Source organism: Rhizobacter terrae (assembly GCF_003852895.1).
GTDB classification, from domain to species: Bacteria; Pseudomonadota; Gammaproteobacteria; order Burkholderiales; family Burkholderiaceae_C; genus Albitalea; species Albitalea terrae.
This window is the reverse complement of the sequence record NZ_QUSW01000001.1, coordinates 169,912-226,172: the sequence shown is the minus strand read 5'-3', so window position 1 is coordinate 226,172 and position 56,261 is coordinate 169,912. Positions and strand designations below refer to the sequence as shown.

Below are 56,261 nucleotides of genomic sequence, written 5' to 3'. Positions count from 1 at the left end.
GGCGAGTTCGGCCACCAAATGCGCATGCTCCACCTCGCCGCCGATGGGCGCGCCGTCCTCGCAATCCAGCGTCACGTCGAACACCGGGCCCTTCTCGGCCTGCAGCGCGAGGCTCTTGCGCATGCGCACCTCCACGCCGGCGTAGTGGTCGCACACGGGCAGCAGCGGCGCCACTTCGTCGGAATCGAACAGGGCTTGGCGCGGATGAATCTTGGGGGACGGCATGGTGATGGGTCCTGAAGATGAAAAAAGCCGGCGCACATTGTGGGCCGGCTTTTCGCTCGGGTGGCGATGACGGGTCAATGCCCGTCATGCCATCACAGCAGGTGCTTCACGCCTTCTTGCTCTTCCTGCAGTTCCTTCAGCGTGACGTTGATGCGCTCCTGGCTGAACTCATCAATCGACAGGCCTTCGACGACCTTGTACTCGCCGTTCTCGGTGGTGACCGGGAAGCCGAACATCGTGTCCTTCGGAATGTTGTACCAGCCGTCCGACGGGATGCCCATGGTGACCCACTTGCCGTTGGAGCCCAGGGCCCAGTCGCGCATGTGGTCGATGGCGGCGTTGGCAGCCGATGCGGCCGACGACAGGCCGCGAGCCTCGATGATGGCAGCGCCGCGCTTGCCCACGGTGGGCAGGAACGTGTCCTTGTTCCACACCTGGTCGTTGATGGCGTCCTTCACCGACTTGCCTTCGATGGTGGCGAAGCGGTAGTCGGCGTACATCGTGGGCGAGTGGTTGCCCCACACGGTGAGCTTCTCGATGGCCGACACCGGCTTGCCGGTCTTGGCGGCGATCTGGCTCAGCGCGCGGTTGTGGTCCAGGCGCAGCATGGCGGTGAAGTTCTTGCGCGGCAGGTCCGGTGCGCTCTTCATCGCGATGTAGGCATTGGTGTTGGCGGGGTTGCCGACCACCAGCACCTTCACGTTGCGCGAGGCCACGGCGTTCAGCGCCTTGCCTTGTGCCGTGAAGATCTGTGCGTTGGCGGAGAGCAGGTCCTTGCGCTCCATGCCGGGGCCGCGCGGACGGGCGCCCACGAGCAGGGCGTAGTCGGTGTCCTTGAAGGCGGTCATCGGGTCGGAGTGGGCTTCCATGCCGGCCAGCAGCGGGAAGGCGCAGTCTTCGAGTTCCATCATCACGCCCTTGAGCGCCTTCTGGGCCTTCTCGTCGGGGATCTCCAGCAGTTGCAGGATGACCGGTTGGTCCTTGCCCAGCATTTCGCCGGAAGCGATGCGGAACAGCAGGGCGTAGCCGATCTGGCCGGCGGCGCCGGTGACGGCGACACGAACGGGTTTCTTGCTCATGGGAACACTCCGAGAGAGAGGGATGGGTAGGACAGAAAACCTGTGGGCGAGCCGGTCTTGGCCGGACGACGCAAGAGCGGAAGTGTAGGCCAGTCGGATGCGAGTTTGGGCGGCAGTCTAAGGGTCAACCCGGGGCGGGTCAAGGACTCTTATGTCTTACATAAGACATCAATCAACTTTGATACCATGGCAGGGTCTTTGTGTGCTGCAATCCCCTGCATGGCTGCATCCGTCCCACCGTCGAATTCCGGCTTGCCGTCGCGTGCGGCCGAGCTCGACGCGCCCGCGTTCAGCCCGCTGTACCAGCAGATCAAGACGCTGATCGTGCGCAGCCTGCAGGCCGGCGAATGGAAGCCCGGCGAGGCCATTCCGAGCGAGATCGATCTCGCCTCGCGATTCAAGGTCAGCCAGGGCACGGTGCGCAAGGCCATCGACGAACTGTCCACCGAGAACCTGCTCGTGCGCCGGCAAGGCAAGGGCACGTTCGTGGCCACGCATGCGGAACAGCACGTGCAGTACCGCTTCCTTCGGCTGGCGCCCGACGACGGCGAAGAAGGCGGTGCACAGCGCCGCCTCATCGACTGCAAGCGCATGCGCGCGCCGGCCGACGTGGCCAAGTCGCTCAACCTGAAATCCGGCGACACGGTGGTGCTGATCCGCCGCGTGCTGTCGTTCCGCGGATCACCGGTGGTGCTGGACGACATCTGGCTGCCCGGCCAGATGTTCAAGGGCCTCACGGCCGAGAAGCTCACCGAATACCGCGGCCCGATGTACCGCCTGTTCGAAACCGAATGGGGCATCCGCATGATCCGTGCGGAAGAAAAGATCCGTGCGGTCGCGGCCGACGAAGCCGCTGCCGAACTCCTCCAGCTCGCAGCCGGCACACCGCTGCTCAGCGTGGAGCGCCTGTCACTCACCTATGACGACAAGCCCGTCGAACTGCGGCGCGGCCTGTACAACACTTCATCGCATCACTACCGGAACGAGCTGAGCTGAGACTGACGTGGTGTCAATTGCGAACACCGCCGAGCGAAGCTGTTGCATTGCAATAAAATCTTCGGGTTTCATCCGATTACAAAGGCTGTCATGGCAGAGACAACGACAAGACAACGTCCTGGGACCATGCGTCTGACGGACGCCATCACGGGGTACAAATACCCCATTGCAGCGATCGTCTCGATCCTGCACCGCGGCAGCGGCATGCTGATGTTCTTCCTGCTGCCCTTCATCGTGTACCTGTTCGACGTCAGCCTCACGTCCGAGATCTCGTACATGACCTTCACGAGCGTGTTCACGGCCGGCATCGGTTTCCTGCCCGGCTGGTTCTTCAAGCTCGTGGCCCTGGCGCTCATCTGGTCGTACCTGCACCACTTCATCGCCGGCCTGCGCCACCTCTACATGGACGCGACGCACACCGTCAGCAAGGAGTTCGGCCGCCAGTCCTCCGTGTTCACCATCGGTGTCAGCGTGATCCTCACGATCGCGCTGGGTGCCAAGCTGTTCTTCTTCTGAGGCGCGACATGGCTGAAGCAAATTACGGTTCCAAGCGCGTCGTCGTCGGCGCCCACTACGGCCTGCGCGACTGGCTCGCGCAGCGCATCACCGGTGTGCTCATGGCGATCTTCACTGTCGTGCTGCTGGTGCAATACCTGCTGCCCGCCTACGTCAAGGACGCTGCCGGCAACCGCGTGGAAATCATCGGCTACGACAAGTGGGCCGGCATCTTCAACCCGCAGTGGATGCGCGTGCTCACGCTGACCATCATCGTCTCGCTGGCCTACCACGCCTGGGTCGGCATGCGCGACGTGTGGATGGACTATGTGAAGCCCGTCGGTGCACGCCTGCTGATGCAGGTGTTCACCATCGTGTGGCTGGTCGGCTGTGCCGGCTGGGCAATTCAAGTTTTGTGGAGACTGTGAACGTGGCCGCCTCGATTTCCAAACGCAAGTTCGACGTGGTCATCGTCGGAGCCGGCGGCTCCGGCATGCGCGCCTCGCTGCAGCTCGCCCGCGCCGGCCTGTCGGTGGCCGTGCTGTCCAAGGTCTTCCCGACCCGTTCGCACACCGTGGCCGCGCAAGGCGGCATCGGCGCCTCGCTGGGCAACATGAGCGAGGACAACTGGCACTACCACTTCTTCGACACCGTCAAGGGCTCTGACTGGCTCGGCGACCAGGACGCGATCGAGTTCATGTGCCGCGAAGCGCCCAAGGTCGTGTACGAGCTCGAGCACTTCGGCATGCCCTTCGACCGCAACCCGGACGGCACGATCTACCAGCGTCCGTTTGGCGGTCACACCGCCAACTACGGCGAGAAGCCTGTGCAGCGCGCCTGCGCCGCAGCCGACCGCACCGGCCACGCCATGCTGCACACGCTGTACCAGCAGAACGTCAAGGCCCGCACCCAGTTCTTCGTCGAGTGGATGGCGCTGGACCTCATCCGCGACGACAGCGGCGACGTGCTGGGCGTGACCGCGCTGGAAATGGAAACCGGCGAGGTGCACATCCTCGAAGGCAAGACCGTGCTGCTGGCCACCGGCGGGGCGGGGCGTATCTTCGCGGCGAGCACCAACGCCTTCATCAACACCGGTGACGGCCTGGGCATGGCCGCGCGCGCCGGCATCCCGCTGGAAGACATGGAGTTCTGGCAGTTCCACCCGACCGGCGTGGCCGGCGCGGGCGTGCTGCTGACCGAGGGCTGCCGTGGCGAAGGCGCCATCCTGCGCAACAGCAACGGTGAACGCTTCATGGAGCGCTACGCCCCGACGCTGAAGGACCTCGCACCGCGTGACTTCGTCTCGCGCTGCATGGACCAGGAGATCAAGGAAGGCCGTGGCTGTGGTCCGAACAAGGACTACGTGGTGCTCGACATGACCCACCTGGGCGCCGAGACCATCATGAAGCGCCTGCCCTCGGTGTTCGAGATCGGCCACAACTTCGCCAACGTCGACATCACCAAGGAGCCGATTCCCGTGGTGCCGACCATCCACTACCAGATGGGCGGCATCCCGACCAACATCCACGGCCAGGTGGTCGTGCCGACGGCGGACGGCCCGAACACGGTGGTCAACGGCCTGTACGCGGTGGGCGAGTGCGCCTGCGTGAGCGTGCACGGCGCGAACCGCCTGGGCACGAACTCGCTGCTGGACCTGCTGGTGTTCGGCCGCGCGGCCGGCAACCACATCGTCGATACGGCGCTGAAGACCAAGGCTCACAAGGAACTGCCCAAGGACGCTGCCGACTTCACGCTGGCACGCCTGGCCAAGCTCGATGGCAGCACCGGCGGCGAGTACGCGCAAGACGTCGCCAACGACATCCGCCAGAGCATGCAGGCCCACGCCAGCGTGTTCCGCACGCAGGCCAAGATGGACGAGGGCGTCCACCAGATCAAGGCCATCGCCGAGCGCGTGAAGAACATCCACCTCGCCGACAAGTCGAAGGTGTTCAACACCGCCCGCATCGAGGCGCTGGAAGTGGAGAACCTCATCGAAGTGGCGCTGGCCACGATGATCTCCGCTGCTGCCCGCCATGAAAGCCGCGGTGCCCACACCGTGGACGACTACGCTGACACGCCCGAGTTCCCGAACGGCCGCAATGACAAGGAGTGGATGAAGCACACCCTGTGGTACAGCGAAGGCAATCGCCTGGACTACAAGCCGGTGAACCTCAAGCCGCTCACGGTGGAGTCCATTCCGCCCAAGGTCCGCTCGTTCTAAATCGTTGGGACACGAAAGAATCTCATGACCAAGCGCGTATTCCAGATCTACCGCTACGACCCCGACACCGACGCCAAGCCGCGCATGCAGACCATCGAGGTCGAGCTCGACGGCTCCGAGCGCATGCTGCTTGATGCACTGATGAAGCTCAAGGCGGTCGATCCGACGCTCAGCTTCCGCCGCTCCTGCCGCGAAGGCGTGTGCGGCTCGGATGCGATGAACATCAACGGCAAGAACGGCCTGGCGTGCCTGACCAACATGCGCACGCTCAAGGACCCGATCGTGCTCAAGCCGCTGCCCGGCCTGCCGGTCATCCGCGACCTGATCGTGGACATGACGCAGTTCTTCAAGCAGTACAACTCCATCAAGCCCTACCTCGTCAACGACGACGCGCCGCCCGAGAAGGAGCGCCTGCAGTCGCCCGAGGAGCGCGAAGAGCTGAACGGCCTGTACGAGTGCATCCTGTGCGCGAGCTGCTCCACGAGCTGCCCGAGCTTCTGGTGGAACCCCGACAAGTTCGTCGGCCCCGCCGGTTTGCTGCAGGCCTACCGCTTCATCGCCGACAGCCGCGACCAGGCCACCGGCGACCGGCTGGACAACCTGGAAGACCCGTACCGGCTCTTCCGCTGCCACACCATCATGAACTGCGTCGACGTGTGCCCCAAGGGACTGAACCCCACCAAGGCCATCGGCAAGATCAAGGAGCTGATGGTCCGCCGCGCCGTCTGAGCGCCAAGACCCCATTCAGCTCACTGCAAGAGACGCCATGCACACTCGCATCGACGAACGGGCCCTGTCCAAGCTGCGCTGGCGCTGCCGGCGCGGCCTTTTGGAGAACGACCTGTTCATCGAGCGCTTCTTCGAGCGCCACGCCGACTCGCTCACGACCGAGCAGGCGGGCGGCGTCGAAGCCCTGATGGACCTGTCCGACAACGACCTGCTGGATCTCTTCCTCGCGCGCAAGGAGCCGGAAGGCGAACTCGCGCGCGACGAGGTCGTGCAGGTCCTGCAGTTGATGCGCGCACCGCAGTAGAGCTGACGAAGACCAGCCCTCCGAGACAAAAGCCCACTCTCTCCATTTCCCAGCACTTCAAGGAACGACCATGATCCCGTCCGATGTGAAAGCCACCCTAGCGTTCTCCGACGGCAGCCCGAGCATGGATTTGCCGATCTACAAAGGCTCCATCGGGCCGGACGTGATCGACATCCGCAAGCTTTACGCGCAGACCGGCAAGTTCACCTATGACCCGGGCTTTCTCTCGACGGCGGCGTGCCAGTCGAAGATCACCTACATCGACGGCGACAAGGGCGAGCTGCTGTACCGCGGCTACCCGATCGAACAGCTGGCCACGCAGTGCGACTTCCTGGAAACCTGCTACCTGCTGCTCAACGGCGAGCTGCCCAACGCCACGCAGAAGACCGAGTTCAACGGCCTGGTGACGCGCCACACGATGGTCAACGAGCAGATGCAGTTCTTCCTGCGCGGCTTCCGCCGTGACGCCCACCCGATGGCGGTGATGACCGGCCTGGTGGGCGCGCTGTCGGCCTTCTATCACGACAGCACCGACATCAACAACCCGCAGCACCGCGAGATCTCGGCCATCCGCCTGATCGCCAAGATGCCCACGCTGGTGGCCATGGCCTACAAGTACGGCATCGGCCAGCCGTACATCTATCCGAAGAACGACCTGTCGTACTCTGCGAACTTCATGCGCATGATGTTCGCCACGCCCTGCGAAGAGTACGTGCCCAACGACGTGCTCACGCGCGCCATCGACCGCATCTTCATCCTGCACGCCGACCACGAGCAGAACGCTTCCACCTCCACCGTGCGCCTGTGCGGCTCGTCGGGCACCAACCCGTTCGCGGCCATCGCTGCAGGCGTGGCCTGCCTGTGGGGCCCGGCCCACGGTGGCGCCAACGAGGCGGCGCTGAACATGCTCGAAGACGTCCAGAAGATGGGCGGCGTCGAGAAGATCGGCGAGTTCATCAAGCAGGTGAAGGACAAGAACTCCAACGTCAAGCTGATGGGCTTCGGCCACCGCGTGTACAAGAACTACGACCCGCGTGCCAAGCTGATGCGCGAGACCTGCCACGAGGTGCTGGGCGCCCTGGGCAAGACCAACGACCCGATCCTGAAGCTCGCGATGGAGCTGGAGAAGATTGCGCTGGAAGACGAATACTTCGTCGCCCGCAAGCTCTACCCGAACGTCGATTTCTACTCGGGCATCGTGCAGCGCGCCATCGGCATCCCGGTGTCGCTGTTCACCGCCATCTTCGCCCTCGCACGGACTGTGGGCTGGATCGCACAGCTCAACGAAATGATCGGCGACCCCGAGTACAAGATCGGCCGTCCGCGCCAGCTCTACAACGGTGCTTCCAAACGCGACGTGGTGGCGCTGGACAAGCGCTGATCGCACAAACTGCACCGCAGCAAAGCAAAGCCCCGCCGTCGAAAGACGGTGGGGCTTTTTCTTTGTGCCCGTCCCGGCCGATGGAACTCGGAGAAACACTCTTCGGGTTGCTACCGCCCATGAACGAGGGGGTTGCGACCAGGGAACTAGGAGCCTAGCCTGCAAGCTGCGCGTGAAAAAGTCACGTGCCAGGAGGGTCACCGGAACCGGCATTTCTACCAGAGGTGCCACGGCCGGTGAAGACGCCGGCCAAAAGCATGCTTCACCGAAAACGGCCTGCGCCTTGAGCCCAATCGTGGTTCATTCTGGAGTTTTCATGAAGATCGCAAAAATAAGCGCGGCCCTCGCATTGGCCGGGCTGGCCTCGACATCCCAAGCCGTCAACCTGCTGAGCGAAGGGTTCGACGACGTCTCCACCTTGTCGGGCAGCGGCTGGGTGCTGGCCAACGTCAGTTCCCCGTCGTCCGGTACCCCTTGGTTCCAAGGTGACAACACCACGGCGTTCTCGTCGCAATCGGGTGCCGCCAACTCGTACATCGCGTCGAACTACCTGGCCGCACCCCCGGGCGGGTTCATCGACAACTTCCTCATCACGCCGTACTTCTCGCTCGCGTCTGACGTGACCCTCACGTTCTATGCACGCGGCGACGGATCGGCCGGTGCGGGCTTCAGCGACACCTTCGCCGTGCTCGCCGGCTCGACCGCCCTGGGCGGCAGCGAAATGGTGACCGAGGTGCTCGCACCCACCGTGGCCACCGTGGACGGCTGGACGCAATACACCGTCACGCTGTCCGGCGTGGGCGGTGGCGGCGTCGGTCGCTTCGCCTTCGAGTACTTCGGCAGTGCCGACACCTCGAACTACATGGGCATCGACACCGTGGCGGTGGCCGTGCCCGAACCCGAGACCTATGCGCTGATGGCGCTGGGCCTGGCTGCACTGGCGCTGCGCCGCCGCAAGTCCGCCTGACACGAAAGGAATCATCATGGCTGAAATCAAGTTCCGGGCCGCTGGCCTGGCTGCTGTCATTTCCGCGCTCGTCGTGTCGGCACCGGTCTTCGCGGCCGATGCCGTGGGCATGCGCATCGTGCGCGATCCGGTGACCGGACAGCTTCGCGCCCCGACCGCCGAAGAAGCCCAGGCGATGGACGCTGCCGTGGCCAAGGCACGCGCCGACGCCACCGCAGCCGCTCCGAGCAGCAACCCCGACACGCGCGCCCCGGTGGAAATCCGCTCCACCAACGGCGTTCGCTATCGCGTCAACGACAGCTTCCTGTCGTACTCGGTCATCACCCGCAAGGCCGATGGATCGCTGGCCATGCAATGCGTGACCGGCAAGGAAACCGCAGAGAGGCTGGTCCTCGACCCGAAGGCCGCCGCCACTGCCGTCGCCCACTCCCACAAGGAGCACACCTATGAAGAAAAGTAAGTTCCTGGGCGCGCTGATCGGCGCGGCCTTCTCCGCCACCCTGGCGCTGTCGGCCATGCAGGCGCAGGCCGCGGCGACCATCGTCATCCTGAACATGAACGCCGCGGGCGAGGGCTTCAACGACCCGACGCCGGCAGCACCCGTTGGTGGAAATCCCGGCACGACGCTCGGCCAGCAGCGGCTCAACGCCTTCCAGGCCGCGGCCGACATCTGGGGCGCCACGCTGACCAGCAGCCAGACCATCACCATCCGCGCGAGCTTCGAGCCGCTGACCTGCACGGCCAGCAGTGCCGTGCTCGGTAGCGCAGGCGCATGGAACATCTGGCGCGACTTCGCTGGTGCGGGCAAGCCCAATACCTGGTATCCGCAGGCCCTGGCCAACAAGCTCTCGGGAACCAACCTGAGCGCCGGCGACCCGGTGGACGGCCAGGACATCCGCGCGCGCTTCAACTCGCGCCTGGGCCTGTTCGCCGACTGCCTGCCCGGTTCGCCGTTCTACCTCGGCCTGGACAACAACCACGGCCCGCTGATCGACCTGGTCTCCGTGCTGCTGCATGAGTTTGGCCACGGCCTGGGCTTCCAGACCTTCACCAGCGGCGCGACCGGTGCGCAGTTCGATGGCCGCCCGTCGATCTGGGATCACTACATCTACGACGACACGGCCAACATGCTGTGGGTGAACATGACCGACGCGCAGCGCGCGACGTCGTCCCTGAACACCGGCAAGCTGACCTGGAGCGGTGCCGGCGTGACGGCCAAGGTGCCTGAGGTGCTCAGCCTGGGAACCCCGGCGCTGACCATCAGCGGACCGGCAGCGGGCACTGCGGCTGGACCCTACAACATCGGCACGGCCTCCTTCGGCCCGCCGCTGTCGTCGCCTGGCGTGAGCGGCACGCTGATGCCGGTGGTGGACACGGGCACCTCGACCGGCCTGGCCTGTACCCCGCTGAGCGCGGCCAATGCGCTGGCGGTCAACGGCCGCATCGCGCTGGTCGACCGCGGCACCTGTACGTTCGCGGTCAAGGCCAAGAACGTGCAGAACGCCGGCGCCATCGGGGTGATCGTGGTCAACAACGCGGTGGGCAGCGCGCCTGGCCTGGGCGGTGCGGATCCGACGGTGACCATCCCGGCGATCAGCGTGTCGCTGGCGGACGGCAACCTGCTGAAGGCGGCCTTGTCCAAGCGCACCCGCACGTCCTCGGGCGTGACGGCACTGCTGGGCGTCAATGCCGGGCAGTACGCCGGTGCCGACACCGCCGGCCGGGCACGCCTGTTCGCGCCGAACCCGTTCCAGAGCGGTTCGTCGGTGTCGCACTTCGACACCATCGCCTTCCCGAACCTCATCATGGAACCGGCGATCAACGGCGACCTGCTGCATTCCGTGGTGCTGCCTACCGACCTGACCTTCGAACTGCTGAAGGACATCGGCTGGTAAGCCACACTTTCCCTTCATCGAGACAGGGGCGCGGAGAAATCCGCGCCCCTTTTTGCTGCGCCGCACCGTCAAGGCCGGCACAGCGCCTAAAATCGGCGGTTCACCGAAGTCAAGCGCAGACCGACTGCAAGAGACCATGGCCCGCACGCTCTACGACAAGATCTGGGACGAACACGTTGTTCACACCGAGGAAGACGGCACCGCCATCCTCTACATCGACCGTCATCTGCTGCACGAGGTGACCAGCCCCCAGGCCTTCGAAGGCCTGGACCTGGCCGGGCGCAAGGCCTGGCGCATATCCGCCAACCTGGCGGTGAGCGACCACAACGTGCCCACCACCGACCGCTCGCACGGCATCGCCGACCCGGTGTCCAAGCTGCAGGTGGACACGCTCGACGCGAACTGCGACCGCAACGGCATCACGCAGTTCAAGATGACCGACAAGCGCCAGGGCATCGTCCACGTGATCGGCCCCGAGCAGGGCGCGACGCTGCCGGGCATGACGGTGGTATGCGGTGACTCCCACACGTCTACCCACGGCGCCTTCGGTGCGCTGGCGCATGGCATCGGCACGAGCGAAGTCGAGCACGTGCTGGCGACGCAGACGCTCCTGGCCAAGAAGGCCAAGAACCTGCTGGTGAAGGTGGAAGGCACCCTCGCCAAAGGCTGCAGCGCCAAGGACATCGTGCTGGCCATCATCGGCCGCATCGGCACCGCCGGCGGCACGGGCTACACCATCGAATTCGCGGGCTCCGCCATCCGCGCGCTGAGCATGGAAGGCCGCATGACGGTGTGCAACATGGCCATCGAGGCTGGTGCGCGCGCCGGCTTGATCGGCGTGGACGAGACCACGCTGAAGTACGTGCAGGGCCGTCCGTTCTCGCCGCAGGGCCTGGAGCTTCAGCAGGCCATGGAGTACTGGCGCACGCTGCGTTCCGACGCTGACGCGCACTGGGACGCGGTGGTCGAGCTCGACGCCGCCACCATCCGCCCGCAGGTCACCTGGGGCACCTCGCCCGAGATGGTGCTGTCCATCGAAGACCGCGTGCCGGACCCCGACCGCGAGAAGGACCCGGCCAAGCGCGGCGCGATCGAGCGGGCGCTGACCTACATGAACCTGGAGCCGAACAAGCCGATCTCCGACATCCTGATCGACAAGGTGTTCATCGGCTCGTGCACCAACTCGCGCATCGAGGACATGCGCGAGGCAGCGGCCGTGGTGCGTCGCATCGGCGGCAAGGTGGCCTCCAACGTGAAGCTGGCGCTGGTGGTGCCGGGCTCGGGCCTGGTGAAGGAACAGGCCGAGCGCGAAGGCCTCGACCAGGTCTTCAAGGCGGCGGGCTTCGAGTGGCGCGAGCCGGGCTGCTCCATGTGCCTGGCCATGAATGCCGACCGGCTGGAGCCGGGCGAGCGCTGCGCCTCCACCTCCAACCGAAATTTCGAAGGCCGCCAGGGCGCCGGCGGCCGCACCCACCTCGTCAGCCCAGCCATGGCGGCCGCGGCGGCGATGGAAGGGCATTTCGTGGATGTGCGCCGCATCGCCTGACATCAACAAAGCTCGTTGGGATCTGGAAGGGGAATCGTATGAAGAATCTGCTCCTCATCATTGCCGCCATGTTCGTCCTCGCCGCCTGCAACACCATCGACGGCATCGGCAAGGACATCAAGAAGGCCGGTGAATCCATCGAAGACGCCGCCACCAAGAAGAAGTAAGCCATGCAGCCGTTTCGCATTCACAAGGGGCTCGTCGCCCCGATGGACCGTGACAACGTCGACACCGACGCGATCATCCCCAAGCAGTTCCTGAAGTCCATCAAGAAGTCGGGCTTCGGTCCGAACCTGTTCGACGAGTGGCGCTACCTCGACCCGGGCTACCCGGGGCAGGATCCGGCCTCGCGCAAACCCAACCCGGACTTCGTGCTCAACCAGCCGCGCTACCAGGGCGCCTCCGTGCTGGTCGCGCGCAAGAACTTCGGTTGCGGCTCCTCGCGCGAGCACGCGCCCTGGGCGCTGGAGCAGTACGGTTTCCGGGCGCTGATTGCGCCGAGCTACGCCGACATCTTCTTCAACAACTGCTTCAAGAACGGCCTGCTGCCCATCGTGCTGCCCGAGCATGTGGTGGGGCAGCTGTTCGATGAGCAGGCGGCCTTCATCGGCTACGAGCTGACCATCGACCTCGAGCGGCAGGTGGTGATCAAGCCCGACGGCACCGCGATTCCGTTCGACGTCCAGCCCTTCCGCAAATACTGCCTGCTCAATGGCTTCGACGACATCGGCCTCACGCTGCGCCATGCCGACAAGATCAAGGCCTTCGAGGCGGAGCGCCTGCTGAAGAAGCCGTGGCTCGCCCATACGATCTGAGCCCGCCGTGTACAGCCGCCTCTACGCGTTCCTCTTTCGCTACTGGTGGCTGACCTTTGTCCTGATGGGCGTGTGCTTCGTGCTGTTTGGCATGCTCACGCTGAACTTGCTCCACACGCTCGGGGCGAACCTCGAGTTCCTCGGCATGCACGGGGTGGATGCAGTGAACGAGGGCGGGTTGAGGCAGCTGGGCGGCCTGATCGTCTCAGGCTACCTGGCGGCGGTGTTCTATGTGTTGTTCAAGCTTTGCGAGAAGGTGCTGGTCGAGCGTCTCGCCGTGGTCAAAAAAGGAAGTGATTCGTGAAGATTGCAGTGCTGCCGGGCGACGGCATCGGAACCGAGATCGTGGCCGAGGCCGTGAAGGTGCTCAAGGTGCTGGACCTGTCCTTCGAGATGGAGCATGCCCTGGTGGGCGGTGCCGCCTACGAGGCCCACGGCCATCCGCTGCCTGAATCGACCCTGAAGCTGGCCAAGGATGCCGACGCCGTCCTGTTCGGCGCCGTGGGCGACTGGAAGTTCGACAAGCTCGAGCGCGCGCTGCGCCCGGAGCAGGCCATCCTGGGGCTGCGCAAGAACCTGCAGCTGTTCGCCAACTTCCGCCCGGCCATCTGCTACGAAGAGCTGACGCATGCCTCCAGCCTCAAGCCTGAGCTGGTGGCGGGGCTGGACATCCTCATCATCCGAGAGCTGACCGGCGACATCTACTTCGGCCAGCCACGCGGCCGCCGCCTCTCGCCCGACGGCGCCTTCGAAGGCCAGACCGAGGCCTTCGACACCATGCGCTACTCGCGTCCCGAGATCGAGCGCATCGCCCACGTCGCCTTCCAGGCCGCCCGCAAGCGCGGCAAGCGCGTCACGAGCGTGGACAAGGCCAACGTGCTGGAGACCTTCCAGTTCTGGAAGGACATCGTCACCGAGATCCACGCCCAGTACCCGGACGTGGAACTCGACCACATGTACGTCGACAACGCTGCCATGCAGCTGGTGAAGGCGCCCAAGAAGTTCGACGTGCTGGTCACGGGCAACATGTTCGGCGACATCCTCTCGGACGAGGCCGCCATGCTCACCGGTTCCATCGGCATGCTGCCCTCGGCGTCGCTGGATGCGAACAACAAGGGCCTGTACGAACCCAGCCACGGCAGCGCGCCGGACATTGCCGGCAAGGGAATTGCCAACCCTCTGGCTACAATACTGTCCGCTGCCATGATGCTCCGCTACTCCCTCGCCCAACCCGAAGCTGCCGACCGCATTGAGTCGGCCGTCAAGCACGTGCTTGCGTCGGGCTTGCGCACGGGCGACATCTGGTCCGAAGGCACCACGCGCGTCGGTACCCGCGAAATGGGTGACGCCGTCGTTGCCGCCATTTCGAAAACCATTACCAAAACCATTACCACGAGCTAGTAGCTCCGGTTCGTCTCGCCCCTACCTCTCCGGCGATTCGAGTCCGGAGAAGTGGAGAGGTTTTCAGCAACTAAGGGCATTGAGATGAGAGTCGTAGGATTGGTTGGTTGGCGCGGCATGGTCGGTTCCGTGCTGATGGATCGCATGCAGGCCGAAGGTGATTTCGGCCTGATCGAGCCGGTGTTCTTCAGCACCAGCGCGGTGGGCGGCAAGGCGCCGGCCTATGCGAAGAACGAGTCGACGCTGAAGGACGCGTTCGACATCGAGGCGCTCAAGCGCTGCGACATCGTCATCACCTGCCAGGGCGGCGACTACACCACCGAGGTCTTCCCCAAGCTGCGCGCAGCCGGCTGGACGGGCCACTGGATCGACGCGGCGTCCACGCTGCGCATGAAGGATGACGCGGTCATCATCCTCGATCCGGTCAACCTGCCGGTCATCAAGAACGCGCTCGCCAAGGGCGGCCGCAACTGGATCGGCGGCAACTGCACCGTGAGCTGCATGCTCATGGGCGTGGGCGCGCTGTACAAGGCGGGGCTCGTGGAGTGGATGAGCACGCAGACCTACCAGGCTGCATCCGGCGGCGGGGCGCAGCACATGCGCGAGCTGCTCACCCAGTTCGGCACGCTCCACGCCGAAGTGCGCGAGCTGCTGGCCGATCCCAAGAGCGCCATCCTCGAAATCGACCGCAAGCTGCTTGCCAAGCAGCAAGCACTCACTGAATCCGAAACTGCCAACTTCGGCGTGCCGCTGGGCGGCTCGCTCATCCCCTGGATCGACAAGGACCTGGGCAACGGCGTGAGCCGCGAAGAGTGGAAGGGCATGGCCGAGACCAACAAGATCCTCGGCCAGGGCGAAGGCTTCGGCACGGCGGCCACTCCCGTGGACGGCTTCTGCGTGCGCGTGGGTGCGATGCGCTGCCACAGCCAGGCCCTGACCTTCAAGCTCAAGAAGGACGTGCCGCTGGCGGACGTCGAGGCGATGATCGCCTCCGACAACCAGTGGGTGAAGGTGGTACCGAACAACCGGGAAGCCACCATCCGTGACCTCACGCCCGTGGTGGTGACCGGTACGCTGACGATCCCCGTGGGCCGCATCCGCAAGATGGCGATGGGGCCGGAGTACCTCGGTGCCTTCACCATCGGCGATCAACTGCTGTGGGGCGCGGCCGAACCGCTGCGCCGCATGCTGCGCATCCTGCTGGACGCGTGACATGACGGATACGGGCAACGTGGGATGGCCGGCGTTGCCCGTTCAGGTAAGCATTCGTGATTTGTAGGCATTCGGCCACGGAACTTCCGAAGGCAAGAATGTCAGTAATTGCATTAGCTTGTCACCGTATCTTCTTGATGTTATTGTGATTTCTGGTTTTCTCGCCGCCTTTGTCCGGGTTGGACGCCGGATCAGGCCGCGAATGTGGCAGTGCCAGAGGGCATTTGCATGATCGAGTGTTGGGAGACGCCTTGAAACGAAACTCGCTGTACACCGGGCGATTCGCCTTGACCGGGGTGGCTGCGGCTGCCCTGTGGATGACCGCTGTGCCCGATGTCTGGGCGCTGGGTCTGGGGCGCCTGGCGGTGCAGTCTGCGCTGGGCGAGTCCCTGCGCGCCGAAATCGACATCACGAGCATGACGCCGGAGGAGCAGGCGAACCTGCGCGTGCGCGTCGCGCCGCCGGAGTCGTACCGTGCGGCGGGTGTCGACTACAACGCAGTTCTTCCTGGTACCACCGTCACGCTGTCGCAGCGTGCCGATGGCCGTCCCTACCTGCGCCTCACCAGCGACCGTGCCGTCCAGGAGCCCTTCGTCGACGTGATCCTGGAGATCAACTGGTCGACCGGCCGCCTGGTCCGCGAATACACGCTGCTGTTCGATCCGCCGACCCGGCAGGCCCAGCAAGCCCCGGCGCCGACCACGGCGCCCGTGATCAGCCAACCGGCTCCGGCGCCCGCTCCGAGTGTCGCCACGACGCCGGCACCAGCGCCGCGAGGCGAGCGTCGCGCCTCCACGCCCAAGGCCTCCGCGCCCGCGTCCTCGACGGCTGGTGCGGAACCCGCCAGCAAGCCCGGTCCCTCCACCGGCGACGAATACCGCGTGCGTCCCGGCGACACGCTGGGCAAGATTGCCGGCCGCACCCAGCGCCAGGGTGTTTCTCTCGACCAGATGCTCGTGTCGCTGTACCGCGGCAACCAGCAGGCCTTCATCGACAACAACATGAACCGCCTGCGTTCGGGCGTCGTGTTGAACGTGCCCAGCGCCGAAGAGGCCAAGGCGGTGTCGCCCGGCGAGGCTCGCGAAGTCATCCATGCACAGAGCGCTGACTTCGGTGCGTATCGCCAGAAGCTTGCCGGCACCGTTGCCGAAGCCAAGGTCGAAGGCGCTTCACGCCAAGCAGGCGGCAAGGTCCAGACCAACGTCGAAGACCGCAAGGTCGCGGCCGCGCCCACGCCCGACAAGCTCACGCTGAGCAAGGGTGGCGTGAAGGCTTCGGCGCCTGAGGAAAAGCTCTCCAAGGAGCGCGAGAAGACGGCGGCGCAGTCGCGTGTGGCTGAACTCTCCAAGAACGTCGAGGAGCTGAAGAAGCTCTCCGGCGCGGCCTCCACGGCGCCGGCCAAGACGCCGGCCGTGCCCGCCACGCCGGCTCCGGCCCCCACCACCACGGCCGCCGCACCCGCGCCCAAGCCGGTGGTCGCCGTGCCTGCACCTCCGCCGCCTGCTCCGGCACCGGTGGCAGCACCCAAGCCTGCTTCCGTGGCGGCGCCGACGCCGGCGCCTGCTCCCGTGGTTGCTCCGGCACCCGCGCCGGCTCCGGTCGTGGCGGCTGCCCCCGTTCCGGCCAGCGCGCCGGCCATGGCCGCCAGCCAGCCTGAGGCGGCCGCTTCTCCAGTGGTTGCTGCGCCCAAGCCTGCGGCCAAGCCGCCGGTTCGTCCGCCTGCACCGCCGGTTGAGGAGCCCAGCGTACTCGGCACGATGGTCGACGAGAACCCTTGGGCGCTCGGCCTTGGCGCTGCCGTCGTCGCGCTGCTTGCGGCCTTCGGCATCTATCGCTTCACGCGCCGCTCCAAGAAGGACAGCGGCGAGACGTCCTTCCTCGAAAGCCGCCTGCAGCCGGACTCGTTCTTCGGCGCCAGCGGCGGCCAGCGCATCGACACGCGTGATGCAGGTGGCGCTTCCTCGTCCATGAGCTACTCGCTGAGCCAGCTCGACGCCATCGGCGACGTGGACCCGGTGGCCGAGGCCGACGTGTACCTCGCCTACGGCCGCGACCTGCAGGCCGAGGAAATCCTCAAGGAGGCCATGCGCAGCAACCCCGAGCGCCTGGCCATCCGCACCAAGCTGCTCGAAGTCTATGCCAAGCGCCGCGACACCAAGGGCTTCGAGCTCCTGGCCACGCAGCTGTTCGCGCTGACGCAGGGCCAGGGCGAAGACTGGGCCAAGGCCCAGGAGCTTGGTCAGCAGATCGATCCCGAGAACGCGCTCTACCAGCCGGGTGGTGCCCCCGTGACGCCGGCAGGCGCCGACGGCGCGCCGGTGACCGAGCCGCTGGGCGCGAGCACCATGCCGCAGTCGGTGCTGCCCACGCCCTCGCAGTTCGAGGCCGCCAATGCCGAGCTGCAGAACGCACGCGAGGCCCGCGAGGTCCGCGACGCGGTAGACAGCGGCATGCTCGATCTCGACCTGGATCTGGACACACCGGTCGAGCCCATGAGCGCTCCGGCGCCTCTGACGGCCACGCAGCCCATGCAGCGTCCCACGCAGCAAGCCGACAACGCAATGGACTTCGGTTCGTTGCCTGACCTGCCGGCCACGCCTCCCGCGCCCGCGCAGGGCACGTCGAGCGACTTCGCGATGGACTTTGACCTGTCGTCCATCTCGCTGGATCTCAATGCTGGTGGCGGTGCCGCCCAGGCTGGTGGTGCAGCAGCTGACGACCTGTCCAACATCGACTTCGGTGCCGATGACGATGGTGGCGACCCGCTCGCCCGCAAGCTGGAGCTGGCCGAGGAATTCCGCCAGATCGGTGACATGGAAGGCGCGCGCGACCTGCTGCAGGAAGTCGTTGCCAAGGCCAGCGGCGCGCTCAAGAGCAAGGCTGAGGGCATGCTCAAGGACCTGGCCTGAGGCCGGGTTCTCATCGCGCCCAGCCTCTGTCGCTCAGTTCTTTTGGAGTTGGGTGAATGAGGCTGGCCCTTGGCGTCAGCTATCGAGGACAGTCCTACTTCGGCTGGCAGAGCCAGCCGGATGGCAACACCGTCCAGGACAAGCTCGAAGCGGCCCTTTCCAGCTTCGCCGATCGCCCCGTCACCACCCTTTGCGCCGGCCGCACTGACTCCGGCGTGCATGCGCTGAACCAGGTCGTCCACATCGACGTGGAGGTGCAGCGCGAATCATTCTCCTGGGTGCGGGGCACCAACCGTTTCCTGCCGCCCGACATTGCCGTCCAGTGGTGCGTGCCGGTCGCCGACGACTTCCATGCCCGCAATAGCGCCCGGGGGCGGCGTTATGCCTACCTGGTGCTGGAATCGCCCGTGCGGCCGGCCATCGAGGCAGGTTCAGCCGGCTGGAGCTTTCGGCCGCTGAATCACGAAGCGATGCGCGAAGCCGCTGGCGTGCTCATCGGCGAGCACGACTTCAGCGCCTTCCGTTCTTCCGAATGCCAAGCTGCCTCTCCCGTGAAGGTGCTGAGAACCATCGCCATCGAGCGTCGCGGCGCCTACTGGCGTTTCGACTTCGAAGCCAGTGCGTTCCTGCATCACATGGTGCGCAACATCATGGGTTGCCTCATCGCCGTCGGCAACGGAACGCGTGATGTGCCTTGGCTGGAAGCCGTCCTGGAAGCGCGTGACCGCAGCCGCGCGGCGCCTACCTTCGCCCCCGACGGGCTGTACTTCCTGGGGCCGCATTACGATGCACGTCATGCGATTCCCGAACGCACACCCGCCATGGACTGGCTGCCCTGAGCACCGATGAACGAACGCACCCGAATCAAGATCTGCGGCATCACCCGTGAGGCCGACCTGCACGCCGCGGTCGAGGCCGGCGCTGATGCGATCGGTTTCGTGCTGTGGCCGCGCAGCCCACGGCACGTGAGTGTCGAGCGGGCCGCCGAACTGGCTCTCCGTCTGCCTGCCTTCGTGATGCCGGTAGGGTTGTTCGTGAATCCTTCGCCGGACGAGATTCGGCAGGCAACGGCTGCCATCCCGCAGCTTCTGCTGCAATTCCATGGCGATGAGACGCCATCCGCCTGCGATTCGGCCCAGCGCCCCTATCTTCGCGCTGCCCGTATGGCGCCCGGCTTCGATTTGCTAGACTTCGCTTCTCAATATCCCACCGCCCAGGCCATCCTGCTCGACGCCCACGTCGAGGGCTATGGCGGCGGCGGAAAGGTTTTCGATTGGTCCCTCATTCCTCCAAACGTGCCCCGTCCAGTCGTTTTGTCTGGTGGGTTGCATGCCGGAAATGTGACCGAGGGGATTCTTCAGGTGCGGCCCTGGGCCGTTGACGTGAGTTCCGGCGTGGAACAGGCCAAAGGCATCAAGGATGCTGCGGCAATCCGCCGGTTCTGCGAGGCGGTGCGAGAGGCAGATGCCCGCATCGCCAACCAAGCGAACATCTGAAGAAAGTTTTCTCCCATGTTGAACTACCAGCAACCCGACGCCCGGGGGCATTTCGGCCCCTACGGCGGCACCTTCGTGGCCGAGACGCTGATCTACGCGCTCGATGAACTGAAGGCAGCCTACGACGAGGCGATGAAGGATCCCGCCTTCATCGCCGAATTCCAGTCCGAGCTTGCGCACTTCGTGGGCCGTCCAAGCCCGATCTACCATGCGGCGCGCCTCAGTCGTGAACTGGGCGGCGCACAGATCTACCTCAAGCGCGAAGACCTCAACCACACCGGCGCGCACAAGGTCAACAACACCATCGGCCAGGCGCTGCTGGCGCGGCGCATGAAGAAGCCGCGCGTCATTGCCGAAACCGGTGCAGGCCAGCACGGCGTGGCCACCGCTACCATCTGTGCCCGCTACGGCATGGAATGCGTGGTCTACATGGGCAGCGAGGACGTCAAGCGCCAGTCGCCCAACGTCTACCGCATGCACCTGCTGGGCGCGAAGGTCGTGCCGGTGGAAAGCGGCTCCCGGACGCTGAAGGATGCGCTGAACGAGGCGCTGCGCGACTGGGTCACCAACGTCGAGAACACCTTCTACATCATCGGCACCGTGGCGGGCCCGCACCCGTACCCGATGATGGTGCGCGACTTCCAGCGCGTGATCGGCGACGAATGCCTGGTGCAGATGCCCGAGATGATCGGCCGCCAGCCCGATGCCGTCATCGCCTGCGTGGGCGGCGGCAGCAATGCGATGGGCATCTTCTACCCGTACATCGAACAGGAGAAGACGCGGCTGATCGGGGTGGAGGCCGCAGGGCAGGGCCTGGATACCGGCAAGCATGCGGCATCGCTTTCGGCCGGCTCGCCCGGCGTGCTCCACGGCAACCGCACCTACCTGCTGCAGGACGACAACGGCCAGATCATCGAGACGCACTCGATCTCTGCCGGGCTCGACTACCCCGGCGTGGGCCCTGAGCATTCCTACCTCAAGGACATCGGCCGCGCCGAGTACGTCGGCATCACCGACGATGAAGCACTCGCCGCTTTTCACCGCCTGTGCCGCACCGAAGGCATCATTCCCGCGCTTGAATCGAGCCACGCCGTGGCGCACGCCATGAAGATGGCGCCCACCATGCGGCCGGACCAGCATCTGCTCGTGAACCTCTCGGGCCGGGGCGACAAGGACATTGGCACCGTGGCCGACCTGTCCAATGCCGAGTTCTTCTGCCGGCCTTCCTGTCGCGGTCAGTCCGTCAAGGGCGCCGACACGATCGTGAAGGTGCAGAAATGAGCCGCATCACGACCGTCTTCCAGGCGCTTGCCGCCAAGGGCCGCAAGGCGCTCATTCCCTATGTCACCGCGGGGGATCCATACCCCGATGCGACGGTGGACCTCATGCTCGCGATGGCCGACGCCGGCGCGGACGTGATCGAGCTGGGCGTGCCGTTCTCGGACCCGATGGCTGATGGCCCGGTCATCCAGCGCGCTGCCGAGCGCGCGCTGGCCAAGGGCATCGGCATGCCGCAGGTGCTGGCCTACGTGCGGGCCTTCCGCGCGAAGAACAACACCACGCCGGTGGTGCTCATGGGCTACGCCAACCCGATCGAGCGTTATGGCATCGGCCGCTTCGTCGATGACGCCAAGAACGCTGGCGTCGACGGCGTGCTGGTGGTCGACTACCCGCCCGAGGAATGCGAGGCCTTCGCCAAGACGCTGCGCGATGCAGGCCTCGACCCCATCTTCCTGCTCGCGCCGACCTCGACCGAGCAGCGCATGAAAGACGTGGGCCGCGTGGCCAGCGGCTACGTGTACTACGTCTCGCTCAAGGGCGTGACCGGTGCCGGCCACCTCGACACCGCTGCGGTGGCGCAAGTGGTGCCACGGATCAAGTCGCTGGTCAAGATGCCCGTCGGTGTAGGCTTCGGCATTCGCGACGCCGCCACCGCCCGGGCGGTGGCCGCCGTGTCCGATGCGGTCGTCATCGGCTCGGCCATTGTTCAATTGCTCGAAGTCCAGCCGCGCGACAGCGTGGCCCAGGCGGGCGGACGCTTCATTGCCGACATCCGCGCCGCACTCGATTCGTTGGAAGGAAACCGCTCATGAGTTGGCTTGAAAAGCTCCTGCCGCCGAAGATCCAGCAGACCGATCCGAGCGAACGCCGCTCGGTGCCAGAAGGCCTGTGGATCAAGTGCCCCTCCTGCGAAACGGTCCTCTACAAGAGCGACCTGGAGCAGAACCTGAACGTCTGCCCCAAGTGCAGCCACCACCATCGCATCGGCGCACGTGCGCGGCTCGATGGCTTCCTCGACGCCGAAGGCCGCTTCGAGATCGGCCAGGAAGTGGTGCCGGTGGACGCGCTGAAGTTCAAGGACAGCAAGCGCTACCCCGAGCGCCTGAAGGAAGCGCTGGAGAACACCGGCGAGACCGATGCCCTCGTGGTGATGGGCGGCGCGCTGCACACCATTCCGGTGGTGGCGGCGTGCTTCGAGTTCGACTTCATGGGCGGCTCCATGGGCTCGGTGGTGGGTGAGCGTTTCGTGCGCGGCGTGGAAACCGCCTGCGAGCAGCGCGTGCCCTTCATCAGCTTCACGGCCACCGGCGGCGCGCGCATGCAGGAAGGCCTGCTCAGCCTGATGCAGATGGCCAAGACCAACGCGGCCCTCACGCGGCTGGCCAAGGCGAAGCTGCCCTACATCAGCGTGCTCACCGATCCGACCATGGGTGGCGTGTCCGCCAGCTTCGCCTTCGTGGGCGACGTGGTGATCGCCGAGCCCAAGGCGCTGATCGGCTTTGCCGGCCCGCGCGTGATCGAGAACACCGTGCGCGAGAAGCTGCCCGAAGGCTTCCAGCGCGCCGAGTTCCTGATGCAGTCGGGTGCGATCGACATGATCGTCGACCGCCGAGAGATGCGCGGCACCGTCGCGCGTGCCATCGCCATGCTGCAGCGGCAAAGCGCCGACGCGGTGGCCTGAGCTTCCACGCGCCGGCGAGAAGGCGGCTTCGGCCGCCTTTTCACTTCCGGCGCCCATTCCATGAACACCATGTCCGACGACACCCTGCCCACCACCCTGGATGGATGGCTGGCCCGCTGCGAGCGGCTGCATCCCAAGGAAATCGACATGACGCTGGACCGCACGCTGGCGGTCAAGCAGCACCTGGGCCTGGCGTTCAAGGTGCCGGCGATCACCGTGGCCGGCACCAACGGCAAAGGGTCCACCTGCGCGATGCTGGAGTCGATCGCGCTCCAGGCGGGCTACCGGGTGGGGCTGTACATCAAGCCGCACTTCGTGCACTTCGAGGAGCGCTGCCGGGTGAATGGGCAGAGCGTTGCCGCCGAAGAACTCATCCCGCATTTCGAGGCGGTGGAGAAGGCCCGCATCGACCTGGGCCTGAGCCTGAGCTACTTCGAATTCACCACGCTGGCGATCGCCCGGCTGCTGTCCAAGGCGAGCGTGGACATGGTGATCCTCGAGGTGGGCCTGGGCGGCCGGCTCGACGCGGTCAACGCCATCGACACCGACTGCGCCATCATCACCAGCATCGACATCGACCACGTCGAATACCTCGGGCCCGACCGCGAGTCCATCGGGCGCGAGAAGGCCGGCATCATGCGCACCGGCAAGCCCGTGGTGGTGAGCGACCCGGTGCCGCCGCAAAGCATCGTCGACCGCGCGACCGAGATCGGCGCCGACCTCTGGCAATTCGGCCGCGACTTCAACTACGCCGGCGACAAGCAACAGTGGTCGTGGGCCGGCCGTGACAAGCGCTTCAACGGCATGGCCTACCCGGCGCTGCGTGGTGCGAACCAACTGCTCAATGCCTCCGGCGTGCTCGCCGCCTTCGAGGCCCTGCGCGAACAGCTGCCCATCACTGCCCAGGCAGTACGCAACGGCCTGGCGATGGTGGAGCTGACCGGCCGCTTCCAGATCATCCCCGGCCAGCCAGTGCTGGTGCTGGACGTCGCGCACAACCCGCATGCCGTTGCCACGCTGGCCCAGAACATGGACCAGATGGGTTTCCATCCGCGCACCCATGTCGTGTTCGGCGCGATGCAGGACAAGGACCTGGAGGCGATCCTGCGCCGCATGGCGCCGCTGGTGGATACCTGGAACTTCTGCGACTTGCCGATCCCTCGTGCGGCGAAGGCCGAGGGCCTGAAACAACTTCACGAGCGCCTCGCACTGAAGGGCCCGGGCCCCGTGAGCGTGAACTGCCATGCGGACCCCGCTGCCGCGCTGCGTGCTGCAGTCGGCCAAGCAGACCCCGCTGATAGAATCGTGGTCTTCGGCTCCTTCTACACCGTGGGTGGTGTGCTGAAGGAGGGGCTGCCCCGCTTGAGCGCCACGCACGTGGGCTGATTTCGACCTCCGCCGCCTGCGCGGCCTCGGGCCGAGGCGGAACACAAGGCCGCCTCGTCACTCTGAATCGACTGCATGGGTCTGTTGTCCATCTTCCAGCGAAAGTCCGGCGACAAGGCCAGCCGTGCGGCGGCCGACGCCAATCCCGATTCCGTCCAGGAGGCCCGAACCCGCGCCCGCCGTCGGCTGATCGGCGCGTCGGTGCTGGTGGTCATCGGCGTGATCGGCTTCCCGCTGGTGTTCGAGACGCAGCCGCGGCCGATTCCAGTCGATATTCCCATCGAGATTCCGCGCAAGGACGTGGCACCGCCGCTGGTGATGCCTCCGGCGTCGCGCCCTGCGCGCACGGCCGCCGCGGTGCCGGTGGAGCCTGCGCCCGCGCCTGTTGCGGCATCGGCCCCGACCGAGATCGTTGAAACGCAGGCGGATGCCGGACGCGAAGTCGTGGTGCCGCCCAGCAAGCCCGCCGCGTCCACGGCCGCCGCCAAGCCGGCAGCCTCTGCCGCGGCTGTGGCTGTGGCTGCCAAGCCCACGGCGCCGGCGTCCAAGCCTGTCGTTGCCGCCGTCAAGCCCGAGCCCAGACCTGCTGAAGCGAAACCGGACGCCAAGCCCGGCGACGACGGCAAGCGCGCACAGGCGCTGCTCGAAGGCAAGCCTGGCGACAAGAAGGACGGCCGCTTCGTCGTGCAGGTCGGCTCCTTCGCCGAGAACACCGCTGCCCACGAGATGCGGCTGAAGGTCGAGAAGCTCGGCATCAAGACCTATGCCCAGGTGGCCGACACCTCGCAAGGCCACCGCATCCGCGTGCGCGTGGGCCCGTTCGCGTCGCGCGACGAGGCGGAAAAAGTGCAGGCCAAGATCAAGGCCGCGGGCGAACAGGCCGTGGTGCTGACGTTATGACGGACATCGGCTGGGTCGACTGGGTCTTCATCGGCATCCTGATGCTGTCGGTGGTGGTCGGCCTCATCCGCGGATTCGTCTTCGAGGTGCTGTCGCTGCTGGGTTGGCTCGTGGCGTATTTCGCGGCGCAGTGGCTGTCGCCCGAACTGGCGCCGCACATCCCGGTGGGCAAGCCGGGGTCGGGCTTGAATCACGCCGCCTCGTTCGCATGTACCTTCATTGCCGCGCTGATCATCTGGGCCCTGCTGTCGCGACTCATCCGCATGCTCATCCAGGCCACGCCGCTGAGCATCGTCGACCGCACGCTGGGCGCGACCTTCGGCGTGGCACGCGCATTGGTGGTGATGCTCGCGATCACCACCGTCGTGCTGCTGACCTCGCTGGCGAAGTCGGCGGCGTGGCAGGAGTCTCGCGGGGCCGTGTGGCTGCATGGGGCGCTGGTCGGCATCAAGCCGGTACTCCCGCAGCAGATCGCCGAACATCTTCCGCGGTGAGGCCGGCATGGCCTCACCGCTTGTGACTTGAAAGCTGGAGCAGTTCCATGTGTGGCATCGTCGGAGTGATTTCCCGGACGCCGGTCAACCAACTCATCTATGACGCCTTGCTGCTCCTGCAGCATCGCGGCCAGGATGCCGCCGGCATCGTGACCATGCAGGGCACCAAGTGCTTCATGCACAAGGCGCGCGGCATGGTGCGCGACGTGTTCCGCACCCGCAACATGCGGGCGCTGCCCGGCACGGTGGGCCTGGGTCAGGTGCGCTACCCCACGGCGGGCAACGCCTACAACGAGGAAGAGGCGCAGCCCTTCTACGTGAACGCGCCCTTCGGCATCGTGCTCGTGCACAACGGCAACCTCACCAACGCGCACTCGCTGAAGAAGGAACTCTTCGACATCGACCGCCGCCACATCAACACCGAGAGCGACACCGAGGTGCTGATCAACATTCTCGCGCACGAACTGGAGCTGGCAGCGCGCAACCTGCCGTTGACGCCAGAGGAAATCTTCAAGGCGGTGTCGGCGGTGCACAAGCGCATCAAGGGCTCCTACGCCGTGGTGGCGCTCATTGCCGGCTACGGGCTGCTCGCGTTCCGCGACCCCTACGGCATCCGCCCGCTGTGCTACGGCCAGGCGATGGGTGCGGACGGCAACCCCGAGGTCATGGTGGCCAGCGAGTCGGTGGCGCTCGAAGGCACCGGCCACAAGCTCGTGCGCGATGTCGCACCGGGCGAGGCGATCTTCATCGACCTGGCAGGGCAGGTGCATGCGAAGCAGTGCGCCGAGAACCCGTCGCTCAACCCCTGCATGTTCGAGTTCGTGTACCTCGCGCGGCCCGACAGCATCATGGACGGCGTCTCGGTCTACCAGGCCCGCCTGAACATGGGCGAGACACTGGCGCAGCGGCTCATCTCCACCATGCCGCCCAACGAGATCGACGTGGTGATCCCGATTCCCGAATCCAGCCGCCCCTCGGCCATGCAGCTCGCGCAGAAGATCGGCAAGCCCTACCGCGAAGGCTTCGTGAAGAACCGCTACGTCGGCCGCACCTTCATCATGCCGGGGCAGGGCGTGCGCAAGAAGTCGGTGCGCCAGAAACTCAACGCCATCGGCGTGGAGTTCAAGGGCCGCAACGTGCTGCTGGTGGATGATTCCATCGTGCGCGGCACCACCTCGAAAGAGATCGTGCAGATGGCGCGCGATGCCGGTGCCCGCAAGGTCTACATGGCGTCGGCGGCGCCGCCGGTGCGCTTCCCGAATGTGTACGGCATCGACATGCCGACCAAGGACGAGCTCATCGCGCACAACCGCACGATGGAAGAGATCCGCCAGTTCATCGGCGCCGATGCGCTGATCTACCAGGATGTGGCGGCCATGAAGCGCGTGGTCGGCCAGCTCAACACCAAGCTCAACGGCTTCGAGGCTTCGTGCTTCGACGGCGTGTACATCACCGGCGATGTGTCGGCGGCGGACTTCGATGCCATTGCGACGCAACGCAGCTCGCAGGGCAACGACGAGGAAGAAGGACCGGGCCGCTCGCGGCTCGCGCTGCAAGGCGAAAGCGACACACGCTGAGCCGCCATCGTCGGCCTCCAGGACAACTGCTTCTCACATGACCAGAAAAATCCGCACGCGCATCGCACCTTCGCCCACCGGCTTCCTGCACCTGGGCACGGCCCGCACGGCTTTGTACTCGTGGGCCTACGCCCGCCACCACGGCGGCGAGTTCGTGCTGCGCATCGAGGACACCGACGTGGCCCGATCCACCCAGGATTCGGTGGACCAGATCCTCGCGTCCATGCACTGGCTGGGACTGGAATACGACGAAGGTCCGGTCTACCAGATGCAGCGCCTGGACCGCTACCGCGAGGTGGTGGACCAGATGATCGCCAGCGGCCATGCCTACCGCTGCTACACGACGCCCGAAGAACTGGACGCGATGAAGGAAGCCGAGTACGCGCGCGTTGGGAAGCGCCGCTACGACGGTACGTGGCGACCCGAACCCGGCAAGGTGCTGCCCACGCCGCCCGCAGGCGTGCAGCCGGTGATCCGCTTCGCCAATCCGCCCGATGGCGTGGTGACCTGGGACGACCTCTGCAAGGGGCCGATCAGCATCGGCAACAAGGAGATCGACGACCTCATCATCATGCGCGCCGATGGCGTGCCGACCTACAACTTCGCGGTGGTGGTCGATGACTGGGACATGGCCATCACGCATGTGTTCCGCGGCGACGAGCACGTCAACAACACGCCCTGGCAGATCAACATCTTCAACGCGCTGGGTGCGCCGCTGCCGCAGTTCGGGCACGTGCCGGTGATCCTGGGCGACGACGGGCAGAAGCTGTCCAAGCGCCGCGGCGCGGTGAGCGTGACGGCCTATGAAGAAGCGGGCTACCTGCCCGAGGCGATGCTCAACTATCTGGCGCGCCTGGGCTGGAGCCACGGCGACGACGAGATCTTCTCGCGCGATCAGATGGTGTCATGGTTTGACGGCAGCCACCTGTCCAAGAGCCCGGCGCAATGGGATGCGGCCAAGTTGGCCTGGGTCAATGCGCATTATCTGAAGACCATCGACGAGTCGCGCCTGGCCGCGCTGGTGGCAGATCAGCTCAAGCGCCGCGGCATCGATGCATCGGTGGGCGACGTGCAGCGCCGCGTGCCGCTGTTCAAGGACCGCTGCACCACCACGGTGGAGCTGGCCGATTGGCTCGCGATGTACTTCGCCGACGTCACGCCTTCAGCGGAAGACCTGGCCGCGCACGTGACTGATGCGGTGAAGCCGGCCATTGCCGCGCTCGCCGACAAGCTCGAAGCCACGGAATGGAACAAGGCCGCCATCAACGCAGCGATCAAGGAAACCATTGCTGCGCACGGCCTGAAGATGCCGCAACTGGCCCATGCCGTGCGCGTGAAGGTGTGCGGTCGTGCACAGACGCCGTCCATCGATGCGGTGCTCGAACTCTTCGCAAAACATTTCGTGATCGAGCGTTTGCATCGGGCATAAAAGTCTGTCTATAATCGCAGTCTCGCTTGAGAACAGCGCGAAACCTGAAGCAGGTCGAAATGCAGAAATGCACGAGGCTGCCAAAGGTCCTCGAAAGAGGATTCCCGATCAAATTTGATCAATGGGGGTATAGCTCAGCTGGGAGAGCGCTTGCATGGCATGCAAGAGGTCAGCGGTTCGATCCCGCTTACCTCCACCAATCAAACGGTGGCGCGTTGTTCACAAGTACGAAGGATTCAGTCCCCTTCGTCTAGAGGCCTAGGACACCACCCTTTCACGGTGATTACAGGGGTTCGAATCCCCTAGGGGACGCCAAGTTTGGCAGGGCTTGCGGAGCAATCCGAAAATCCTGCTGGTCAGAAGTGCTGGAGCAGTTGAGCCAGCGTCTGATCAACGGAGTGGTAGTTCAGTTGGTTAGAATACCGGCCTGTCACGCCGGGGGTCGCGGGTTCGAGCCCCGTCCACTCCGCCAACCATCTCGGTAAAACGCCACCTTCGGGTGGCGTTTTGCTTTGTGCCTTCGCTTCACCTCCGTCGCGCGGTTCAAGTGCGCCACGCCACTTCCAGCTCGTAGGCCAGCGACTTCGCCATCCCGTCCAGGTCGGGGAACAGCGTCGCGTAGGTGATGTTCATGCGGTAGAGCGCCCGCATGGCCTCTTCGCGGATGCCCGGCTGCAGCACGATCTTCATCAGCAAGTCCCCCGACGGGTCGTAGTGCTTGAGGACCTCGTCCAGCGGCAGGTGCAGCACTCCCGGCACCACGAACAGGCCCGACTGCGCGATGAGCCGCCGGTCCATCTCGGCCGGCTCGCCGAACCACAGCACCGGCGTGGTGTTGGGCGCGAAGTAGCGGTCGAAGTTGCCCGGCCGGCGCGGGTCGATGAGCTCGCGTGTGAGGTTCGCATCGAACATCGGCGCGGCGTTCCACAGCCGGGGCGTGTCCAGTGCGAAGAGGGCGGCTTCGGAGGTGGCGTTTTCCAGTGCGAAGAAGGTCGCGACGAATGGCGACTTGGTGAAGTCCAGCAGCCGTGTCGGCGCGCCGTGGTGCTGCATGATGGCCAGCAGGCGCAGGTCGTCGGCTTGCGCCTGTTGGTCGGGAATGTAGTTGTGGGCCTTGCGCCGGAAGATTCGGATGGCGCGCTCTTCGCGCAGCCGCCATGACGCGTCATCGGGGGCGTAGAGCTTGAGTCGGCGCGACAGCGAAGTCAGCAAGTCCCACTGCGACGACTTCTCGCCGCGAAAGGCCCAGCCATCCAGCGATTCCAGCGTTGCCGCCAGCTCGCGCCAGGTTCCAACGGTCAGGAGTTTCATGGCGGGACGATACCGCGATCAGCCCGGCCTGACACACTTCATGTCGGCCCCGACATCCAACAGCAACCTTCTCGACAATGTGAACCGGTGCAATGCCATCCAGGCGAAGCCTGTCGCTTCGCTCGCAAAGGATGAACATGCACGCACACGATCACGGACTGGCCCACGACCTGCGCACGCTCGAGGCGGCCATCAAGGAACGACGCCGCGCCCTGGGCTGGCTGGCCGGACTGGGCGCGGCCAGCTTGCTGGGCTGCGGCGGTGGAGGCGACGACACCGGCTCCTCCAGCACGTCCAGCGGCAGCACGTCCGGCAGCGGCACCACCAGCGGCACGGGCACCACGACGACCACCTCCTGCTCGGTCATTCCCGAGGAAACGGCGGGACCCTATCCGGGCGACGGCTCCAACGGCGTGAGCGCGCTGGCGCTGTCGGGCATCGTGCGCAGCGACATCCGTTCGAGCTTCGCCGGCGCAAGCGGCGTGGCCGATGGCGTGCTGCTCACCGTCAAGCTGCAACTCGTCAACACCAACGGAAGCTGCGCGGACCTTTCGGGCTATGCCATCTACATCTGGCACTGCGACCGCCAGGGCCGCTACTCGTTGTACTCCTCGGGCGTCACCGCCGAGAACTTCCTGCGCGGCGTGCAGGCCACCGACAGCGATGGCTTGGCGACCTTCACCACCATCTTCCCCGGCTGCTACTCGGGCCGCATGCCTCACGTCCACATGGAGGTGTACCGCAGCACCACCACCGCGACCTCGTACACCAACAAGCTCAAGACCTCGCAGCTCGCCTTTCCGGAGAGCGTGTGCGACACGGTCTATGCCACCAGCGGCTACAGCGCCAGCGTGGCCAACTTCAGTGCCATCAGCTTCTCCACCGACAACGTGTTCAGCGACGGCGTGACGCTGCAGATGGCGACCATGACCGGCGACGTCACCAACGGCTACACCGCCACGCTCACGGTGGGCATTGGCGTCTGAAACGAACCAGGCCTGCAGGCGCTGTTCGAGTCCATCGACACCAATGGCGATTCCAAGCTGAGCGCCGACGAGTCGCAGGCCTTCGCCCAGAAGGCATTCTTTACATGACTTGACGCACAGGCATTGGTGTTGACATGGCGCAGCATCAAAGTCCGTGCACTGATGGCGAGCCAGCCCGGCGCGCCGCATCGACAAGAGCAATGACGGGGGTTGCCATGCGAAACCGTTCGATGTCCCAGCGTGCTGCAGCGGTGGCCTTGCTGTGCCTTGCACTCACCGTGACCTGCGAGGCACGCACTGCCAGCGTAGAAGAGCTCCGTGCCGATGCCAGACCGCAGGCCACAGTGAGCGAGGCCATGAGCCCCTGGTGGACGGCGTTCAACGAGGCCCCATTGCCTGCGCTTCAACGCGCAGCGGCTTCGCGGCCGCAAGCCGCGCCGGCCTTGAGCTCCGGATCATCGTCGCTGCCCCTGGATGCGCAGGTCGCCGCTGCCTATGTCGGCCTGCGCACCTTCCACCTGCGCTGGCGGCTGGCCCTGGAAATGCGCGACACCCTTGAGCTGCAGCGGCGCGTGCTCGCGGCGGCACCGCCGATCGCGGCCATGGGCGAGGCGCTGAAGACCATCGACCAGCGCCGAGCCACCTGTGACCGCCTGGCCGCCGCCATGCAATCCCAGCGCGATGCTTCCGTGAACGCACTCGCCGTGCTCACCGGCAAGTCGGTGCAGGACCTCTTCGGCGAACTGCACGACGCCCTGGAGAGCCACGACCTGCCGGCCTTCGACGCCCCCACGCCCGAGCGGCTGCCGCGCAGCGTGCTGATGTCGCGGCCCGACGTGAGCGCTTCGCGCAGCCTCATCGCGCTCGGCCCGCGCAGCTCCCCCGAGGTCCAGCGGCAGCTTGCCATCGGCCCGGCCAACCTCACCGGCTGGATTGCCGCCGCGCCCGGCGCCGTGCCGTCCATGCCCGGCTCCGAGCTGCCCGACGTGCAGAACCTGCTCACCGTGTCCGCCCAGGCCGAGTCCGAGGTGAGCGCCGACCTGTCCGCGCTGCAGCAGCGCACCGTGCGCGCAGCGCGCTTGTTCGAAGTCGTGAAGAGCCGCCAGATGGAGCTGGAAGCCGTCAAGCGCCGCCAGCAGGTCGGCGCGGCGACGCAACACGACGTGATCCTCGGCACGCAGGCCCTGCTCGTGGACGATGACGAACTGGCGGCATCGGCGGGAGAATTGGCCTACGCCTGGATCCGCCTCCAGGCGAGCACGGGCGGCCAGGCGCTGCAGGCGCGAGGCCAGCCCGACGAATGACCGGGCGCCGTGGAGATGCACACACCATGATCCGATGCCTGCTCGTCGACGACGACAGCGAGATCCGCGTATCCCTCACCGAGTACCTGCAGCGTTTCGGCATGTCGGTGCTGGGCGTGGACAGCGGCGCGCAGATGCGCCGCGCCGTGAAGTCCGAAACCTTCGACGTCGTGATCCTCGACGTCATGCTGCCTGACGACAACGGCTTCGACCTGTGCAAGTGGATGCGGCAGCAGCACCGCACCCCGGTCATCATGCTCACGGCACAGGGCGACCCGATCAGCCGCGTGGTGGGCCTGGAGATCGGCGCTGACGACTACGTGGCCAAGCCCTTCGAGCCGCGCGAGCTGGTGGCGCGCATCAATGCCGTGCTTCGCCGGGCACCGGGCGGCGAAGCGGCGGCGCTGCGCGACCTGCCGCGCAGCGTGCAGTTCTCCGGATGGTCGCTGGACCGTTTGCAGCGCCAGCTCGTTTCGCCATCGCAGGTCGTGGTGGCCTTGTCCAATGCCGAGTTCCGACTGCTCACCGCCTTCGTGGACCACGCGGGCCGCGTGCTCAGCCGCGACCAGTTGGTCGACTTCACCGTCACGCCCGGCGTGGAGGTGAACCACCGCAGCGTGGACCTGGCCGTGTCGCGCCTGCGCCAGAAGCTCGGTGATTCGCCACGCGAGCCCAGCCTCATCCGCACGGTGCGTGGTGAGGGTTACCTCTTCGATGCCAAGGTGAGCTCGGAGCGCGCGGCATGAAGCGCCTGTGGCGCGACACGCTGTTCAAGCGCCTGTTCCTGTTGATGTGGGCCGCGCTGGTGGTGAGCCACCTCGTGGCCTACGAAGTCGTCACGAACTGGGTGATCGACCGGCCCGGTCGGATTGCCCCTTCCTTCGGTGCCGTGCTGTCGCATGCACCCTCGCTGCCGCCGACACCGGGGCTGCCTGGCGGGCCTTCGATGCGGCGCGGCGAGCCTCCGCCCGATCTCGGGCCGGGTCCCGGCATGGGCCCGCCGCCGGGGCGCGATGCAGCATCCCGCCCTGATGGCCCGCCGCGTCGCCAGCGCTGGACCGGCCTCACGCCCTCTGCGCTGGCGGTGGACTATGGCCTGCGCTTCCTCATCATCGGCATCGCGGCCTGGTTCGGGGCGCGATGGGTGTCCACACCGATGCGCCGCCTGGCCGAGGCATCGCGCGGATTGGCCGTCTCCATTGGCGGCAACCAGCCGCCTCCGAGGCTCGACGAACACGCCGGCACGGTCGAAGTGCGCGATGCGGCGAGGGTATTCAACGACATGGGGCGGCAGCTCGAAGAACAGTTCAAGGGACGCGGCCTGCTGCTGGCCGCGATCTCCCACGACCTGCGCACGCCCCTCACGCGCATGCGGGTGAGGCTGGAATCCATCGAGCACGACGCGGCCCAGCGCTGCATCAGCGACGTGCGCGAGATGAACGAGCTCATCGATTCGTCGCTGGAGCTGTTCCGCGGCGCGAGCTACTCGGAACCCTTGCAAGCGCTGGACGTGCTGTCGCTGGTGCAATCGCTGGGCGACGACCTGGTGGAGCAGGGCCACGCCGTCACCGTGAGCGGGCATTCCGAGGCCGTTGTGAACGCACAGCCCACGGCCTTGCGCCGCGTGCTGTCGAACCTGCTCAGCAATGCCCTGCGCTATGGCGACAAGGCGGACGTGACCGTGCTGCGCGACGACGGCCAGGTGAAGATATTCATCGACGACGCAGGCCCGGGCATCCCGCCGCAACACATGGACGCGGTGTTCCAGGCCTTCTACCGCATGGAGAGTTCGCGCAACCGCGCCACCGGCGGTACCGGGCTCGGCTTGTACATCGCACGCGACCTCGTGCAGCGACAGGGCGGCACCCTCGCCCTGTCCAACCGCAACCAAGGCGGGCTGCGCGCGGCCATCACCTTGCCCTTGCGACACTGACGCCTGCCTGAGCGTTAGCACTGTGTCTGCATCGCTACACAAGGGCAACAGACAGGCAACAGCACAAGGCGATCCTCGCGGACACATTCCATAACCCCCGAGGATCGACCTTGAAGTTCAGACAAGCCATGACATGGCTCGGTGCGTTGCTGTGCGTGCCTTTCATCGCTGGCTGCGGCGGTGGCGGCGACAGCGGCGGCACGGGCAACGTGCGCGTGCTCAATGCCACGCACGACTACGGCGCCATCGACTACTACACCTCCGACACGCTGGTGCTGTCGGGCATTGCCGAGGGGGCAGTCAGCAGCTACCAGTCGGTGAGCGAAGGCTCCTACACCTTCAAGTTCAAGCCGGCGGGCACCACGACCACGGCGCTGTCGAGCTCCATGACGGTGTCCAAGGACACGTCCTACACGCTCGTGGCCTACAACAACGGCTCGACCATGTCGAGCACGTACTTCGCCGACACGCAGTCCGCGCCGACCTCGGGCACGGCCGCCCTGCGCGTGTTCAACGGCGCAGCCGCCGCGGGCTATGTCGACGTCTACGTGACGGCGCCCGATGCAGACCTTGCCACCTCCACGGCCACGGCATCGAGCGTGGCCAGCGCGAGCGTGACCTCCTTCGTCGAGATCACCAAGGGCACCTACCGCATCCGCGTGACGGGGTATGGCGACAAGACCGACCTTCGCCTGGACATTCCCTCGGTGACGCTGTCTGACCAGCAGATCACCACGCTGATGCTGACCAGCACGTCCGGCGGCGTGCTGGTGAACGGGCTGCTCGTGAACCAGGGCGGGACTGTCACCGCCTACAAGAACGCCAATGCCCGCGTGCGCGTCGTGGCGGCGGTGAGCGGCAATGCCAGCGTGGTCACCGGCACCACGGACGGCAGCCTGAACTCGACCCTGCTCTCGCCGACAGTCGGCACCTACGTGACCACCGCGGCGTCGCTGTCGGGCCTGGCGGTGTCGGTGAACGGCACGGCGCTGGACACGAGCGCGTTGGCGGTGAGCACCGGCACGGACGCGACCTTGCTCGTCTACGGCGATGCGTCGGCGCCCAAGGTCAAGCTGCTGGCCGACGACAACTCGCCCGCCACGGTGTCGAGCAACGCGAAGATCCGGCTCGTCAACCTGCTCAACGGGCTGGACGGCACCATCAGCCTGAGCGCCGACTACGTCTCGGTGGGCGACAACGTGGCCTTCGGCGGTGTGTCCACGCCGACCGCGCTCACGGCGGGCACCGGCATTCGCCTGGAGCTGACGACGCCGCTGCGCACCACGGCGCTGTACACCGCGACCGACGTGACGTTGGTGGCCCAGAAGGTCTACACGCTGTTCGCGATGGGCGATGCGAGCTCGCCCGTGGTGGTGCTGCGCAAGGACCGCTGACGCCGACCTTCAGATGGCGCCGTTCAGCCTCAGTTCGCGCGTGAACCACGCGTAGAAGATCGGGGCTGCGACGACGCCGGCCAGGCCGAAGGTGGCCTCCAGCACCAGCATCACTGCCAGCAGTTCATACGTGGGCACGCGGATGCGCGAGCCCACGATGTGCGCATTCAGGAAGTACTCCAGCTTGTGGATGCCCACGAGGAATGCGAGCGAGAGCACGGCGAGCCAGGGCGACACGACCAGGCTCGTGAGAACGATGGCGGTGTTGGAAACGAGGTTGCCCACCACGGGAACGAGCCCGGCCACGAAGGTCACGACGATCAGCGTGGCGGTGAAGGGCATGTGGTAGCCCAGCAGCGGCACGATGGCCAGCAGGTAGATCGCAGTGAGCGCCGTGTTCGCGGCGGCAATGCGCAGCTGGGCGGCGATGATGTCGGCGAAGGCATGCTCGAGCTGCGAGAGACGCTCGCGCCACGACTGCATGAAGGCGGCGCGCCCGGCCGGCTCGCCGCGGCCCGCGAAGCTGGCCAACAGGCCGATCACGATGCCCGCCAGCACATACACGATGCCGCGCAGGGTGTGATGCCCGAAGCGCTGCACTTCGGCCGCGTTCTCGCGCAGCCAATGCGAGGCCATCAGGCGCAATGCTTCAGCGGACGATGGAATGCGGTCAGCCAGCCACGCCGGGAAGGCGGTGCGTAGGCGGTCGAGCGAATCGGCCATCAGCTGCAGCAAGGCAGTGAGTGATTCGGGGCTCGCGGTGGTGGACAGGCCGTTGAGCTTGTCGAACGCGAGGCCGACGACGATGACCAGCAGCGCCAGCACGAGCAGCATGGCGACCTTGCTGGCCGTGGGGCCGCTCATGCGGCGCGCGAGCACGGCCTCCAGTGCGCGGTGCAGCGCAAAGGCGCTGAGCCCGGCGATGAGCGCGAGCAGCAGGTGCAGCGCCAGGATGGACAGCAGGCCCACCGCCATCAGCGCGACGGCGGCAGCGTCGATCCAGACAGGGCGTTGGGGTGGCGGCGAAGGTAGGGAGGACGCTTCGGGCGGGATGGATTCAGGCATCCCGGCAGGATGGGGGCGACCCCCAGCGAGGTCAACCACCCCCGAATGGGGTGGGGACAAGCTGCTGACGCCCTAGCGCGTGGCCGTGGCCGGCATGCGCAGCAGGCCTGTCGTCAACCCGGTCCCGACCAGGATCACCGCACAACCCGCCACCATCGCAGGCGTGATGCCCTCGCCGAGGAACACCCAGCCCCACAGCACCGCGAACACCGGGATGAGGAAGGTGACCGAGATGGCGTTGGCCGGGCCGATGTGCGCGATGAGCCGGAAGAAGATGATGTAGGCCACGCCCGTGCAGGCCAGCGCGAGCGCCCCTGCGGCCATCCAGGCCTGGTGCGAGGGCATGGTTGCCGGCCAGAACATCAGGGCCGGAATGACCAGCACGATGGCAGCGGCGAGCTGGCTGCCCGTGGCCACGGCCAGCGGCGCCACGCCGGTCAGGTGCCGCTTGGTGAAGCTGGCAGCCAGGCCATAGCACAGCGTCGCTGCGAGGCAAGCCACCACCGCCCAGCCCGATCCGCCGGGCTTGAAGCTGGCCTTGTCCCAGGCCAGCCACAGCACGCCCGCGAAGCCGATGCCCAGCCCCAGCATGCGCGAGGGGGTGAGCCTGTCCTTGAGCCACACCCAGGCGATCAGTGCGCCGAAGAGCGGCGTGGCTGCATTGAAGATGGACGACAGGCCTGCCGTGATCGACAAGGCCGCATAGCTGAAGCACAGGAAGGGCAGGGCCGAGTTCAGCACGCCCACGACGAAGATCGGCCCGGCCTTGTCCTTCAGCACGCCGAGCTGCCCGCGCAGGCCCAGCAGCGGCACGAGGAAGACGGTCGCGCCAACCACACGAACGGCGGCCAATGCGAAGGGCCCGAATTCGGAGGCGCCCATGCGCATGAACAGGAAAGACGCGCCCCAAAGCGCTGCCAGGCCGATCAGCTCGGCAAGGTCGGATGACTTCACGGAAAACTCCTGTGCGGGAGAGGGACGGACTTCAGATGGGATAGAAGTCGCTGTCCGACATGATCTCGATGTTCTTCTTCTTGCGCTTGGACAGGGGCTTGATCTTGTTGCCGCCCTTGTGCAGCCGGTAGACCAGCGCGCCGATCGCACACATGCCGCCGATCACCATCACCACGTCGCCGGGGCCGATGTCGTCCTCGTCGATGCCGATCTCGGGAAGGTCGGCGCCGGCCAGGGAGAAGCGGCTCAGCTCCTCGCCTTCGACGACGCCGAAAGCCAGGGGCATGAGGGTGCGGTGCGCGGGGCTGTCCTCGGGATGCACGCTGCTCAGCACGCCGCCGAGGATGGCCTCGTCCAGGCTGATGCCGTCTTCCCCGGAGAACCGCGCCAGTTGGCCCTCTTCGAGCGGCAGGTGCGCCCGGTTCGAGTCCAGGATGGAGTGGCTCGCCGGTGGTGCGCCCTCGCGCGGGGGCTCAAGCTGCCAGGTCATGGCGCGCGGCGCCGTGGGAACGGCGGCACTGGCGGGAGCGGCCCACGGCGACAAGGACAAACCTGCGTGAATGGCCAGCGCTGCCAGTGCTGCCTTGGAAACCTGCACGTGAAACTCCCGACCACGACGTGCTCCGCCTGCGAGGCGGATGCGAGGCCGAGAGGTTCGCACATTCGCTGCGGGCGTCAACCCCGTGAGCCAGGGCTTTCACAGTGCCACCCCTTCCAGCGTCAACAATGCACGCTTGCGATGGACGCCGCCGGCATAACCGGTCAGCGTGCCGTCAGTGCCGAGGACGCGGTGACAGGGCACGATGACCGAGACCGGGTTCTTGCCCACGGCCGAGCCGACGGCGCGCATGGCCTTGGGTGAGCCCAGCTGCCGCGCGATGTCGCCATAGCTGCGCGTCTGGCCCTGGCCGATGCCCAGGAGGGCCTTCCACACACCGAGCTGGAATGGCGTGCCGTGCAAGTCCAGCGGGACGTCGAAGCGTTTGCTGCGGCCCGAGAAATAGTCGGCCAGCTGTGCGGCCGCCGCACGCAGGAGCGGGTCATCCTCGACCACTGGCGCATTGAGTTCTCCTGGGTGGTCCTTCTGGCCTTCGAACCACACGCCGGCAAGGCCTCGCGCCGTGCGTGCGAGCAGCACGGGCCCGAGTGGCGTGGCGATGGTGGCTTGCGCGGTGCAGGCTGCATGGATGTGTCGGGTGGCATGGCTCATGGAAGGTTCTCCAGGCTGTTCCACAGCCGCAGCACCGCATAGGCCCGCCACGGACGCCATGCGGCGGCGTGGACGTCGGCTTCGCGCTGCGACTGGGTGTTGAACAAGTGCTTCATCGCCTTGAGCACGGCGACGTCGTTCGGTGGGAAGGCATCGGGCCAGCTCATGGCCCGCATGGCGATGTAGTGCGCGGTCCAGGGGCCGATGCCGGGCAGCTCGCACAGGGCCGCGATGAGGGGCTCCGTCGATGTCGCGCCATGCATGAGCCCGGACAGCTCGGGCCAGGCCCTGGCGATCTCCACGATGGCGTTCGCCCGCGTTCGGATGATGCCGAGTTCGGCGATTTGCTCGACCGGCGTCTTCGCGATGCGCGTGGGGTCGGGGAAGGCGATGTTCACGTCGTCCCACGGCGTTTGCACCGGCGTGCCGAAACGCTCGACCACCCGCCGCGCCAGTGTGCGTGCGGCCGCGACGGTGACCTGCTGTCCGAGCACGGCGCGCACCGCGAGTTCAAAGGCATCGAGGCTGCCGGGCAGGCGCAGGCCTTCCTCGCCGGGCAGGCTGCTCAATGCGGCGCCGATGGTGTGCGGCGTGGCGTCCAGGTCGAGCCATCGGCGCACGGCGCTCGCCACGCGTGCGCTGGCGTTGACCCACGCGGGCGAGAAGGCCAGCCGCACGCGCGAGGCCTCGGGCTGGAACTCGGCGCTGATCCATCCGGCCGCCTCGGCAATCACGCCGGCGCGCACCGTGCGCCGCACTTGCAGGCCATCGACGCTTTCGACGCAGGGAATGGCCCGCTGCGTGAGGAAGCGCATGAAGCGATCGACTGCGTACGGCGCACGAAAGCCCAGGGACATCGTGATCGCATCCACCGGCGGCTGCGTGGTGTCATCCGCGGCGTCGCCGCGCAGGCGCGACGGGCTCATGCGGTAGCTCTGCGCGAACGCCGCGTTGAAGCGCCGCAGGCTGCTGAAGCCGCTGGCCAATGCCACCTGCGAGACTGGCATGCGCGTGTCCGTCAGCAACTGCTTGGCCAGCAGCAGCCGGCGCGTCTGCAGGTACTGCATGGGTGTCACGCCGTGCTCGGCCTGGAAGATGCGGCGCAGGTGGCGGTCGCTCACGCCCAGGTGGCCTGACAGGTCGGTGAGCGAGGGCGATTCGCCGCTGGCCGATTGCGCATCAAGCCAGTCGGCCGCCTGGCGGGCAAGGGTGCGCGACGCATCCATCACGCTCCACGCCAGGCCAGGTCCCGGTGCGATCTCGGGGCGACATTTCAGGCAGGGCCGGAACGCCTGCGCTTCGGCCTGTGCGGGCGTGTCGAAGAAGCGGCAGTTTTCACGCTTGGGTGTTCGCACGCGGCAGATCGGCCGGCAGTAGATGCCCGTGGACGTGACGCCCACGAACAGCCGTCCGTCGAAGCGCGCATCGCGGGCTTTGACGACGAGGTAGGCGGCATCGGCATCGAGGTTCATGCCGTTGATTATGGTCACTGCACTGCCTGGCACTGGCCGTTTTCGGACATGTCGCTGCGTGCACTGCGGCCTTTGCGCGAGTGGCGCAGAAAGATTCGAGAACAATGCCGCGCGCATGCGGATTTTGGGGCTGGCAAGGTGGAGAACGGGATGCGGACACGCTAGCCTGCGCGCCAGAAGTTCGAGAAGTCGAAGAAGTTCAACAGCAATCAACCATCGTTCGGGAGACTTCCATGTCCTTTGCGCGCCTTTCTTCAAGCCTTCTTGCCGCCGGCCTGTTGTTCGTGGGTGCGGCGCATGCGGACAACGACACCACCACCCGCCGCGGTGCGACGCTCACCGAGCTGCGCAACGGCTTCGCCGACGGCGAGCACGTGGGTTCGCTGCTCAGCGGCCCCACCTGCCAGGATCAGAGCGATCGCGGCTGGAGCCAACTGCTCGCCAAGCGAGTCGAGGCCGAACTGCCTCGCGCCTTCGAGCAGGAGATGAATCAATTCAAGGGTGCACAGCCCCTGCAGGTCCAGGCCTTCGTGAACAAGCTGGACATGCAGTTGTGCCAGGCCCCCGCTGCTGCCTGGAAGGGCAGCATCCAGGTGCAGGTGGGCTGGCAGGTCGTGTCGCCGGTCGACGGCCACGTGGTGTACCGCGCCTCCACCGAGGGTTCGTTCACCCTGGCGAAGGCGCAGCGCATGTCCACGTCAGCGGCCATGCGTGCCGCGTTCGCGCAGTCGGTGCGCAAGCTCGCGGCCGAGCCGCGCTTCGCATCGCTGATGCAGGACACGCGGGCGATCAACGTCGCCTCGGCGCACTGACATCACTCAAAGACGCAGTTCAGGGCGTCGCGACGCCCTGCGGCTTGGGTGCGGCGGCGTTGATCGTCGCCGGCACCACGCTCGCTGAACGGCTTGCCTCCCAGGCCTTGGCCTGGTCCAGCACACGCTCGAACGCCACGCCTTCGGTGAGCAGTGCTTCCTTGGTCTTCGCGTCCAGGGGCGCTTCCACACCGAACTCGTCGCGCGGCATGCGGTCTTCACGCACCGACTTCAGCACGCGCTTGATCTCCGCTGCTGCATGCATGGGCGTTTGCAGCAGCACCAGCTTCTTCATGCCGTCCGGGTTGTTCGGGACGTGGCACTGGAAGCACTGGCCCTCGCGCAGCTTGAGCGCAAAGGTCTTGTAGCTGGTGTCGAGCTGGGCCTTGTACGGGTTGTCGTTGCTCAGCAGGCCGTCGAACACCGTCACCGCGGGCTGGCTCTTGCCCTGCGCATCCGTCCAGCGCCATTGGCCGTCGAAGGCCGCCTGCGTCACGTGCTCGCTGGCCTGCAGCGGCGGGTTGGATCCGAACACGGTGAACTGTGCAAAGCGGACGCGGCTGACCTTCGGATCCCACCAGAGGATGATGTCATTGGCCTTCTCGTACATGGCCCACTTCTCGGCCTCGTGCCAGAACGGGTAGGGGAACTGGCCGGGCTGCAGGCGGTTGCGGAACGCCGTCTGCAAGCGGATCTGGTACAGGCGTTCGCGTTCCACGTACTCGACGGTGTACTTGCCGTTGAACATGAACAGCGGCACGTACATGCCGGCCAGCACGTCGGGGCCGAACTGCGTGAGCTTGGAATCCTTCAACGACAGCTTGGGATCGCGCTGCCGTCCCCACAGCACGAATTCCTGCAGGCTGCGCTTGAACAGCGAGTCCTGGAACAGCCCCTGGCGGCACTTGTCGAAGGCGGCCTGGTCGTCGACCGGCGCCACGGGACACAGTCGGGCCATGTCGGCGGCCAGGTGTGCAGCAGCCGTTTCCGCGGCAACGCGTGCCTCTTCGGTCGGGGCGGGAGTGGTCGGGGTAGTCGCCGCGAACGCAGCGAAGGAGGACAAGCAAAGTACCGCGGCCTTGGCCGTGGATTGGAGCACTTGCGAATGCTTCATGAAGGGCCTTGCTGGTTGAGAAAACATGCGTTGTCCAACCCGTGCCGCCCGGAAGCAGCACGGGCGGGGTCACCTCAGAGGATCAGCCGATGATGCGGCCCGTGCGGTCGATGGCCACCACGTCCACGAAGCGCGAGCCTTGTGGGCTGCGCGAGGTGAAGTGGGTCTTGTACCCGCTGAGGTCCAGGTTCAGCTCCGACAGCGCGCTGCGGAAGCGCGAACGGGATGCATCGCCGCCCTTGAGCGCGCTGCGTGCGGCTTCCACTGCCACCCGGCCGACGATGTAGCCCTCCAGCGAGGTGAAGCCGATGCGCGTGTCGGTGCCCAGCGCCGCGAGGTCTTCGCTGCAGCGCTTGACCACGCCCATGGCGATCGCGTTGGGCCGCGGCACGACCTGGCTCATGATGACCGACTGGCCCTTGCCGGTGATGTCGTCGATGAGCGCCTGCCCGGCGAACGAGGACGAGAAATAGAAGCCGGCGTACTTGCTGGCCGCCATCAGGTTGATGATCTTGGCGATCGGGCCTGCATTGGTGGTGAACAGCACGCAGTCGAGCTTGGCGTCGAGCAGCGTCTTGGCTTCGGCCTCGAAGGACTTCGCATTGCGGTCCAGCGGCACCGACACCGTCATCTTGATGCCCACCGCTTCGAGCGCGGCGTTCATGGCCGCGGCGTTCGCGGGCGACGTGTCCTTCAGGTACACGTAGCCCACGCGGCTCATGTTGAACTCCTTCACATAGGCCAGCATGCGCTTGTACTCGTCGTCGTAGCCCGAGCGCACGTGGTAGGCCATGGTGAGCTTGTCGCTGCGGATGCCCATGTTGCCGCTGGCTGTGCCCAGCATGACGATCCTGGCTTCTTCCACGATCGGCAGGCAGGCCTCGGCGGCGGCGCCGCTGGTCAGCCCCACCAGCGAGGTAACGCCTTCGGCAATGAGTTTCTTCACGTTGGCCTTGCAGCGTTCCTTGTCGCCGCCGTCGTCCAGCGAGACGAGTTCGAAGCGGGTCTTCGAATCGCTCTTGTTGGCCGCGGTGAAGGCCGCCAGGATGCCGTCGCGCACGTCCTTGCCGTAGGCGGCCTGGCCGCCCGTGAGCGAGGCCGACTGGCCAAAGGTGACGACGTTGGTGGTGGAGTCGGTTTTGGCCGACCAGGTGAGTCCAGTGGCGAACAAGGCGGAGCCACCGACGAGCAGGTCTCTTCGATTCACAAGTTTTCCCCCAGGGCAGTGCCGATGGCCTGCCAGTGTTTTCGATTCGGCCAGCACAGCTTCGAGTCTGTGAGGCCGCCCAACTGCGAACTGCGATGAAGTCGCCGCACGTGAGTGCTCGCGTGTGCAACGCGCGGGAGATTACCTAGGCCCAGTGAATTCCCGAAGTGCCATTTACATTTACTTTCAAGTACGAGCGGTCGAAACAACGGCGTCCTCGACGCCAGGCCAGGATCGACATTTCTCGTCGGTCAAAACTACCGGCCACCAGGTAGTCATTGCCGGTTTCATCGAGGTGTCGCGAAGTTGTCATGATGGGCCGTGACAATCCCGGCGCCGCAGGCGAATGGGCGTCGGCTGGCGCATCCCAGGGACCGACAGAGAGTCCCGTTCCTCGAACCCCCTCCATGAAATTCCTTCTTCCGCTGCTCGGCGTTGCGCTGAGCCTGCATGGCGCTGCTTTTGCCGCCGACATCAAGGGCGCTGGCGCCACCTTCCCTTCTTCCGTCTACAAGACCTGGGCCGCCGGCTACGAGAAAGAGCGTGGCGGCAAGGTGTCCTACCAGCCCACGGGCTCGGGCGATGGCATCAAGCGCATCGTGGCGCGCGAGGTCGATTTCGGGGCGTCTGATTCGCCCATGAACCAGGCGGACCTCGACAAGAACAAGCTGCTTCAATTCCCGACGGCCGTCGGCGGCATCGTGCCGGTGGTCAACCTGCGCGGCATCGCGGCGAACCAGCTCAAGCTCTCCGGCGACGTGCTGGCCGACATCATGCGCGGCGCCATCACGCAGTGGAACGACAAGCGCATCGCCGCGCTGAACCCGGAGCTTTCGCTGCCGGTGGCATCCATCGTGCGCGTGGTGCGCGCGGAGAAGTCGGGCACCACCGAAGCGTTCACCAAGTACCTGTCGCTGATGTCCGCTGACTGGAAGGCGGGCGTGGGCCACGGGCAACTCGTGAAGTGGCCCGGCGCGGTGACGGCCGTCGAAGGCAACGACGGCATCGTCAAGGCGATGAAGGACACGCCCAATGCCATCGGCTACGCCTCGTACGACCGCGTCATCAGCGCCAGGCTCGCCGGTGTGCGCATGCGCAACCGCACGGGGCAGTTCGTCGCTGCATCGGAAGAGGGCTTCAGGTCGGCCGTGCAGGAGTCCGACCTCGACAAGAAGGGCGACGAGACCGCTTCGCTGCTGGACCAGTCCGGCCCGCTGAGCTGGCCCATCAGCATCACGACCTACGTGCTCGTGGATGCCCAGCCCAAGACGGCGGCCTCGGCCCGCGAAGCGCTGCAGTTCCTGTATTGGGCTTTCCTGCGCGGCGACCCGATGATCCGCAACAGCGGCCTCACGCCGCTGCCCACCGCCGTGCAGGCGCGGCTCGTGCCGCGCTTCCAGAAGGTGCGCCCGCAGGACGGCCAGCCGCTGAACTTCTACGCGTTCTGACCGGCCAGTCCCTGCGAGCCCGGCTCACATGGATTTGAACAAATGCACATAGGCGCGGCTGACCGGCAGTTCGCCGGTCCAGCCGCGGATGCGCACGTACAGGCGGCTCAGCTCATCGCGCCGCGTGCCCGTCACGTGGTCCAGGTTGATGATGGTGGAGCGGTGGATCTGCCAGAACTGCTGCGGATCCAGCTGCGCCGCCAGCTCCGAGATGGGCGTGCGGATGAGGTGCTCGCCGCCGGCGGTCTGCACGCTGGTGTACTTCTCGTCTGATCGAAAGAACAGCACCTCGCCCACCGGCACCTGGTGCATGAGCTCGCCCTGGCTGGCGCGAACGTAGCGAAGGCGGGCCGGCTCCGGCGCGGCGCCGCCCGCGGGCATCAGCTTTCGCAGGACCGCGGCGAGCTGCGCTGTTTCAGGCTCCTGCTGCGCCAGCGCGCGGCGGACGCGCTCGATGGTCCTGGCCAGGCGGTCGGACTTGACGGGCTTGAGCACGTAGTCCACCGCTTCGTGCTCGAAGGCCTGGACCGCATAGTCGTCGTAGGCGGTGACGAACACCACCTGGGTCCGGCCCTCGATGCCCTGCGCCACTTCCAGCCCGGTCAGGCCGGGCATCTTGATGTCGAGGAAGGCAAGGTCGGGGGCGAGCCTGGCAATTTCCTGCGCGGCCTCGATGCCGTTGCGCGCGATGCCGATGATTTCCAGTTCAGGCCAGAGCTTGAGCAGCTGGTCCTTGAGGTAGGCCGCCAGGTGCGGTTCGTCGTCAGCGATCAGGGCGGTGGTCATGGTTTGGCGTGGTGGTGAATGGAATGGAGAGCGTGGCCAGCACGCCGGGCTCCAGCGACCGGATGTCCAGCGAGGCCTCGTTCCCCCAGCGCGACTGAAGGCGTTCGCGGATGTTGTTGACGGCCAGGCCCGTGCCACCGCTCTTGCGCGATGCGGCCTGCTCCAGGCCCAGTCCGTCGTCTTGCACGCTCATGTGCAGCATCTTGCCGTCGAGCTCGGCGCGGATGATGACTTCGCCGCCGTCCACCTTGGGCTCCAGCCCGTGCTGGATGGCGTTTTCCACCAGCGGCTGCAGCAGCAGCGGCGGCACGCGGGCGGCTCGGCATGCGTCGCTGGCCTCGATGCGGTAGCGCAGCCGCTCGGCCATGCGCGTCTGAAGCAGCGCGAGGTAGGCGTGCGCCATGTCCAGCTCCGCGCCCAGGCTGCTGTCGTCGCGGCGCAGCTGCGACAGCGAGGCGCGCAGGTAGTCGATGAAGGACTCCAGCATCTGCTTGGCGCGCGGCGTGTCGTAGTCCATGAGGCTGACGACGTTGGCCAGCGTGTTGAACAGGAAATGCGGCTCGATCTGCGCCTGCAGGAGCTTCAGCCGCGCTTCGGTGGCCATGGCCTGGGCTTGCGTCTCGCGGTGCCGCGAACTCCAGTAGACCGCCATCAGCAGGGTCATGAGGCCGCTGAACAGCAGTGATCCGACGATGGAGTTGGTGTTGGTGAAGAAGTCGCCCACCTGGCCGCCGGCCAGGGCATAGCCCAGCGGCCAACCGGTATAGACCCCGACGGCAGGGATGCCGCTGAAGAACAAGGTGCGCTGCCACCGGTTGAAGCGGCGGATGCGCTGCCGCGTGAAGGCGGCGAACCCGACCTCGAACAGCACGTGGATGATCGCGATGATGGTTCCCGAAATGATCAGGTTCCTGGGGTACCAGACCAGCCAGTTGGCGACGCTCAGCCAGTCGCTGACCGTCTTGGCATACCTCACGAAGCCCAGGAGCGTGAACACCAGCCCCACGGCCATCGCGATGAGCACCGACCACAGGATCTGGAGCCAGTAAGGCCCTGCCCGCACCAGGTCCTGGCTCCAGTAGCTGCGCCAGGAGGCGGCCAGCAGTTGTCGGTTGATGTGCATGGATGCGCAGTGTAGGCAGGGCAGCCCGGCCCGCTGCTTGCAAGCGACGAATCGACAGAAGCAGGGATGGGCGGCAAGCGGACGGCGCGGGCTGCCCGCCTGATTACCTCCCTACAATGCCGCGCCAAGGAGAAGAGATCAATGAAAGTGGAAGCATCGGTTTTCAAGGCCTACGACATCCGCGGGATCGTGGGCAAGACCATTGACGAGACCTTCGCCGAGCACCTCGGTCGCGCCTTCGGCACCGAAGCGCTGGCCGCCGGCGAGAAAGCGGTGGCGGTGGGCCGTGACGGCCGCCTGAGCGGCCCCGGCCTCACGGCAGCGCTGGTGCGTGGCCTCGCCTCCACCGGGTTGGACGTGGTCGACATCGGTGCAGTGACCACCCCGATGCTCTATTACGTTGCCGCCACGCGCGGCAAGCACGGCTGCCACAGCGGCATCCAGGTCACGGGCAGCCACAACCCCAAGGACTACAACGGCTTCAAGATGGTGCTGGCCGGCCGTGCCATCTACGGCGACGACATCCAGAAGCTGCGCCAGCGCATCGAGGCCGAAGACTATGCGAGTGCCAAGGGCCGCAGCGGCACCATGGACGTCTTCGAGGAGTACAAGGCGCGCATCACCGGCGACTGCAAGCTCAAGCGCAGGATGAAGATCGTGGTGGACTCGGGCAACGGCATTCCCGGCGCCTCGGCACCCGCCATCCTTCGTGCGCTCGGCTGCGACGTGCAGGAACTCTATTCCGAGGTGGACGGCGACTTCCCGAACCACCATCCGGACCCGAGCAAGCCCGAGAACCTCGCCGACCTCATCCGCACCGTGCAGACCACGGAGGCCGAGATCGGCCTGGCCTTCGATGGCGACGGCGACCGTCTGGGCGTGGTCACCAAGGATGGCCAGATCATCTACCCCGATCGCCAACTGATGCTTTTCGCGCAGGACATCCTCAAGCGCGTGAAGGGCGGCACTGTCATCTACGACGTGAAGTGCACGCAGCGCCTGGCTCCGCTCATCAAGGCGGCCGGCGGCAAGCCGCTGATGTGGAAAACCGGACACTCGCTGGTCAAGGCCAAGCTGAAGGAAACCGGTGCACCGATCGCGGGCGAGATGAGCGGGCACATCTTTTTCGCCGAGCGCTGGTACGGCTTCGACGACGCGACCTACACCGCGGCGCGCCTCTTGGAAATCCTCTCGCGCAGCAAGGACCCGAGCGCCGTGCTCAACGCCTTGCCCACGAGCTTCAGCACGCCCGAGCTGAACGTGCCCTGCAAGGAAGGCGAGCCGCGCGAGGTGGTGAGCAAGCTGCTGGAAACTGCGAAGTTCCCGGGCGCCAAGGAGATCATCACCATCGACGGCCTGCGCGCGGAGTACGCGGATGGTTTCGGCCTCATCCGTTCGTCCAACACCACGCCGGTGCTGGTGATGCGCTTCGAGGGCCACACGCAGGAAGCCTTGCACCGCATCGAGGCCGACTTCATGGCCGCCCTGCGTGCAGTGAAGCCCGACGCGCAGTTCGCGGCGTCGGCGCATTGATGACGCAGGACCCGGGCCGGGACACCGCCCGCAGCGCATGCGCGTCCTGATCGTCAAGCTGTCTTCGCTGGGCGACGTGGTGCACACCATGCCGGTGGTGCACGACATCCGCGAGGCTTATCCGGACGCGCTCATCGACTGGGTGGTGGAGCCCGGCTTCGCGCCGCTGGTGCGGCGCGTGAAGGGCATCCACAGCAGCATCGAATGCGCGCTGCGGCGCTGGCGCAAGGGCTGGTGGACGAGCCAGGTCCGCCACGAATGGGGCGAGTTCCGCGATGCCCTGCGTGGTGATCGCTACGACGCGATCATCGACTTCCAGGGCCTGACCAAGTCGGCCCTGGTGGCGCGCATGGCGCGCGGCCGGCGCTACGGCCTGGCCAACCAGACCGACGGTGCGAGCCACGAATGGCCGGCGCGCTGGCTGGTGCATGAGCCCATCTTCATCGAGCCGCACATCCATGCGCTGGACCGTGCCCGCGTGCTGGCTTCCAAGGTGCTGGGCTACCCCCTCAAGGGCGCGCCCGAGTTCGGCCTGCGCTCGCAGCAGCTCGAAGCCACCGAGCGCACGCTGGTGCTGGTGCACGGCACCTCGCGCGACGACAAGCTGTGGCCCGAGTCGCACTGGATCGAGGTCGGCCGCCGCGCGCAAGCCATGGGCTGGCGCATCGCGCTGCCGCATGCAGGGCCGGTGGAGAAGGCCCGTGCAGACACGATCTGCGCGGCCATCGGCCCGGCCTGCGAGGTCTGGCCGCCGATGGACCTCGATTCGCTCACCGACCGCATGGGCGCGGCGCACGGCGTGATCGGTGTGGACAGCGGGCTGTCGCACATCGCCGTTGCGCTGGACCTGCCGCACGTGCAGATCTACAACCACCCCACCTCCTGGCGCACCGGCCCGCAGGAAGCGCATGGCCATGCCTACCAGGTGTCGGTGGAAGGCCAGCCCACGCCCGCCATCGAGACGGTGTGGGATGCGTGGGAGCAGGTGTGGGCGCAGTTCCAGCAGGCCGGCCAGCGATGACGCGACTGTTGCTGCGGCAACGACTGGCTCGCAGCGGCTATTCGACGCTGTTGCGCATGCTCAAGCCGGTGTACCTGATGCGCCTGTGGTGGCGCGGCCGGGCCGAGCCGCTGTACCGGCATGCCATCGGCGAGCGGCTGGGCGCCTACCAGGGCGAACGTACCGAAGGCTGGGTGTGGGTGCATGCGGTGTCGCTGGGCGAGACGCGGGCCGCGGCGGCGCTCATCGAGGCGCTGCGTGTACGCATCCCCGGCATGCGGCTGCTGCTCACGCACAGCACGGCGACCGGGCGGGAAGCGGGCGAGGCACTGCTGCGCGAAGGCGACCGGCAGGCCTGGCTGCCCTACGACACCCCGGGCGTGGTGGAGCGCTTCTTCTCGCAGTTCGCGCCTTCGGTGGGCGTTCTGATGGAAACCGAGATCTGGCCCAACCTGCTGCATTGCGCGCGCCGGCATGGCGTGCGCGTGGTGCTGGCCAATGCGCGGCTGAGCGAGAAGAGCCAGAAGCAGGGACAGCGCCTGGCGGTGGTGCTGCATCCGGCGGTCGAGAGCCTCTCGCTGGTGCTGGCGCAGACCGCGGCCGATGCAGCGCGCTTGCGCCAGGCGGGTGCGCCCCAGGTGAGCGTCAGCGGCAACCTGAAGTTCGACATGGCGCCCGACGAGGCGCTGGTGGCACGCGGCCGGGCCTGGCGTTCGATGCTGGACCGGCCGGTGCTCCTCTTCGCCGTGTCGCGTGAAGGCGAGGAAGCGATGCTGCTCGCGGCGTGGTCTCGCCTGGCCGTGCCCGCCAAGCCTTTGCTGCTCGTCGTGCCGCGGCATCCGCAGCGATTCGATGAAGTGGCCGCACTGGTGAAGTCTTCCGGCCTGACCCTGGCACGCCGCAGCGAATGGACGGACACGCCGCCCGCGGACGCGCTCGCCGCCGATGCCTGGCTGGGCGACTCCATGCGCGAGATGCCGCTGTACTACGGCCTGGGCGACGTGGCCTTGCTGGGCGGCAGCTTCGCGCCACTGGGCGGGCAGAACCTCATCGAAGCCGCGGCCTGCGGCTGCCCGGTGGTGATGGGGCCGCACACCTTCAACTTCGCGGAGGCGGCCGAACTGGCCGAGGCCGCATCGGCGGCGGTGCGCGTCAAGGACATCGACGAAGGTTTGGCGACTGCCCTGCGAATGATCGAGGATCCGTCCGGATTGCGCGAGACCGCAGGGCAGGCAACGGCCTTCGCAGCCGAGCACCGCGGTGCGGCGGCACGCATGGCCGACGCCATCGCCGCTTTGGTCCTCAACGGAAAAGCGGCCTAGACCACTTGCAGCACAGGCAACCCCTGGCTGCCCGGGAACACCTCCGAGTCCAGGTGCCGCGTCGCCACCTGCATGTGATCCGCCAGCACGCCCTTGAGCAGCGAGCGCATGTCGGTGGTGGTGCGAAGGTCGCGGCCCTCGAAGCGGTCTTTCTTCGCCAGGCCTGGCCAGTTTCCGATCACGCGCCCGCCCTTGACCGCGCCACCGAGCACGAAGGCCGCGCCACCCGTGCCATGGTCGGTGCCCTGCGTGCCGTTCATCGCGACCTCGCGGCCGAACTCCGTCATGACGACCACGACCGTGCGCTTCCACGTGCCGCTGGCCACGAGGCCCTCGCGCAGCGTGGCCAGGCCGGCGTCCAGCGTGCGCAGGTTGCCGACCAGCGAGCCATGCGGCGAGGCCTGGTTGGCGTGGGTGTCCCAGCCGCCCATCTCCATCACCGCCACGCGCGGGCCGTTGGGCTGCGAGAGGAATTCCGCCGCACGCTGCGACAGCAGGCCCGGGCCGCGCTTGGCGTTGTTGCTGCCGGCGCTGTCCATGTCGCTGGCGGCCATCGATGGGCCGAAGTGCAGGTCCTTGGCGCGCGACAGTGCGGTGGACAGCGCAGCATCGCCGCTGTACATGCGCTCCAGCCGCGCCACCAGTTCGGCTGATGGGTCCGGCAGCACCGAGGGCGCCCAGGTGTCCACCGTGGCCTGGCCGCGCAACACCAGCGGAACGGCGGTGTTCAGCGCCATGCCCTTGGCGTCCATGCGGACCAGGGCGCGGCCGAGCCAGCCGGTGCTCAGCTCGTAGGGCTTCACGCCCCCGCTTTCGAGCACCTGCTGCGCGTCGAAGTGCGAGCGTTCGCGGTAAGGCAGGCCGATGGCGTGCACCACCGAAGCCTCGCCGCCCTTGAACATCGCGTGCAGTTGCGTGAGCTGAGGATGCAGGGCGAAGGTGTTGTCCAGCGCGAGCGGCGCGGAGGCGAACTGGCCGAGCGCGCCGCGGGCAGCGGCGAAGTCGGGGTCACCGATCGCGGGCACGGCGGACAGCCCGTCCAGCCCGCCGCGCAGGATCACCACCACCAGCCGCGTTGACTCAGGCGTCGCCTTGCCGGCAAAGCTCAGGCTGGACCACATCGTGGCGGCGCTGGCTGCGCCGAGGACCAAACTGCGGCGCTGCAGGTTCGGAAGTTGTCGTGTCATGGGAATCTCCTCAGCGGCGCTGGAACTCGGGGGCCATCAGCAGCAGGGCCAAGGCCTGCGAGCCGTCGGACGCGCGCTCGATCTGCTGACGCGAGCTGTCGCTCAGGAGGGGGCCGAGGCTGGCCATGGCCACGGCCCTCGCATCGATGAAGCCGCCAGAGCGTTCGCCGGCGCGCGTGGCCCATTCGACGCGCTTCCACACCGCGTCCGGTCCCAGCCAGTCCTCCGCGCGGTCGGGCCATCCCGCCGGCGACGGCGTGACGTGGATGCGCTGCCCCAGCGAATAGACGCCGCCGGCATCGTGCCGTTCAAAGACACGCATCGGTGCCTTGAGCATGCGCACGCTGGACACGACGAATTCCTCGGGCGTCTTCAGCTTGGACGGCGCCGGATTCCACGCGAGCGGCGAGCGGATGAGCGCCTGGTAGACCTCGCCCAGTTGCCCGTCGCTGCGCAGGTAGGTGGCGGCGAGCTGGTCCACCAGCTCGGGTGGCGGATCATCCGCGACGAAGTGGCGGGCCAGCTTGGTCGAGATGAACTTCGCCGTCGCGGGGTGCCGCGCCAGGTCGCGCAGCACCATGCGCAAGGCATCGGGCCCCTCGGGGTAGGACTTGCCGAGCACCGTCTTGCGGCCGGGCTCGTGCCAGTCGGCATCGAAGAGCTGGCCGCGCGCATCGTCGGCCAGGCTGATGCGCCAGCCGGTGAGCACCGCCGCGAAGGAGGTCACGTCGCGCTGCGTGTAGATGCCGTCGCGGCTGCTTTCCGCGCCCAGCGTGTGCAGCTCCAGGATCTCGCGCGCCAGGTTCTCGTTCAGGCCGCTCACCCGCGGCTCCTCGCCCATGCGGTGCGCCCGGCGCGAGGCCTTGCCCACGATGCGCGAGCGCGGCCCGGCCGACTGCACGTTGTCGAGGTAGCGCAGCATGGCCGGATGCGTGGACGAGGCCACCAGCATGTCCTCGAAGCGGCCGGCGATGTGCGGGCGGATGGCGTCGCGCTCGAAGGCACCCACCAGCCCGCGCACCGTGCCCTTGGTCTGCGACACGGTGAAGTGGTTGCTCCAGAACCATTGCAGCCGTTCGGCGAAGGGCCGCTGCGTGGATGCGGCGGTGACGAGCCGCGAGGTGATGTCCGCGGCGATGACCTCGCGGAAGTGGTGTTCGCCGGGCACGGCCTCGGGTTGGGCCTTGGCGTCCTTCTTGGCACGGCGCTCGGCCCGGGCATGGGCCCAGGCCTGGGGGGTGTTCAGCAGGCCGTCGCCGCGGGCGATGTCGGCCGGGCCGATCTGCGACAGCAGCCAGCCTTGCGGATCACTGCCGATGCCTTGCAGCGAGGGCTCGGACAAGCCGAAGCGATGGGCGGCGATGGCCGCCTGGACGGATGCGGAACCCGCGCTGCTTGCGGCACTGGCGGTACTGGCCATGGGGACTCTCCTCGGACAACGCCGCCAGCATGGCATGCCGGCGTGAACGCCGGGTGTGCGCCGGTCAAGAAACGTTGCGCGAGGAGCGCCGGACGGCCCTGCGGCCGGAATTACTTGGCGAGCAGCTGGTTGACCTTCAGCACGTCGTCGGCCGTCAGCGTGCCCGAGGCCTGGCGCAGCTTGAGGCTGTTGACCAGCACGTCATAGCGCGCCTTGGCCAGGTCGCGGCGAGTGGTGTAGAGCTGGGTCTGGGCGTTGAGCACGTCCAGGTTCACACGCACACCGACCTTGTAGCCCAGCTGCGTGGCTTCCAGGGCGAGTTGGCTCGACGATTCGGCAGCTTCGAAGGCCTTGACCTGGGCCTGCAGCGACTCCAGGCCGAAGTAGGCCTGGCGCGTGCCCTGCGCCACCGTGCGGCGGGCCGACTCCAGCGTGTTGCGCGACTGTTCTTCGAGCAGCACGGTTTCCTTCACGCGGTTCTGGATGGCGCCGCCGGCGAACAGGGGCAGTTTCATCGTGACGCCGACGCTGGAGGTCGTCGACGGGCCGGAGGCATTGATCGGCACCGCGCCCAGCGAAGTGAACTGCGTGCCCGTGGTGTTGGAATGGCCCTTGCCATAGCTGCCGCTCAGGTCCACGGTCGGCAGGCTGCCGGCACGCGCCTTCTCGGTTTCGAGCTTGGCGACTTCCAGTGCGAAGCGCGCGCGGCGCACGTTGGGCGACTGCTCGGTGGGCGCCACCCATTCATCGACGGCGCCGGACAGCAGCGGCTTCAGGTCGGCCTGGGGCGCCAGGGGCTTGGGGGCGATGCTGGCGCGGCCCACCAGCGTGTCCAGCGCGATGCGCTTGGTCAGCAGGTCGTTCTGTGCGGCCAGCTCGGTGGCGGTGGCCAGGTCGTAGCGGGCCTGGGCTTCCCGGGTGTCGGTGATGGTGGCGGTGCCGACCTCGAAATTGCGCTTGGCGGACGCCAGCTGCTCGGCGATGGCGGTCTTGCTGGCCTGCGCGGCGGCCAGCGCATCCTGCGAGGCCAGCACGTCGAAGTAGGCCTGCGCCACGCGCACGATCAGGTCCTGCTCGGCAATCTGCACGTCGGCCTTGGCGACTTCCACGCCCAGGTCGGCCTGGTTGACGGTCGCGTCGTTGGCGCGGTTGAACAGGGTCTGCGTGGCTTGCAGCTGGGCGCCGGTGGTCTTGGAGGTGGTGTCACTGCCGGGGATGTCGCTGCCTGCTCGATTGGCAGACAGGCCCAGGCCCAGGGTGGGACGGCGCAGGGCGTGTGCCTGTTCGGCCTTGTACGTGGCCGAATCGGCCAGGGCACGCGAGGCCAGGTAGTTCGCGTCGAAGGCGCGGGCGGCCTCATACACCTCGAACAGGCTTTGCGCACGGACGGAGGCGGTGGCGCCCAGGGCCAGCACCACGCCCAGGGCGATCGGGGCCAGCCGGGTCGTGCGGCGGGCAGGGCGGGTCGAAGCAGAGACGGTGCGCAAAGCGGGCATGGTGAGGGCTTCCTTGGGTGTTTCTTGCTTGTGGCAGGGGAGGCGGTCAGTACCGCGGCACGGAGGGATCGACCTCGACCGACCAGGCGTCGATGCCGCCGGCGAGGTTATAGACCGACTCGAAGCCTTGCCGCTGCAGAAATGCGACGACTTGCAGACTTCGAACCCCGTGATGACAAATACAGACGATGGACTGCGAAGGATCGAGTTCTTCCAGCCGCTCGGGAATGCGGCTCATCGGAATGTGCTTGACGGCCACCCCCGGCAGCCGGATGGCTGCCGTGTCGACTTCCCAAGGCTCGCGGACGTCCAGCAGCAGCGCGTTGGCTGAGGTGCAGTGGGCATGCAGGTGCTGGACGGCGAGCTGGTTCATCAGAAGCTGAAGCGGGTGGGTTCCGGGAACCCGGACAGGCGGGGTGCCACGGTGTCGAAAAGGATGACGCTGGCGAAATCGTGCTCGCTGGTGCGGGTGAAGAGGGTGGCGCGCATGACCGGCTGCTGGCCCACGATGGCGGCCAGGCGGCCACCGACCTTGAGCTGCGCGAGCAGGCTGGGCGGCACTTCGGGCACGGAGCCCGACAGCAGGATGACGTCGAAGGGACCTTCTTCGGGCAGGCCGCGCGAACCGTCGGCGCGGCGCACGCTCACGTTTATGACACCGGCGCGGCGCAGGTTGCCCTGTGCGATGTCGGCCAGGGCCGGGTCTTCTTCCAGGGTGACGACCTGCTGGGCCTTGTGGCCAAGCAGCGCGGCCATGTAGCCGGAGCCGGTGCCGATTTCCAGCACGCGCTCGTGCTTGTGGACCTTCAGCTCCTGCAGCAGGCGGGCTTCCACCTTGGGTGCGAGCATGAAGCGGCCGCCGGGCAGGGGCACTTCGGTGTCCACGAAGGCCAGGGCCTTGTAGGCCGCGGGCACGAAGTCTTCGCGCTTGACGACGGCCAGCAGCGAGAGCACGCCTTGATCCAGCACGTCCCAGGGGCGGATCTGCTGCTCGATCATGTTGAAGCGGGCTTGTTCGGTGTTCATGGCGGGCGTCCTCGAGGGGGTGGGTGCAAAACCTGCCATTTTATTTCGCCACCGCCGCCGAGGCGGATTGGCCGGGGATTGCGCTGCGGCGATGCCACTTCCGGCTCGCCCACTGCGCCAGGTCGTCGAGATAGCAGTACACCACCGGCACCACCACCAGCGTGAGCAGCGAGGAGGTGATGACCCCGCCAATTACAGCCTGGCCCATGGGTGCGCGCTGCTCCGAACCTTCGGAAAGTGCAAAGGCCAGGGGCACCATGCCGAAGACCATCGCCAGCGTCGTCATGAGGATGGGGCGCAGCCGCACGCGGGCGGCGTGCAGCAGGGCGGCCTCGCGTTCCATCGGCGGCTGGCCGTCCTCGCCGGCGCGCGAGCGGATGGCGAAGTCCACCAGCAAGATGGCGTTCTTGGTGACCAGGCCCATGAGCATCACGATGCCGATGATGCTGAACATGTTCAGTGTCGAGCCGAAGACAAGCAGGGCCAGCACCACGCCGATGAGCGTGAGCGGCAACGAGCTCATCAGCGCCAGCGGCTGCAGGAAGCTGCGGAACTGGCTGGCAAGGATCATGTAGATGAACACGACGGCCAGCGCCAGCGCACCCACGGCGTATTGGAAGGACTCGGTCATGTTCTTCGTGGAGCCACCGAAGCTGTAGCGGTAGCCGGGTGGCCAGGCGATGCTGTCCAGCACCTTCTTGATGTCGCCCGACACGTCGCCCGCGCTGCGGCCGAAAGC

At 66.6% G+C, this 56,261-nt stretch carries 55 protein-coding genes and 3 tRNA genes (2 of these 58 only partly in view); 40 read left to right on the top strand and 18 right to left on the bottom strand.

The annotated features are described in order from the left end of the window. Together DZC73_RS01035 and DZC73_RS01030 are read right to left on the bottom strand one after the other, a co-directional pair. Positions 1-225 carry the 5' end (the start) of an HpcH/HpaI aldolase/citrate lyase family protein gene (locus DZC73_RS01035; RefSeq protein WP_124538344.1) on the bottom strand. 771 nt of this gene lie to the left of the window's left edge, so 225 of the gene's 996 nt are visible here — the first part of the coding sequence; the start codon lies at positions 223-225; its stop codon lies off the left edge, out of view. 92 nt (positions 226-317) lie between these two features. Then, on the bottom strand, positions 318-1,304 hold the full coding sequence (locus tag DZC73_RS01030) for a malate dehydrogenase (protein WP_124538343.1): 987 nt from the start codon (positions 1,302-1,304) through the stop codon (positions 318-320). A 219-nt stretch (positions 1,305-1,523) separates the two neighbouring features. Here DZC73_RS01030 and DZC73_RS01025 point away from each other — a divergent pair, with 219 nt between their 5' ends. The 30 genes from DZC73_RS01025 (at position 1,524) to DZC73_RS00880 (ending at position 28,891) form a co-directional block, all read left to right on the top strand. Then, the gene (locus tag DZC73_RS01025; protein WP_124538342.1) at positions 1,524-2,300 is read left to right on the top strand and encodes a GntR family transcriptional regulator; all 777 of its coding nucleotides are present in this window, start codon (positions 1,524-1,526) and stop codon (positions 2,298-2,300) included. Between the two features lie 90 nt (positions 2,301-2,390). Continuing rightward, complete coding sequence (sdhC, locus tag DZC73_RS01020; protein WP_124538341.1) at positions 2,391-2,816, top strand: succinate dehydrogenase, cytochrome b556 subunit; 426 nt, start codon at positions 2,391-2,393, stop codon at positions 2,814-2,816. Between the two features lie 8 nt (positions 2,817-2,824). Next, entirely contained in the window at positions 2,825-3,223 is a 399-nt protein-coding gene (sdhD, locus tag DZC73_RS01015) for a succinate dehydrogenase, hydrophobic membrane anchor protein (RefSeq protein WP_124538340.1), read from the top strand. Positions 3,224-3,288: 65 nt separating this feature from the next. Continuing rightward, entirely contained in the window at positions 3,289-5,016 is a 1,728-nt protein-coding gene (sdhA, locus tag DZC73_RS01010) for a succinate dehydrogenase flavoprotein subunit (RefSeq protein ID WP_235835015.1), read from the top strand. Between the two features lie 24 nt (positions 5,017-5,040). Next, positions 5,041-5,745 carry a succinate dehydrogenase iron-sulfur subunit gene (locus DZC73_RS01005; RefSeq protein ID WP_124538338.1) on the top strand — a complete coding sequence of 235 codons (705 nt, stop codon included), beginning with the start codon at positions 5,041-5,043 and terminating at the stop codon, positions 5,743-5,745. Between the two features lie 37 nt (positions 5,746-5,782). Further along, positions 5,783-6,049, top strand: coding sequence for an FAD assembly factor SdhE (locus tag DZC73_RS01000; RefSeq protein WP_124538337.1), 267 nt, complete (start codon positions 5,783-5,785; stop codon positions 6,047-6,049). A 70-nt stretch (positions 6,050-6,119) separates the two neighbouring features. Then, positions 6,120-7,430, top strand: coding sequence for a citrate synthase (gene gltA, locus DZC73_RS00995; RefSeq protein WP_124538336.1), 1,311 nt, complete (start codon positions 6,120-6,122; stop codon positions 7,428-7,430). Between the two features lie 316 nt (positions 7,431-7,746). Then, complete coding sequence (locus DZC73_RS00990; protein ID WP_124538335.1) at positions 7,747-8,397, top strand: choice-of-anchor J family PEP-CTERM protein; 651 nt, start codon at positions 7,747-7,749, stop codon at positions 8,395-8,397. A gap of 16 nt (positions 8,398-8,413) precedes the next feature. Continuing rightward, positions 8,414-8,857: a post-PEP-CTERM-1 domain-containing protein gene (locus tag DZC73_RS00985; RefSeq protein WP_124538334.1), complete on the top strand. Its 444-nt coding sequence runs from the start codon at positions 8,414-8,416 to the stop codon at positions 8,855-8,857. Beyond that, positions 8,844-10,292, top strand: a complete 1,449-nt coding sequence (locus tag DZC73_RS00980; RefSeq protein ID WP_124538333.1) for a PA domain-containing protein — start codon at positions 8,844-8,846, stop codon at positions 10,290-10,292. The genes DZC73_RS00985 and DZC73_RS00980 overlap by 14 nt, the downstream gene beginning before the upstream one ends. A 136-nt stretch (positions 10,293-10,428) precedes the next feature. Beyond that, positions 10,429-11,838, top strand: a complete 1,410-nt coding sequence (leuC, locus tag DZC73_RS00975; protein WP_124538332.1) for a 3-isopropylmalate dehydratase large subunit — start codon at positions 10,429-10,431, stop codon at positions 11,836-11,838. Between the two features lie 38 nt (positions 11,839-11,876). After that, complete coding sequence (locus DZC73_RS00970) at positions 11,877-12,005, top strand: entericidin A/B family lipoprotein (protein WP_124538331.1); 129 nt, start codon at positions 11,877-11,879, stop codon at positions 12,003-12,005. A gap of 3 nt (positions 12,006-12,008) precedes the next feature. Next, a complete protein-coding gene (gene leuD / locus DZC73_RS00965; protein WP_124538330.1) occupies positions 12,009-12,653 on the top strand; it encodes a 3-isopropylmalate dehydratase small subunit in 645 nt (214 codons plus the stop codon). Positions 12,654-12,660: 7 nt separating this feature from the next. Beyond that, on the top strand, positions 12,661-12,957 hold the full coding sequence (locus tag DZC73_RS00960; RefSeq protein WP_124538329.1) for a hypothetical protein: 297 nt from the start codon (positions 12,661-12,663) through the stop codon (positions 12,955-12,957). Then, complete coding sequence (leuB, locus tag DZC73_RS00955) at positions 12,954-14,054, top strand: 3-isopropylmalate dehydrogenase (protein WP_124538328.1); 1,101 nt, start codon at positions 12,954-12,956, stop codon at positions 14,052-14,054. Before DZC73_RS00960 ends, leuB begins: the two co-directional genes overlap by 4 nt. Positions 14,055-14,138: 84 nt before the next feature. Then, positions 14,139-15,266 (top strand): aspartate-semialdehyde dehydrogenase, encoded by a 1,128-nt coding sequence (gene asd, locus DZC73_RS00950; protein ID WP_124538327.1) that lies wholly within the window; start codon positions 14,139-14,141, stop codon positions 15,264-15,266. A 251-nt stretch (positions 15,267-15,517) separates the two neighbouring features. Further along, positions 15,518-18,175 carry a FimV/HubP family polar landmark protein gene (locus DZC73_RS00945; protein ID WP_235834942.1) on the top strand — a complete coding sequence of 886 codons (2,658 nt, stop codon included), beginning with the start codon at positions 15,518-15,520 and terminating at the stop codon, positions 18,173-18,175. A 56-nt stretch (positions 18,176-18,231) separates the two neighbouring features. After that, positions 18,232-19,014 (top strand): tRNA pseudouridine(38-40) synthase TruA, encoded by a 783-nt coding sequence (gene truA / locus DZC73_RS00940; RefSeq protein ID WP_124538326.1) that lies wholly within the window; start codon positions 18,232-18,234, stop codon positions 19,012-19,014. A 6-nt stretch (positions 19,015-19,020) separates the two neighbouring features. After that, positions 19,021-19,671, top strand: a complete 651-nt coding sequence (locus tag DZC73_RS00935; protein WP_124538325.1) for a phosphoribosylanthranilate isomerase — start codon at positions 19,021-19,023, stop codon at positions 19,669-19,671. 15 nt (positions 19,672-19,686) lie between these two features. Continuing rightward, the gene (trpB, locus tag DZC73_RS00930) at positions 19,687-20,952 is read left to right on the top strand and encodes a tryptophan synthase subunit beta (protein WP_124538324.1); all 1,266 of its coding nucleotides are present in this window, start codon (positions 19,687-19,689) and stop codon (positions 20,950-20,952) included. Beyond that, positions 20,949-21,764: a tryptophan synthase subunit alpha gene (gene trpA, locus DZC73_RS00925; RefSeq protein WP_124538323.1), complete on the top strand. Its 816-nt coding sequence runs from the start codon at positions 20,949-20,951 to the stop codon at positions 21,762-21,764. Before trpB ends, trpA begins: the two co-directional genes overlap by 4 nt. Beyond that, positions 21,761-22,633: an acetyl-CoA carboxylase, carboxyltransferase subunit beta gene (accD, locus tag DZC73_RS00920; protein WP_124538322.1), complete on the top strand. Its 873-nt coding sequence runs from the start codon at positions 21,761-21,763 to the stop codon at positions 22,631-22,633. The genes trpA and accD overlap by 4 nt, the downstream gene beginning before the upstream one ends. 60 nt (positions 22,634-22,693) lie before the next feature. Beyond that, the gene (gene folC, locus DZC73_RS00915) at positions 22,694-24,019 is read left to right on the top strand and encodes a bifunctional tetrahydrofolate synthase/dihydrofolate synthase (RefSeq protein ID WP_235834941.1); all 1,326 of its coding nucleotides are present in this window, start codon (positions 22,694-22,696) and stop codon (positions 24,017-24,019) included. A gap of 75 nt (positions 24,020-24,094) precedes the next feature. After that, a complete protein-coding gene (locus tag DZC73_RS00910) occupies positions 24,095-24,919 on the top strand; it encodes an SPOR domain-containing protein (RefSeq protein WP_124538321.1) in 825 nt (274 codons plus the stop codon). Further along, positions 24,916-25,413: a CvpA family protein gene (locus tag DZC73_RS00905; RefSeq protein ID WP_124538320.1), complete on the top strand. Its 498-nt coding sequence runs from the start codon at positions 24,916-24,918 to the stop codon at positions 25,411-25,413. The genes DZC73_RS00910 and DZC73_RS00905 overlap by 4 nt, the downstream gene beginning before the upstream one ends. 47 nt (positions 25,414-25,460) lie before the next feature. Continuing rightward, positions 25,461-26,990 (top strand): amidophosphoribosyltransferase, encoded by a 1,530-nt coding sequence (gene purF, locus DZC73_RS00900; protein WP_124538319.1) that lies wholly within the window; start codon positions 25,461-25,463, stop codon positions 26,988-26,990. A 37-nt stretch (positions 26,991-27,027) separates the two neighbouring features. Beyond that, on the top strand, positions 27,028-28,419 hold the full coding sequence (gltX, locus tag DZC73_RS00895; RefSeq protein ID WP_124538318.1) for a glutamate--tRNA ligase: 1,392 nt from the start codon (positions 27,028-27,030) through the stop codon (positions 28,417-28,419). 123 nt (positions 28,420-28,542) lie between these two features. Beyond that, positions 28,543-28,618, top strand: a tRNA-Ala gene (locus tag DZC73_RS00890). Between the two features lie 40 nt (positions 28,619-28,658). After that, positions 28,659-28,734: transfer RNA gene (locus DZC73_RS00885), tRNA-Glu, on the top strand. Positions 28,735-28,814: 80 nt separating this feature from the next. Continuing rightward, positions 28,815-28,891: transfer RNA gene (locus DZC73_RS00880), tRNA-Asp, on the top strand. A 71-nt stretch (positions 28,892-28,962) separates the two neighbouring features. Here DZC73_RS00880 and DZC73_RS00875 read toward each other — a convergent pair. Then, complete coding sequence (locus tag DZC73_RS00875; protein ID WP_124538317.1) at positions 28,963-29,730, bottom strand: FRG domain-containing protein; 768 nt, start codon at positions 29,728-29,730, stop codon at positions 28,963-28,965. 137 nt (positions 29,731-29,867) lie between these two features. On the opposite strand from DZC73_RS00875, the gene DZC73_RS00870 reads away from it, so the two are divergent. From DZC73_RS00870 to DZC73_RS00850, 5 genes are all read left to right on the top strand, one after another. Beyond that, complete coding sequence (locus DZC73_RS00870; protein WP_124538316.1) at positions 29,868-30,716, top strand: dioxygenase family protein; 849 nt, start codon at positions 29,868-29,870, stop codon at positions 30,714-30,716. A 230-nt stretch (positions 30,717-30,946) separates the two neighbouring features. Continuing rightward, positions 30,947-32,020, top strand: coding sequence for a TolC family protein (locus DZC73_RS00865; protein ID WP_124538315.1), 1,074 nt, complete (start codon positions 30,947-30,949; stop codon positions 32,018-32,020). Positions 32,021-32,046: 26 nt separating this feature from the next. Next, the gene (locus DZC73_RS00860) at positions 32,047-32,766 is read left to right on the top strand and encodes a response regulator transcription factor (protein ID WP_124538314.1); all 720 of its coding nucleotides are present in this window, start codon (positions 32,047-32,049) and stop codon (positions 32,764-32,766) included. Beyond that, a complete protein-coding gene (locus DZC73_RS00855) occupies positions 32,763-33,953 on the top strand; it encodes an ATP-binding protein (protein ID WP_124538313.1) in 1,191 nt (396 codons plus the stop codon). The genes DZC73_RS00860 and DZC73_RS00855 overlap by 4 nt, the downstream gene beginning before the upstream one ends. A 110-nt stretch (positions 33,954-34,063) precedes the next feature. Then, the gene (locus DZC73_RS00850; protein WP_124538312.1) at positions 34,064-35,347 is read left to right on the top strand and encodes a DUF4397 domain-containing protein; all 1,284 of its coding nucleotides are present in this window, start codon (positions 34,064-34,066) and stop codon (positions 35,345-35,347) included. Between the two features lie 9 nt (positions 35,348-35,356). Here the strand turns inward: DZC73_RS00850 and DZC73_RS00845 are convergent, their stop codons facing one another. The 5 genes from DZC73_RS00845 to DZC73_RS00825 all read right to left on the bottom strand — a co-directional run bounded on the left by DZC73_RS00845 (position 35,357) and on the right by DZC73_RS00825 (position 40,048). Further along, a complete protein-coding gene (locus DZC73_RS00845) occupies positions 35,357-36,412 on the bottom strand; it encodes an AI-2E family transporter (protein WP_124538311.1) in 1,056 nt (351 codons plus the stop codon). A gap of 72 nt (positions 36,413-36,484) precedes the next feature. Then, positions 36,485-37,366, bottom strand: a complete 882-nt coding sequence (locus DZC73_RS00840) for a DMT family transporter (protein WP_124538310.1) — start codon at positions 37,364-37,366, stop codon at positions 36,485-36,487. 31 nt (positions 37,367-37,397) lie between these two features. Next, positions 37,398-37,964 (bottom strand): hypothetical protein, encoded by a 567-nt coding sequence (locus DZC73_RS00835; RefSeq protein ID WP_124538309.1) that lies wholly within the window; start codon positions 37,962-37,964, stop codon positions 37,398-37,400. A 99-nt stretch (positions 37,965-38,063) separates the two neighbouring features. Further along, a complete protein-coding gene (locus DZC73_RS00830) occupies positions 38,064-38,576 on the bottom strand; it encodes a methylated-DNA--[protein]-cysteine S-methyltransferase (protein ID WP_124538308.1) in 513 nt (170 codons plus the stop codon). Then, on the bottom strand, positions 38,573-40,048 hold the full coding sequence (locus tag DZC73_RS00825) for a DNA-3-methyladenine glycosylase 2 family protein (protein WP_124538307.1): 1,476 nt from the start codon (positions 40,046-40,048) through the stop codon (positions 38,573-38,575). Before DZC73_RS00825 ends, DZC73_RS00830 begins: the two co-directional genes overlap by 4 nt. A gap of 233 nt (positions 40,049-40,281) precedes the next feature. On the opposite strand from DZC73_RS00825, the gene DZC73_RS00820 reads away from it, so the two are divergent. Then, positions 40,282-40,860: a hypothetical protein gene (locus DZC73_RS00820; RefSeq protein WP_124538306.1), complete on the top strand. Its 579-nt coding sequence runs from the start codon at positions 40,282-40,284 to the stop codon at positions 40,858-40,860. A gap of 19 nt (positions 40,861-40,879) precedes the next feature. Here DZC73_RS00820 and DZC73_RS00815 read toward each other — a convergent pair whose 3' ends face one another. Continuing rightward, positions 40,880-41,818 carry a hypothetical protein gene (locus DZC73_RS00815; protein ID WP_124538305.1) on the bottom strand — a complete coding sequence of 313 codons (939 nt, stop codon included), beginning with the start codon at positions 41,816-41,818 and terminating at the stop codon, positions 40,880-40,882. 238 nt (positions 41,819-42,056) lie between these two features. Then, positions 42,057-43,181, bottom strand: a complete 1,125-nt coding sequence (locus tag DZC73_RS00810) for an ABC transporter substrate-binding protein (protein ID WP_161974407.1) — start codon at positions 43,179-43,181, stop codon at positions 42,057-42,059. A gap of 407 nt (positions 43,182-43,588) precedes the next feature. Here DZC73_RS00810 and pstS point away from each other — a divergent pair, with 407 nt between their 5' ends. Continuing rightward, entirely contained in the window at positions 43,589-44,629 is a 1,041-nt protein-coding gene (gene pstS / locus DZC73_RS00805) for a phosphate ABC transporter substrate-binding protein PstS (protein ID WP_161974406.1), read from the top strand. Positions 44,630-44,653: 24 nt separating this feature from the next. Here the strand turns inward: pstS and DZC73_RS00800 are convergent, their stop codons facing one another. Both DZC73_RS00800 and DZC73_RS00795 read right to left on the bottom strand, forming a co-directional pair. After that, a complete protein-coding gene (locus DZC73_RS00800; protein ID WP_124538302.1) occupies positions 44,654-45,415 on the bottom strand; it encodes a LytR/AlgR family response regulator transcription factor in 762 nt (253 codons plus the stop codon). Beyond that, the gene (locus DZC73_RS00795; RefSeq protein ID WP_124538301.1) at positions 45,393-46,538 is read right to left on the bottom strand and encodes a sensor histidine kinase; all 1,146 of its coding nucleotides are present in this window, start codon (positions 46,536-46,538) and stop codon (positions 45,393-45,395) included. Before DZC73_RS00795 ends, DZC73_RS00800 begins: the two co-directional genes overlap by 23 nt. Positions 46,539-46,679: 141 nt before the next feature. Here DZC73_RS00795 and DZC73_RS00790 point away from each other — a divergent pair, with 141 nt between their 5' ends. The 3 genes from DZC73_RS00790 to DZC73_RS00780 are packed head-to-tail and all read left to right on the top strand — an operon-like array spanning position 46,680 to position 50,393. Continuing rightward, positions 46,680-48,071, top strand: coding sequence for a phosphomannomutase/phosphoglucomutase (locus tag DZC73_RS00790; protein WP_124538300.1), 1,392 nt, complete (start codon positions 46,680-46,682; stop codon positions 48,069-48,071). 37 nt (positions 48,072-48,108) lie between these two features. Continuing rightward, positions 48,109-49,092, top strand: coding sequence for a lipopolysaccharide heptosyltransferase I (gene waaC / locus DZC73_RS00785; RefSeq protein WP_124538299.1), 984 nt, complete (start codon positions 48,109-48,111; stop codon positions 49,090-49,092). Continuing rightward, positions 49,089-50,393 (top strand): 3-deoxy-D-manno-octulosonic acid transferase, encoded by a 1,305-nt coding sequence (locus DZC73_RS00780; protein ID WP_124538298.1) that lies wholly within the window; start codon positions 49,089-49,091, stop codon positions 50,391-50,393. The genes waaC and DZC73_RS00780 overlap by 4 nt, the downstream gene beginning before the upstream one ends. Here DZC73_RS00780 and DZC73_RS00775 read toward each other — a convergent pair. From DZC73_RS00775 to DZC73_RS00750, 6 genes are all read right to left on the bottom strand, one after another. Continuing rightward, the gene (locus DZC73_RS00775) at positions 50,390-51,580 is read right to left on the bottom strand and encodes a DUF1501 domain-containing protein (RefSeq protein ID WP_124538297.1); all 1,191 of its coding nucleotides are present in this window, start codon (positions 51,578-51,580) and stop codon (positions 50,390-50,392) included. The two genes, DZC73_RS00780 and DZC73_RS00775, sit on opposite strands and share 4 nt — an antisense overlap. Before the next feature lie 10 nt (positions 51,581-51,590). Beyond that, positions 51,591-53,000 (bottom strand): DUF1800 domain-containing protein, encoded by a 1,410-nt coding sequence (locus DZC73_RS00770; RefSeq protein ID WP_161974405.1) that lies wholly within the window; start codon positions 52,998-53,000, stop codon positions 51,591-51,593. 110 nt (positions 53,001-53,110) lie between these two features. Beyond that, the gene (locus DZC73_RS00765; RefSeq protein ID WP_124538295.1) at positions 53,111-54,496 is read right to left on the bottom strand and encodes a TolC family outer membrane protein; all 1,386 of its coding nucleotides are present in this window, start codon (positions 54,494-54,496) and stop codon (positions 53,111-53,113) included. A gap of 46 nt (positions 54,497-54,542) precedes the next feature. Continuing rightward, positions 54,543-54,869, bottom strand: a complete 327-nt coding sequence (locus tag DZC73_RS00760; RefSeq protein ID WP_124538294.1) for a rhodanese-like domain-containing protein — start codon at positions 54,867-54,869, stop codon at positions 54,543-54,545. Next, positions 54,869-55,522 (bottom strand): protein-L-isoaspartate O-methyltransferase family protein, encoded by a 654-nt coding sequence (locus tag DZC73_RS00755; protein WP_124538293.1) that lies wholly within the window; start codon positions 55,520-55,522, stop codon positions 54,869-54,871. The genes DZC73_RS00760 and DZC73_RS00755 overlap by 1 nt, the downstream gene beginning before the upstream one ends. A gap of 40 nt (positions 55,523-55,562) precedes the next feature. Continuing rightward, positions 55,563-56,261, bottom strand: partial view of an efflux RND transporter permease subunit gene (locus DZC73_RS00750; RefSeq protein WP_124538292.1) — the final stretch only. 2,475 nt of this gene lie beyond the right edge of the window; the window shows 699 of its 3,174 coding nt (coding positions 2,476-3,174); its start codon lies off the right edge, out of view — the gene reads right to left on this strand; the stop codon is at positions 55,563-55,565.

Bases quoted from the DNA above. Each gene is read 5' to 3' on its own strand.
- DZC73_RS00845 (WP_124538311.1), bottom strand. From the start codon at position 36,412: ATGCCTGAATCCATCCCGCCCGAAGCGTCCTCCCTACCTTCGCCGCCA.
- DZC73_RS01005 (WP_124538338.1), top strand. From the start codon at position 5,041: ATGACCAAGCGCGTATTCCAGATCTACCGCTACGACCCCGACACCGAC.
- DZC73_RS00780 (WP_124538298.1), top strand. From the start codon at position 49,089: ATGACGCGACTGTTGCTGCGGCAACGACTGGCTCGCAGCGGCTATTCG.
- DZC73_RS00765 (WP_124538295.1), bottom strand. From the start codon at position 54,496: ATGCCCGCTTTGCGCACCGTCTCTGCTTCGACCCGCCCTGCCCGCCGC.
- DZC73_RS01030 (WP_124538343.1), bottom strand. From the start codon at position 1,304: ATGAGCAAGAAACCCGTTCGTGTCGCCGTCACCGGCGCCGCCGGCCAG.
- DZC73_RS00985 (WP_124538334.1), top strand. From the start codon at position 8,414: ATGGCTGAAATCAAGTTCCGGGCCGCTGGCCTGGCTGCTGTCATTTCC.
- leuD (WP_124538330.1), top strand. From the start codon at position 12,009: ATGCAGCCGTTTCGCATTCACAAGGGGCTCGTCGCCCCGATGGACCGT.
- DZC73_RS00990 (WP_124538335.1), top strand. From the start codon at position 7,747: ATGAAGATCGCAAAAATAAGCGCGGCCCTCGCATTGGCCGGGCTGGCC.
- DZC73_RS00770 (WP_161974405.1), bottom strand. From the start codon at position 53,000: ATGGCCAGTACCGCCAGTGCCGCAAGCAGCGCGGGTTCCGCATCCGTC.
- DZC73_RS01025 (WP_124538342.1), top strand. From the start codon at position 1,524: ATGGCTGCATCCGTCCCACCGTCGAATTCCGGCTTGCCGTCGCGTGCG.
- purF (WP_124538319.1), top strand. From the start codon at position 25,461: ATGTGTGGCATCGTCGGAGTGATTTCCCGGACGCCGGTCAACCAACTC.
- DZC73_RS00970 (WP_124538331.1), top strand. From the start codon at position 11,877: ATGAAGAATCTGCTCCTCATCATTGCCGCCATGTTCGTCCTCGCCGCC.
- truA (WP_124538326.1), top strand. From the start codon at position 18,232: ATGAGGCTGGCCCTTGGCGTCAGCTATCGAGGACAGTCCTACTTCGGC.
- DZC73_RS00795 (WP_124538301.1), bottom strand. From the start codon at position 46,538: ATGCACATCAACCGACAACTGCTGGCCGCCTCCTGGCGCAGCTACTGG.
- DZC73_RS00760 (WP_124538294.1), bottom strand. From the start codon at position 54,869: ATGAACCAGCTCGCCGTCCAGCACCTGCATGCCCACTGCACCTCAGCC.
- DZC73_RS00815 (WP_124538305.1), bottom strand. From the start codon at position 41,818: ATGGCCCGACTGTGTCCCGTGGCGCCGGTCGACGACCAGGCCGCCTTC.
- trpA (WP_124538323.1), top strand. From the start codon at position 20,949: ATGAGCCGCATCACGACCGTCTTCCAGGCGCTTGCCGCCAAGGGCCGC.
- DZC73_RS00905 (WP_124538320.1), top strand. From the start codon at position 24,916: ATGACGGACATCGGCTGGGTCGACTGGGTCTTCATCGGCATCCTGATG.
- DZC73_RS00820 (WP_124538306.1), top strand. From the start codon at position 40,282: ATGTCCTTTGCGCGCCTTTCTTCAAGCCTTCTTGCCGCCGGCCTGTTG.
- DZC73_RS00790 (WP_124538300.1), top strand. From the start codon at position 46,680: ATGAAAGTGGAAGCATCGGTTTTCAAGGCCTACGACATCCGCGGGATC.
- DZC73_RS00870 (WP_124538316.1), top strand. From the start codon at position 29,868: ATGCACGCACACGATCACGGACTGGCCCACGACCTGCGCACGCTCGAG.
- asd (WP_124538327.1), top strand. From the start codon at position 14,139: ATGAGAGTCGTAGGATTGGTTGGTTGGCGCGGCATGGTCGGTTCCGTG.
- gltA (WP_124538336.1), top strand. From the start codon at position 6,120: ATGATCCCGTCCGATGTGAAAGCCACCCTAGCGTTCTCCGACGGCAGC.
- sdhC (WP_124538341.1), top strand. From the start codon at position 2,391: ATGGCAGAGACAACGACAAGACAACGTCCTGGGACCATGCGTCTGACG.
- DZC73_RS00855 (WP_124538313.1), top strand. From the start codon at position 32,763: ATGAAGCGCCTGTGGCGCGACACGCTGTTCAAGCGCCTGTTCCTGTTG.
- DZC73_RS01000 (WP_124538337.1), top strand. From the start codon at position 5,783: ATGCACACTCGCATCGACGAACGGGCCCTGTCCAAGCTGCGCTGGCGC.
- sdhD (WP_124538340.1), top strand. From the start codon at position 2,825: ATGGCTGAAGCAAATTACGGTTCCAAGCGCGTCGTCGTCGGCGCCCAC.
- DZC73_RS00775 (WP_124538297.1), bottom strand. From the start codon at position 51,580: ATGACACGACAACTTCCGAACCTGCAGCGCCGCAGTTTGGTCCTCGGC.
- DZC73_RS00910 (WP_124538321.1), top strand. From the start codon at position 24,095: ATGGGTCTGTTGTCCATCTTCCAGCGAAAGTCCGGCGACAAGGCCAGC.
- sdhA (WP_235835015.1), top strand. From the start codon at position 3,289: ATGCGCGCCTCGCTGCAGCTCGCCCGCGCCGGCCTGTCGGTGGCCGTG.
- DZC73_RS00860 (WP_124538314.1), top strand. From the start codon at position 32,047: ATGATCCGATGCCTGCTCGTCGACGACGACAGCGAGATCCGCGTATCC.
- DZC73_RS00830 (WP_124538308.1), bottom strand. From the start codon at position 38,576: ATGAGCCATGCCACCCGACACATCCATGCAGCCTGCACCGCGCAAGCC.
- DZC73_RS00865 (WP_124538315.1), top strand. From the start codon at position 30,947: ATGTCCCAGCGTGCTGCAGCGGTGGCCTTGCTGTGCCTTGCACTCACC.
- leuC (WP_124538332.1), top strand. From the start codon at position 10,429: ATGGCCCGCACGCTCTACGACAAGATCTGGGACGAACACGTTGTTCAC.
- accD (WP_124538322.1), top strand. From the start codon at position 21,761: ATGAGTTGGCTTGAAAAGCTCCTGCCGCCGAAGATCCAGCAGACCGAT.
- DZC73_RS00980 (WP_124538333.1), top strand. From the start codon at position 8,844: ATGAAGAAAAGTAAGTTCCTGGGCGCGCTGATCGGCGCGGCCTTCTCC.
- DZC73_RS00935 (WP_124538325.1), top strand. From the start codon at position 19,021: ATGAACGAACGCACCCGAATCAAGATCTGCGGCATCACCCGTGAGGCC.
- trpB (WP_124538324.1), top strand. From the start codon at position 19,687: ATGTTGAACTACCAGCAACCCGACGCCCGGGGGCATTTCGGCCCCTAC.
- DZC73_RS00800 (WP_124538302.1), bottom strand. From the start codon at position 45,415: ATGACCACCGCCCTGATCGCTGACGACGAACCGCACCTGGCGGCCTAC.
- DZC73_RS00825 (WP_124538307.1), bottom strand. From the start codon at position 40,048: ATGAACCTCGATGCCGATGCCGCCTACCTCGTCGTCAAAGCCCGCGAT.
- gltX (WP_124538318.1), top strand. From the start codon at position 27,028: ATGACCAGAAAAATCCGCACGCGCATCGCACCTTCGCCCACCGGCTTC.
- waaC (WP_124538299.1), top strand. From the start codon at position 48,109: ATGCGCGTCCTGATCGTCAAGCTGTCTTCGCTGGGCGACGTGGTGCAC.
- DZC73_RS00875 (WP_124538317.1), bottom strand. From the start codon at position 29,730: ATGAAACTCCTGACCGTTGGAACCTGGCGCGAGCTGGCGGCAACGCTG.
- folC (WP_235834941.1), top strand. From the start codon at position 22,694: ATGAACACCATGTCCGACGACACCCTGCCCACCACCCTGGATGGATGG.
- DZC73_RS00755 (WP_124538293.1), bottom strand. From the start codon at position 55,522: ATGAACACCGAACAAGCCCGCTTCAACATGATCGAGCAGCAGATCCGC.
- pstS (WP_161974406.1), top strand. From the start codon at position 43,589: ATGAAATTCCTTCTTCCGCTGCTCGGCGTTGCGCTGAGCCTGCATGGC.